Source organism: Streptomyces sp. MK37H, assembly GCF_018035285.1.
Lineage (GTDB): Bacteria > Actinomycetota > Actinomycetes > Streptomycetales > Streptomycetaceae > Streptomyces > Streptomyces endocoffeicus.
Genome location: NZ_JAAAYH010000019.1, coordinates 1 through 51,030, shown reverse-complemented (window position 1 = coordinate 51,030; position 51,030 = coordinate 1). Strand labels below are relative to the sequence as shown.

Genomic DNA, 51,030 nt, shown 5'->3' with positions numbered 1-51,030 from the left:
GGCGTCCCACTTTCCGAAAATCGCTCGCCGCCTCCGCCGCCGCCCCGAACCATGGCCCCATGGTTGACACATCCTTGTACGCGGCGTTCCTCCTCGCCGCCTTCGTCCTCTGCGTCACTCCCGGCCCGGACATGATGTTCATCGTGGCGATGGGCGGCCGGGGCGGCCCCACCGCGGGGGTCATGGCCGCGTTCGGGGTGGCGTGCGCGATGTTCGTGCACGCGGTGGCCGCGGCGATGGGGCTGTCGGCCCTGTTCGCGGCGCTGCCGACGCTCTATCACGTACTGCGCTGGGCGGGGGTGTCGTATCTGCTGTATCTGGCCGTCAAGGCGTTCCGTGACCGCTCGCTGCCGGGTGAGGAGAGCGGGCACGTCGGCCCGGGGCACCGGCGTGCGTTTTGGCAGGGAGCCCTCATCAACCTGCTCAACCCCAAGGTGATCCTCTTCAACATCGCCTTCCTGCCGCAGTTCGTGAACCCCGAACTCGGCCATGTGCCGGGCCAGTTCATGCTCCTGGGGCTCACCTTCGTGGTCATGGGCTTCTGCGTCGACGGGTCCATCGGTCTGCTCTCGGGGAAGCTCGCCGGGCTGCTGAGCCGCAGCCGCCGGGTGGCGCGGGGGCTCAACGTCTTCAGTGGCACGGTGTTCACGGGGCTGGCCGTACGGCTCGCCGCCTCACCGAAGTAGGCGGCCCGACCGACGCTGTGGCCGCCCGCCTGGGGTCCGGACAGCGGACCGTCCTCCTGGCCCCGCCCTCTCAGCGGCGAGGAGAGTGGGCGGGCGGTTCACGTCAACCGGAAGGCGGGGCACAGCGATGGCGGACACGGTGCGGCGGGGCTATGCGCCCAGCCACTTCGGGCAGTTGCACTATGCGGAGTGCGGGTCCGGCGAGCCGGTGCTCCTGCTGCATCAGACGCCACGTTCCTGGACCGAGTACGCCGATGTGCTGCCCCTGGTGGGCCGGGCGCACCGGGCGATCGCCATGGACACCGTGGGGTTCGGCGCCTCGGCCAAGCCCGAGGGGCCGCACTCGATCGAGCGGTTCGCCGACGGGGTGGGGGCGCTGGCCGACGCGCTCGGGCTGGCCTCCTTCCACTTGGTGGGCCATCACACGGGCGGTGTGGTGGCCGTGGAGGTGGCCGCCCGGCTGGGCGACCGCGTCAGCAGTCTGCTGCTCTCGGCCACGGCCTTCGTGGACGAGGCCAAGCGCGCGGCGGCTCCCGCGCGCCCGCCGGTCGACCACGTCGACCCCAAGCCGGACGGCTCGCACCTGATGGAGGTGTGGAACCGGCGCCGCGGCTTCTACCGGGCGGGCGAGGAGGCCGCGCTGCACCGCTATGTGATCGACGCGCTGACCGTGCTGGACCGGGTGGAGGAGGGGCACGAGGCGGTGTACCGGTACCGGATGGAGGAGCGGCTGGCGCACATCACCGCCCCTGCGCTCGCCGTGTGCGCGCCGGAGGACCACTACTCGCTGCCCGCGCTGGAGAAGTTCGCGGCGGCGCTCGGCTGCGAGACCGCGGTCCTGTCCGGCGGCCATGTACCGGCGCCCGAGCAACTGCCCGGGGAGTTCGCCGATGTCGTCACCGCGTGGGTGGACCGGCATCGGCGGTGGCCCGGTCCCACGTCGTCTCGGTGACACCCCGCCTCCGCAGCGCCGCCTTGCGCACCTTGCCGGTCTCGGTGAGTGGCAGTTCGCGCAGGATGTCCACATAGCGGGGGACGGCGAACGGGGGCAGTTCGCGCTCGCAGTGGCGGATCACGTCGGCCAGGTCGAGCGTGCCGCCCGCGCGGGGCACCACGGCGACCATCACCTCGTCCTCCGCCAGCTCGGACGGCACGGGGAAGACGGCGGCGTCGGCCACCTCGGGATGGCCACGGACGACCGTCTCGACCTCGCACGAGGAGATGTTCTCCCCACGGCGGCGGATCACGTCCTTGATGCGGTCCACGAACCGGAACCAGCCGTCTGGTTCGCGGACCACCCGGTCCCCCGTGTGCCGCCACGCGTCCACCGGCTCCGCCAACTCGCCCAGATAGCCGGTGGCGAAGGCGTACGGCCGGTGGCTGCGCACGACCAGCTCCCCCGGGGTGCCGTCGGGGACGGGCGTGAGCAGTTCGTCCACGACGCGGGCGTCGAAACCCTCGCGCAGGGTGCCCATGTAGCCGGGCCGCTGCTCCTCGGGGGTCGTGCCGATGACCAGGTTGGTCTCGGTGGAGCCGAAACCGTCGACCAGCGTGACGCCGAACCGCTCGCGGAACGGCCCCCAGGCGTGGGCCGGTGTCGCCGGGGAGAGTCCGCGGACGGCCCGGTGCGCCCGGTCGTGCGGGCTCGGGGGCTGGGCCAGCAGCATCGGCACCATGGCGCCCAGCAGATAGACCACGGTCGCCCCGGCCCCGGCCGCCTCGGTCCAGTAGCGGGAGGCCGAGAAGCGGGGCGCGAGGGTGATCGACGCCCCCACGGTCATCGCCTGCGCCAGCCCGTTCAGCGCGTTGGTGTGGAACAGCGGGAGGCAGGTGTGGAGGACGTCGTCCGCGGTGAGGCGCAGCGCGTCGGAGACGTTGCGCCCCCACCAGGTGAACTGGGCGTGGGGGCAGCGCACCCCGCGAGAGGTGCCGGTGGTCCCGGAGGTGAACAGGACGCACGCGGTGTCCTCCGGGCGGACGGGGGCCGCCGGGAAGGCCGGGCCGCCGTCCGGCCGGGGCGTGCCGTCCGCTCCCGCGCGCCACAGCGTCCCCCGGTACCCGGCCGCCCGCACGCGCTCGGCCGTCTCGTCCTCCGCGAGCAGATGCGCGGGGCGGGCCTGGTCCAGGACATGTCGCAGCCCGCCGCCGCGCAGCCCCGTGTTCAGGGGGACCAGCTCGGCGCCGAGCCAGGCGGCGCCGAGGAACAGGTCCACGAGTTCGATCCGGTTGCCCGTCATCGCCGCGATGCGCTCGCCCGGGCGACAGCCCTGGACGGCGAGAGCCCCCGCCATGGTGGCGGCGGCCTCCCGGGTCTCGCGGTAGGTGCGGACCGTGGTCCCGATCCGCAGGAAGGGGCGGTCCCCGTGGTCCCGGGCCGCGGCCTGGAGCAGCCCGGGAATCGTCAGGGTGGTCACCGCAGCACCTCGCGCTCGCGCAGTGCGCGGATCCGCTCCGGTGACAGGCCCGCGACCTCGCGCAGCACATCGTCGGTGTCGGCGCCGAGCACGGGTGCCGCCTTACGGATGCCACCGGGTGTGCGGGTGAGCCGGATGGGCGGCCCCTCGTGCAGGAAGGCCCCGGCCACCGGGTGTTCCGCGCGGGTGTAGAAGCCCCTGGCCCGCAGCTGCGGATCGTGCTCCACGAGGTCGCGGCCGTCCCGCACCGGGCCCGCGGGTATGCCGTGCTCCTGGAGGAGTTCGGCGGCGGCGTCGGCCGGCAGGGTCCTGGCCCAGGTGGCGAGGGCGTCGTCGACCGGCTCGGTGTGGTGTGCGCGGTCGGCCGCCGTGCGGGTGCGTTCGTCGGTGGCGAGGTCGGGGCGGCCGATCACCGTGCACAGCCTGGCCCATTCGGTGTCGTCGCGGACGCTGACGGCCAGCCAGCTGTCGGCGCCGAGGCAGCGGTACACGCCCTGCGGGCTCCACCGCGGATCGGTGTTCCCGGCGGGCTCGGTGGGGTGGAGCAGGCTGGTGCCCATGTGGGAGGCGATCGCCTCGAGCTGGGACAGGTCGATGTGCTGTCCGCGCCCGGTCTCCTCGCGGTGCTCCAGGGCGGCGACGGTGGCGAGCGCGGCCTGCAGCCCCGCGACGATGTCGCCGTGGCCGTAGATCACCCCGACCACGTCGTCCGGGCCCCATCCGGTCAGGCCGGTGAGCCCCGAACTGGCGGACACGGTGTCCGCGTACGACACCCAGCCGCTGCGCGGGCCGGTGTGTCCCATGCCGGACATGCTGATGTACACCAGCCGGGGGTTGATCTCGCGCAGGGTGTCGTAGCCCAGGCCGAGTTTGGTCATGACGGTGGCGCTGAAGTTCTCCACCAGGACGTCGCAGGAGGCGATGAGGTCGCGCAGTACGGCGATGCCGTCCTCGGTGCGGGTGTCGAGGGCCAGGCTGCGCTTGTTGCGGTTGACCTCGTTGAAGTAGCCGTTGGTGTTCGGATCGGTGTGCGGGCCGCGCGAGAGATGCATGAAGGGCGCGAACCGGGTGGGGTCGGGACGGCCCAGGGACTCGACCTTGATGACATCGGCGCCGTGGTCGGCGAGCACCTTGGTGCAGTACGGCCCGGCGAGCACCCAGGTGAGATCCAGAACGCGGACGCCGCGCAGGGCGGGCCGCACGGGTTCCGCGGAGGCCGCGGGCACGCGCGGGGCCGGGCGCTGCTCGTGCAGCAGCCGCTGGTCCGCGCCCCGTTCCGGGACGTCCAGCTCCTTGATCCGGTGGCCTTCGGGGAACGCGAAGGGAAAGCCCAGATCGGTACGGTCCCCGGCGCGGAGGAAGAAGTCACGGGCGACGAGCTGCGGGTTGCCGGGCAGTTCGTGCGGCAGGTCGACCGCCGCCCACGGCAGCTTCCTGGACTGGGCGAGCTCGGCGAACTCGGCCTTCGGCCACCGGCCCGCGAACTCCTGCACCACCGCGAAGACATGCTCCTGGTGCTTCTTGCGCTCCACCGGGTCCTGCCAGCGCGGCTCGGCGAGGTCGGCCTCGGCGCCCTCCTCGCGCAGCCAGGCGAGCAGCGCGTCCCACATGCGGGGGCTGCCGCCGAGGCCACCGCCGAGATGGCCGTCGGCGGCCCGGAACAGCCCGTGCGGCACCAGCGGATGCACCCGGCCGGGGCGCGCGGGCACCCGGTCCTCGTGCAGATAGGCGAGGGCGCCCGCCTCCAGGGCGGCGGCCGCGCACGCCTGGGCGGACACGTCGGCGAGCTGGCCCGGCCCCGTGCGCCTCGCCCGCAGTCCGAGCAGCGCGGCGATCGCGGCGTGCACACCGGCGAGCTGCTCCGCCTGGTTCTCCGGAAGGCGCAGCGGCGGCCCGTCCGGGTCGCCGACCTGCGCGAGCATGCCCCCGAGCGCGGCGACCACCAGATCGGTCCCCTGCCAGTGGCCGCGGGGGCCCACGGTCCCGAAGGGGGTGACGCGGACGTGGACGAGGTGGCCGAGTCCCGCTACGGCCTCCGGCACGCCGTCCGGTGTCCCGTCCAGGAGGACGTCGGCTCCCGCCACCAGGCGCCGCAGCTCCTCCGGGGACGCGGGGGTGACGGACCGCTTGCCTGCGTGCCAGTGGACGAAGGCGTCGCCGTTCAGTTCGCGCCGTGTCGGATCGCCCTCCTCGGGCTCGACCAGGACGACCTCGTGTCCGAGGCCGACCAGGAGCCGGCCCGCGAACCGGGTGAAGGGGCTGGGCAGTTCGACGACGCGTACGGCCGGGTTGCTCACATCTCCTCCGCGGGATGCTCAGTGGTGCTGCTGGTTCAGGAAGCCGGTGACCGCGGTGTAGTAGGCGTGCGGCCGCTCCTCCTGGGGGTGGTGGGAGGCGTGGTGCATGACGTGCAGATTGCCCTTGGGGATCATGCGGGCGAGCATCAGCGGATAGTCCGGGGTGAGGAACGCGTCGTACATGCCCCAGACGAAGAGGGTGGGGGCCTGGATGGCCCCGAGCTCCGCGGTGAGGTCCTGCCAGTCGCCACGCGGGTTGTCGGAGGCTCCGGCGAGAGCGGTCTCCTCCGGGTCCAGGCTCTGCTCGTGGCGCAGGGTGACGGTGGCGTCGGGGATGGCGTCGGGGTCGTACCACTCCAGGCGGGCGATCAGCTGCCGCATCTTCTCCCAGGAGGGGCCGGTGCCGCCGTAGTACACATCACGGGCGTTGCGGCCACGCCGGCCGCCCTCCGGCAGCGGGGCCAGCGGGCCGTGGAACACCGGCATGCTGCCGGTGATGGTCAGCGACCGGGTCCGCTCGGGGTACTTCGCGGCCAGGTTCAGCGCGATGGTTCCACCCCATGAGTTGCACACGAAGTCGGCGCGTTCGATGCCCAGGGTGTCGAGCAGGGCGACCGTCTTGGCGGCGTGGTAGTCCCACATCGGGCCTTCGATGACGGGTTTGGCGGACTTGCCGTACTGCAGGATGTCCACGAGGTAGCAGCGGCGGTCCTCGGCGAACAGCGGTGCCACCTGCCCGAAGTCGGACCAGCCCGTGCACCCGGGGCCGCCGCCGTGCAGGAAGACCGTCGGCCTGCCCGTCGTGCCCAGTTCGATGTAGTGGTACGTGACGCCGTCCGCTTCCGCGTAGGCGCCCTCCGGCGGCTTCTGGATGGTCATGAGGTCCATGTCCCGATGGTGTGCGGCCGGTGATCTCCGCCCAAGCGGACCGGTCCGCTGAGCGGGCCGGTCCCGTGGTGGGGGCCTCCGGGCGATGGCTAGCCTCCCGGCTCATCGAGTCCCCGATGATCGGCGTCCGCAGAAAGGCAGCACATGTCCGGGTGGGAAGTGGCCGAGGAACGGGCCAGGGCGGTGATCGGCCGCCCGGAGCACCGGGATCTGGGGGTCGTACGGGCCGAGGACGCGGCGGAGTTCGCGCGCGCGGCCGGGGAGACCAGCCCCCGGCTGGTCGACCCCCGCCACCCCGGATTCACCGTCCATCCGCTGTACGTGGTGAGTCTGCTGCGGGGCGCGGGCGGCGCCGGCCAGGGCGAGTTCCGGCCGGACGGGATGTACCGCGACGAGGTCCCGGGCACCGACGGCCTGGACGTACGGCTGATGGCGGGTGGCCAGGAGGTCCGGTTCAGCGGCGAGGTGCGGGCGGGTGACCGGATCGGGGTCCGCCGTGTCCTCACGGATGTCGCACGCAAGGGCAGCGGTACCCCGTTTCTGCTGCTGACCGTCGAGAAGACGTACACGGCGGAGCGGGGCACGCTCGCCCGGGTGCGGGAGAGGTTCATCGTCCGATGAGGGTGCGCACGGGACAGCCCGTACCGCCGGTGGAGTTCACCCCGGACGCCGTCACGCTGCTGCGGTTCGGGGCGGTCACCCGCAACGCCCACCGCATCCACTACGACACCGGGTTCGCGCGGTCCGAGGGGCTGGACGGCCCGGTGGTCATGGCGCAGTTGCACGGCTGTCTGATGCACCGCGCCGCCGTCTCGTTCGCGGGTCCGGGCGGACGGGTCCTGGAGGTCGAATGGCAGAACCGGGCGTCGGCCCTGGCCGGGGAGCGGCTCGTGGTGAGCGGCGCGGTCGGCGCCGTCGATCCGGTGACGGGGCGGGTCACCCTGGATCTGGTCGAGCACGGTGGGCCGGGCGATGTGGTGTGCTGCCGGGGCCGGGCCGTGGTCCTGATGGGGTGAACCCCGCCCGGGCGCGGGACCGTTCAGCCGAGGTCGAGGACCACCTTGCCCACCGCCTCCCCGGACCGCAGGCGTGCCACGGCCTCCGCCAGGCCTTCGATGCGATGGCGCTCGATGGGCAGGGTCAGCTCGCCGGAGGTGAGGTCGCCGAGCAGCCGCTCGGTGTCGGCGGCCACTTCCTTCCCCCGGGACATCAGGTTCACAGGCAGCAGCGATACGTCGGCGAGGAGGAAGTCCGCCAGGTCCACGGTGAACTCACGGCCCGCGGTGTAGCCGACGAGGGCGACCCGGCCGCGCGGGCGCACCAGCGGCAGGGAGTCGCGCAGGACCGGCCCGCCCACGGTGTCGACGACGACGTCCACCGGGCCGCCGATCGCGTCGGCGGACAGGTCGGCGGCGAGGAGTGCCTTGGCGGGGGCCGGGACGTGCGGCAGTTTGGCGGGGCGGCCCACCACCCCGATCACCTCGGCTCCGGCCCGGGCCGCGACCTGCACGGTGAGCGCCCCCACCGCACCGGCCGCCCCGGTCACCAGGACCCGCTCCCCGGGCCGGACGCCCGCCACGGTGTGCACCGAGGCCCACGCCGTCCCCGCCGGGGAGAAGTAGCTGCAGGCCAGAGCGGGGTCCGTGCCCTCGGGCACGGCCTCCACCGCGGCATCCGGGACCAGCGCGTGGCCGCCCCAGGTGCCGTCGCGGCGCAGTCCGAGGGCCTTGCCACTGAGGCGGACGAGGCTTCCCTCGGGGTGGGCGTCGGAGGCGACGACGATTCCGCTGCCCGCGGTTCCGGGCACCGCGGGCAGGTCGGGGAGGATACCGAACCTGCCGTCGACGACGTTCAGGTCGAGGTGGCTCACGGCGGCCGCCTTCATCCGCACCAGGGTGTGACCGGGGCGTGGCTCGGGTACCGGCCGCTCGACGAGCCGCGGCAGGGTGCCGAACTCCTCCAGCACCAGGGACTGTGACGTCGGGTGGCTCACGTTTTCGCTCCGTATCACGGGCTCACGGCCCTGTTCGGTGAGGGGCGGACCCGGCGCACGCTAGACCGCGCCCCACGGTCCGCGCACCGGGCGGGGTCCGCTCAGCGGGACGCGCCGCCGCGGCCCCCGTCCGGTCGCCGCGCCGTCCCGTCGCGCCACCATCCGGTCGTGCGCCCGGGAGGGCGCGGTCTGCTCAGCGGAACGGATCCCTTGGGCGGATCCGCGCCGGGCCGGATGCTCGGGTCCACCGAACACCGGCAGCAGGAGGACACGCACGATGACGGTCGAGGACTCTCCCGACACGGCCACCCCCGTCCGGAGCCGCCGCGGAAAACCGGCCGAACCCGGCCGCCAGGACTGGTCGTCCTGGCCCCACTACGACGGTGCGGCCGCGGGCTTCCGCGGCTACTGGTACCCGGTCACCTGGTCCAGCCAGATCACCGGCAAGCCGCAGCCGTTCACCGTCTGCGGCGAGCGGATCGCGCTGATCCGCGACAACGGCACCGCGTACGCCCTGCACAACCGGTGCCCGCACCGTGGTGTGCCGCTGTCGGAGGGCGATCAGCAGTTTCCGGGCACGGTCAGCTGCCCGTACCACGGCTGGACCTTCGACCTGCCCACCGGGCGGCTGTCCGCGGTCATCACCGACGGCCCCGGGTGCCGGCTGACCGGGAAGCTGGGCGTGCGCACCTATCCGGTCGAGGAGCGCCTCGGGATGGTGTGGGTGTACATCCCGATCGCCGACGAGGAGCCGCATCCGATCGACTCCCAGCTTCCGGAGGAGCTGGTCGGCAACGCGTTCGTGATGGGCGGACGGATCGAGCCGCGCGGTGGCAACTGGCGGTTCGCCTGCGAGAACGGCTTCGACGAGGGCCACGCCAAGTATCTGCACCGCACGGCCCTGTGGCGGCTGTTCAAGCCCATGCCGACCTGGAACATCACCCGGATCGTGCCGCGTGGCCGCTGGATCTTCCGGGTCCAGGACGAGGTGCACTGGGAGGCCGAGTACCCCGGCGTGGGCCGCTGGACCAACAAGCGCTGGTGGAAGATGCAGCCGCCCAAGGAGACCTTCAACATCGGCAACACTGGGAAGGCCGACAGTGTCGACCCGACGATCGAGGCCCAGGACTTCCCCGGCTTCGCCTCCCTGTCGATGCCGGGCGTGCTGCGCATCGCCTACCCCAAGTTCATCCACTACGAGTTCTACGTCCCGGTGGACGAGAACAACCACCGCTATGTCGGAGTGATGGTCAACTTCACCGAGGGCTGGGACACCCTGCGCTTCTACGCCAAGTACCTCGGGGCGATCCGCTGGCTGTTCCACGGTCAGTTCTCCGGCCAGGACGCGTGGATGGTCGATGTCACCGACGCTCCGCCGGAGAAGCTCTACCGGCCCGATGTCTCGCTCACCGCCTGGCGGAACCTCAGCGAGGAGGAGTACGGCAAGAAGCTGGCCGCGGTCGGCGGCGCATCCACATCCGAAGAGAAGGCATGACATGTTCCGTACCCTGTTCACCCTGTTGCTGGGCGCGGCGATCGCCGTCGGGATCCCGCTGGCCACGAAGCGCGTCGCGCGGACCACGATGACCCAGGTCCACAGGATCAATCAGTGAGCGCCGACGGCCTGGCGGGCCTGGACGAGCGGCGGCGCTCCTGGGCGCTCGACGCCGCCCGCCACATCAGCGCCGACCGGCTCCGCGAACTGATCACGGGCCTGGTGGACATTCCCAGCCCCACCGGCGACGAGGGCCCGCTGGCCACGCATATCGCCGGCACTCTGCGCGCCACCGGCTGCCACGCGGCCGTCCAGCCCCTCGACGACCGGCAGGCCAACGCCTGGGGGCGGCTGACCGGTGACGGCACCGGCCCCGACCTCATGCTCTACGCCCCCATCGACACCCTGACCGTGGGCGAGGAGAGCGAGGACGTGCCGTGGATCGGCCCGGAGCTGCGCGAGGACATGCGGCCCGCCGCCACCGTCTACGGCGACCTGGTGACCGGGCTCGGCGCCTCCAACCCCAAGGGACACGCGGCGTGCGTGATGATGGCCGTCGAGGCGATCTCCCGGGCCGGTGTCCCGCTCACCGGTGACCTGGTGGCGGCCTTCGGCGCGGGCGGGATGCCCACCAACGCCCGGCCCGTGGGGACGCGCCACAACACCGGCCAGGGCGCGGGGTGTTCGTTCCTGCTGGAGCAGGGCGTGTGGACCGACTACGCGGTCATCGCCAAGCCCGGCTGGACCGTCTCGTGGGACGAGGTCGGGCTGGTCTGGTTCGAGGTGACGGTCGGCGGCACCCACACCTACGCGGGCTCCCGCCACCGGCTCCCGTACGACAACGCCATCGCCCGCGCCGGGGAGGTGGCCGCGTATCTGGAGAAGTGGTTCGAGGAGTACGCCGAGCGGCACACCTCGGGCACGGTGGCGCCGCAGGGCATCGTCTCCTCGATCCGCGGCGGCTGGCCGCGGATGGCGGCGGTCACCCCCGCCGTGTGCACCTTGATGGTGGACCTGCGGATCAGCCCGGACATCACACCGATGCGGGCCAAGCGGGAGTTCATGGACGCGCTGGCCGCCCTGCGGGCCGCCTCGCCCGGTCTCGACGTCCGGGCGGAGATGGTGCTGGCGATACCCGGCACCCGCACCCCTCGCGGGTCGTGGATCCACCGCAGCGCCACGGCCGCCTGGGAGGCGCTGGAGGGGCGTGCGCACGAGGTGATCGCCGGGAACAGCGGTGCCACCGACGCCAACATCCTGCGCGGCCGTGGGATCCCGACGGTGCGGATCGGCATGCCCAAGGTGGCGGAGGCGCCCTTCGAGATCGACTTCGCCCGCGGCATGAACACGGTGTCGCTCCGGGCCATGGAGAGGCTCACCCGCCATCTGATCCGCACGGCCGTGGACACCGTCACCCGGACCCGCGCCGAGGTGGCCGAGGCGGAGGAAGGAGCTGTGGCATGACGGAGATCGTGCTGGGGGTCGGGGCGTCGCACAGCACGCTGATGAACACCCACTGGGAGGAGACGTACCACAAGGACCGCGCCGAGCGGTTCCGGGACGCGCTGGGCGAGGCGCGCGAGGCGCTGGCCGCGGCCCGCCCCGACACCGTGGTCCTCATCGGCTCCAACCACTTCCGGGGATTCTGGCTCGACCTGATCCCCAGCTTCACCCTCGGGGTCGATGAGTGCCTCGCCAGCGGCGAGTCCGGCACCCCGAAGGGCCCGCAGCCGGTGGACCGCGAGCTGGCCCTGTACCTGGCCGGCGCGCTGGTGGAGCGGTCCGGTTTCGATGTGGCGTTCTCCGCCCGGCTGCAGATCGACCACGGCCAGTCGCACGCCGTGCAGTACCTGCTCGACGGGCTCGACGTCGACCTCGTACCGCTCGTGGTGAACGTCTTCGCGCCCCCGCTGCCCACCCTCGACCGCTGCGAGCGGCTGGGCCGGGCGATCCGGGAGGCGGTGCTGGCGTTCCCCGGCGACCGCCGGGTGGCGGTCATCGGCTCCGGCGGGCTGTCCCACCGGCTGCCCTGGCCGGACTGGCGCGACCCGCACGGCGAGGACGAGGAGTTCATGGTCGGCGCCTGGAGGGACGGCCGGGAGAACTGGCAGGACTACGACGCGCGGCGGCGCGAGATCATCCGGGCCGCCGAGGCGGCGATCAACCCGGAGTTCGACGAGGAGTTCCTGTCCTGGCTGGAACGCGGACAGGCCCACCGCCTCACCGAGTACACCACCGCGGAACTGGAGAAGGTGGCCGGCAACGGCGCACAGGAGCTGCGCACCTGGCTGCTGATGGCCGCGTTGCTCGACCACGCCCCGGGGCGGCGTCTGGCCTACGAGCCGATGCCCGAGTGGCTCACCGGCATGGGGGTCGCCGTGCTCGACCCCGCGCAGACACAGAACAGCGAAAGGCAGTCATGAGCATCTGGACCGAGCTGTCGGGCATCGACTACCGGCACGCCTATGTGAAGACCGGCGACATCACGACCCGCGCCCTGCAGGCCGGCCCCGAGGACGGCGAGCATGTGGTGTTCCTGCACGGCACCACCGGCCATCTGGAGGCGTTCGTACGGAACATCCCGGCCCACGCCGAGCGCTACCGCTGCCACTCCATCGACATGCTGGGCCACGGCTACACGGGCAAGCCCGACCGCCCGGGCGAGATCCCCGCGTACGTCGAGCACCTGATGGCGTATCTGGACGCGGTCGGCGCCGAGCGCGCCCATCTGGTCGGCGAGTCGCTGGGCGGCTGGGTGGCGTCGTGGGCCGCGAGCGAGCACCCGGACCGGGTCGCCTCCCTCCAGCTGCTGTGCATGGGCGGCACAAAGGTCAATCCGGCGGTGATGGAGCGGCTGAAGAAGTCCACCCGCAGCGCCTCCCTGGAGGACGACATCTCCTTCACCCGGGACCGGCTGCGGCTGCTGTGGGCCGACTGGGACGAGGAGCTGGGCGAGGAGCTGACGCGGATCCGCTACGAGATCTACCATCACCCCGACTTCCAGCGGAACCTGCACAATCTGCTGGCGCTCCAGGAGACGGAGACCCGCGAGCGCAATCTGCTGCGACCCGACCGCATGGCCCGGATCAAGGCGCCGACGCTGGTGGTCTGGGGCAACAAGAACCCGTTCGGGGACGTCCCCGAGGCCGAGGCCATCGCCACGGCGATCCCCGGCGCCCGTCTGGAGATCTTCAACGAGTGCGGTCACTGGCCGCAGCACGAGAAGGCGGATCTGTACAACCCGCTCAGCCTGGAGTTCCTCGCCGCGTCCTCCACCACCTGATCGTGAGGTGCCTGCCATGACCGTCGTCCCCATCGACCACGCCACCAGAGCCTGTCCCGACTCGATGAACTCCGTCCTCGGCAAGGTCCGGTCCATCCTGGAGGCGTTCACGCCCGACGACGACTCGCTGTCGCTCGCCGATGTGGTGCGCCGTTCGGGCGTGGCGAAGGCGACCGTCCACCGGCTGTCCCAGGAGCTGGTCGCATGGGGGCTGCTGGAGCGGGCGGGCTGCAACTACCGGCTCGGGCTGCGGCTGTTCGAGATCGGGCAGCGGGTGCACCGACAGCGGATCCTGCGCGAGGTGGCGCAGCCGTACATGGAGGATCTGCTGCTGGCCACGCGGGAGACCATCCACTTCGCCATCCACGACGGGCTGGACGTGGTGTACCTGGAGAAGATCCTGCCCCACCGGGGGCTGAGCGAGGAGTCGCGGGTGGCGGGGCGGCTTCCGCTGTACTGCACGGCCACCGGCAAAGCGATCCTCGCCCACTCACCCGGCACCCTGTTCGGCGAGGTGGTCAGGAACGGCCTCAAGCCGTTCACCCGCCACACCATCACCTCGCCGGGCCGGCTGCGCGGCCAGCTGGACCGCGTCCGCGAGCAGGGCATCGCCACGGAGGCGGAGGAGGTGCGGCTCGGCTATATGAGCATGGCGGTACCGGTCTTCGGGCGGCAGAACACGCTCGCCGGGGCCCTGTCGATCACGGCGCCGACCTACCGTGTGGACGCGATCGCCCACGCCAGCGCGCTGCGTACGGCGGGTCTCGGCATCAGCCGCTCGCTGAGGTCGGCGCTGTGACGGCCCCCGTCGTGTCCTCCCCCGCACTGGAAGAGGTGCTGGCACGGGCGCGGGAGCTGATCGGGCAGTGGCGGGACGAGGACTGCGGCACCCCGACGGTCAAGGACTTCTGCCGTTACGCGGCCGCCCTCAACGACGGCGGGTACATCCGCCGGGCCCGCGCCCTGGAGGCGGACGGCCGGCCCGTCGAGGCGCCCGCCCTGTTCCTCGCGGCCACCATGAGCTGGGAGGACGGCCCCCCGGAGGACGAACTGCGGCCGGATGGCCTGGCGCGGCGGGAGTCGCCGTGCACCGAGGGCCTCCCGGTGCGCCAGGTGCACGGCGGCCAGTCGGTGCGCCTGGTCCGGCCCCCGGTGGCCGGGACGCGGATCACGGCGGCCCGTGCGGTCGTCTCCGCGCGGCACAAGCGCGGACGGTCGGGTGAGTTCGTCCTCCTGGGCGTCCGCACCCGGTTTCTATGCCCCGACGGGAGCGAGCTCGCGGCCGTGAACGAGACGATCGTGGTGCTCGACGCCACCGGAGGTGACCGATGACGGCGCCCGCTGTCGGCGCGGAGTGTCCGCCGCGCCGGTACGCCCACACCAGTGTGCAGCTGTTCCGCTTCAGCGCCGTGTCGTGGAACGCCCACCGGATCCATTACGACGCCGCGTACGCGGCCACGGAGGGGTTTCCCGACGCCGTCGTGCAGTCCACGCTGCACGGCGAGATGCTCAGCCGGCACGCCCTGGAGTGGGCCGGACCGGGCGCCCGGCTGGAGTCGGTGGCATGGCGCAACGTGGCCACGGCGGTGGCCGGTGAGCGGCTGACCTGGGCCGCGACGGTTTCGTCGGTCGAGGGCGCGCGGGTCCGGCTCGACGCGCGCATCCTCAAGGCCGACGGCTCGGAGTGCGTCACGGGGACGGTGGAGGTGACGCGCGCCGGGTGACGGCCCGGCGCGGGACGGGCGCGGGAGCGGTGGCACTCAGGGCTGCGGGGGCCTTGGGTGCCACCGCTTCGGCGTCTCCGGGGCCGCTTCGGCGACTCCGGGGCCGCTTCCGCGTGTCCGGGGCCGCTTCCGCGTGTCCGGAGTGCGGTGCCCGAGCGGGTTCCGCGGTGCTGTCCCGGCAGGCGGACCGATTCCATTGGACCGTGATCGCGGCCTGCCTACGCTCCTCGGCCATGAGCGTTCTCAACGATGAGCCGGTCGCCGCGGAGGACGCGGCGACGGTCGAGACGGACATCCTGATCATCGGCGCCGGACCGTCGGGCCTGTACGGCGCGTACTGCGCGGGCTTTCGCGGGCTACGCGTGGCCGTGATGGATGTGCTGCCCCAGCGGGGCGGCCAGATCAGCGCGATGTATCCGGAGAAGCCCATCTTCGACATCGCCGGATTCGCCTCGGTGCGCGGTCGCGACCTGGTGGACAGCCTGGTGGCGCAGGCGGAGGCGTACGGCGCCCGCTACCTCCTCGGCCACCGCGCGGTGGCACTGGACTACGACGGCGACGGCCTGCCGGTGGTCCGCAGCGACCGGGGGACGGCGGTACGGGCCGGGGCCGTCGTGATCACCGGAGGCGTGGGGACCTTCACCCCCCGCCCCCTCCCGGCCGGGGAGGACTTCCTCGGCCGCGGTCAGGTGTACTTCGTGCCCGACCCCACCGCACACGCCGGTCATGACGTGGTGGTCGTCGGCGGTGGCGACAGCGCCTTCGACTGGGCGGCCCTGCTGGCCCCCGTGGCGCGCTCGGTCCGCCTGGTGCACCGCACCGCACGGTTCCGCGCCCACCGCGCGTCGGTTGAGAAGGTGCGGGCGCTCGGCATCGACATGCTCACCGACTCCGAGGTCAGCGGCCTGTACGGCGCCGAACACCTGGAGGAGGTCGAGATCCGCCACCGGATCACCAAGGACACCACACGCCTCCCGGCACAGACCGTGGTGGCGGCGCTCGGCTTCATCGCGGACCTCGGCCCGCTGCGGGAGTGGGGCCTGACCCTGCAGGCGCGCCGGATCGCCGTGGACACCCGTATGGCCACCAACCTGCCCCGTGTCTTCGCGGCCGGCGACATCACCGACTACCCGGGCAAGGTGCGCCTGATCTCCGTCGGCTTCGGCGAGGCCGCCACCGCCGTCAACAACGCCGCCACGGTCATCGACCCGGAGGCGGCGCTGTTCCCCGGGCATTCCACCGAGAAGGAGAACTGACAATGGCCTACGTCATCGGCGCGTCCTGCGTGGACATCATGGACCGGTCCTGCATGGAGGAGTGCCCGGTCGACTGCATCTACGAGGGGGAGCGCAAGCTCTACATCAACCCGGTGGAGTGCATCGACTGCGGCGCCTGCGAGATCGCCTGCCCGGAGCAGGCGATCACCGTGGACCGTAAGGCGGACCCCGAGCACCGTGCCGACAATCGCCGGTTCTTCGAGGAGATCCTGCCCGGCCGGGACGCCCCGCTGGGCGCTCCCGGTGGCGCCGGGTCGGTCGGCCCGCTGGGTGTCGACACCGCCCTGGTGGGGGGCCGATGAGCGGATCACCGGCCGCGAGATCGGGTTGACCCCGCCCAGTTCCGACCCCTCCCACCATTCCTACCAGGCAAAAAGATATCTATATTGGCCATCCTCAGGACACGTGGCGGCCTTGATCGAGGCACACCGGCAGGCGAGGAGGGCATGTCGTGACGACTGCGGCGGTACCTCGTGGCAACGGCGAGGAAGCCGAGCCGGACGGGCGGTCCCCCAAGTCCGTCCTCGGCAAGGTCGGACTGATCCTGTCGGCCTTCGGCGACGGGGACCTCTCCCTCAGTCTCACGGAGCTGACGGCGCGCACCGGGGTGGCCAAGGCCACGGTGCACCGGCTGTGCCAGGACCTCGTCGCCAGCGAGCTGCTGGAGCGGGACGGCTCCCACTACCGGCTCGGCCTCCTGCTGTACGCGATCGGCCTGCGCGCCCCCCGGCAGCGCACCCTGCGCCACGCCGCGCGGCCGGTGATCGAGAACCTCGCGCAGGCCCTCGACAGCCCCGTGACCCTGTCCGTGCCGAACGGCACCGAAGTGCTGTGCATCGACAACGCCGGCCGCCACCGCAACCGGGCCGGTGCCGCGGTCGGCGGACGGCTGCTCCAGCTGCACAGCACGGCCCCGGGGAAGCTCACCCTGGCCATGCTCCCCGACCAGTACCCGCTGGCGCGGCTGGTCCCCCATATGCGCCGGATGACCGCCCGCACCCTCACCGCCGACCGGCTCCCGGGCGAACTCGCCCGCATCCAGGAGCAGGGCTACGCCATCGACTCCGAGGAACACCGCCTCGGCTACTCCGCCGTGGCCGTGCCCGTACGCGGGCCCCAGGACGGCGCCTACCTGGGCGCGCTGTCGGTCGTCGCCGCCACAGCCCGCCACAACGTCCCCCGTACGCTGGCGGCGCTGCGGAACGCCTCGGAGGCCGTCACCACCCGTCTCGCGGTCATTGAGGCGTACCGCACCGAGCCGTAGCGCTCAGTCGACGAGCAGCCGGGCTGTCCCCGTTCGCTGAAGACGTCCCCGGTGGCGAGGGCCACCGCCCCGTGCACGGCCGAGGCGGCGCCGAGTCGTGTCGTGGTGATGGTCAGGTTCCGCGTGGCCAGCGGCAGGGCGCGCTGGTAGGGGCAATCCGGTCGACTGGAAGGTGCGCGCGAGGGGATGCACCGGTCGTTCCTGCCGCTCGACCTCCCCGCGGTGTTCGGGCGCGAGGCGGCAGGGGTGGTGATGGGCCCGGAGGTCGAGGGGTTCGCCGTGGGTGACGCGGTGTTCGGCAGCGGTGCGCGCGGCTGCGGCGGCTACGCCCAACACACCGTCCTGACCGCCGACTTCACCATCCGTGAGCCGGAGGGGCCGTCGTACACCGACGCGGCCGCACTCCACGGTGTCCGGAACGGGCGAGTAGGCGGACCTCGCCCCCCGCCGGGGAACGGTGGCGGAGGCGCGAGATCCGGGCCGTTGTCGTGGCGAGTGTCAGAGCACCGGGGCCGGGTAGGTCGGGTACTCCACCCCGGAGACGTACTGGACGACGCGGATGACCTGGCAGGAGTAGCCGAACTCGTTGTCGTACCAGAGGTAGAGGATCGCGTTGTCGCCCTCCACCTTGGTGGCGCCCGCGTCGACGATCGAGGCGTGGCGCGAGCCGATGAAGTCGTTGGAGACCGCGTCGGGGGCGCTGATGAAGTCGATCTGGCGCTTGAGCGGGGAGGTCAGGGACACATCGCGGAGATGGTCCAGGACCTCCTCGCGGGTGGTCTCGCGTGCGAGCTGCAGATTGAGGATCGCGATCGAGACGTCCGGCACCGGAACGCGGATCGAGCTGCCGGTGATCTTCGCCTTGAGGTCGGGCAGGGCCTTCGCGACGGCGGAGGCGGCACCGGTCTCGGTGATGACCATGTTGAGCGGCGCCGAGCGGCCACGGCGGTCGGACTTGTGGTAATTGTCCAGCAGGTTCTGGTCGTTGGTGAACGAGTGAACGGTCTCCACATGACCGCGCAGCACGCCGTACTCGTCCGCCATCGCCTTCAGTGGCGGGACGATCGCGTTGGTGGTGCACGAGGCGCAGGACAGGATCTGCTCGTCCGGCTTGATCGTGTCGTGGTTGACGCCATGGACGACGTTGGGGACATCGCCCTTGCCCGGCGCGGTCAGCACCACCTTGTCGATGCCGGGGCGCAGATGCTTGGACAGCCCTTCACGGTCACGCCATTTGCCGGTGTTGTCGATGAGGATGGCGTCCTTGATGCCGTACGCCGTGTAGTCCACCGAGGTCGGGTCGTCGGCGTAGATCACCTTGATCTCGTTGCCATTGGCGATGATCTTGCTGTTCGCCTCGTCCACGGTGATCGTGCCCTGGAACTGGCCGTGGATGGAGTCGCGGCGCAGCAGCGAGGCCCGCTTGACGATGTCCTCACCGGCCCGCCCGCCGCTCCCGCGGACGACGATGGCGCGCAGCCGCAGACCGTTGCCGGACCCGGCCTTCTCGATGAGCAGACGGGCGACCAGCCGCCCGATCCGTCCGAACCCGTAGAGGACGACATCGCGCCCCTCGCGGCACTCGATCTTGTTGGCCCCGGTAGCCCCGGCGACGGCCTCGGCGGTGAACTCCTCGACGGAGAGGCCGCGGTCATCGGCCCGGTGCGTCTCGGCGAGCATGCCGATGTCGATCTGGGAAGGGCCGAGGTCCAGCGCGGTGAGCGCCCGCAGGAACGGCAGGGTGTCGGTGACCGAGAGCTCCGCACCGGCGATCTGACGGGCGAATCGGTGGGTCTTGAGGATGCTGACGACCGACTTGTTCACCAAGGAGCGGCTGTGCAGCAGGACCGTGACGTCCCGCTCCCGATGCAGCTTCCCGATGAGAGGGATCATCGACTCCGCGATCTCCTCGCGGTGCTTCCAGTTGGTGAACGAGTCCTCGTTGAGAGTCACAAGTTTATCTTTCGAGCTAGGTGGCGCTCATATGCTAGCTCCCCAGGTCATGGGGCTCGTCGGCACCCCCAACCATCCGCGCCACGCCGCGCCCGGCATAGGTCCCGCACACCTGCTGAACGGCACGCAAGCCCGAAGGTCCCAGCCGCCGTCCACGCGATCGCGACCCATCACGGAGAGCCGAGCCCACCACAGAGCCGCCACTCTTCTTTCGTATACGGCCGGTCATTCCTTGATGAATTGCGACACGGATATCAGCCGTAAAATAGCGACTTAGTGGGCGTCGTTTTTCGGACAGCATTCATGGCGAAACTTACCATTAACAGGAATTTACCAGTGAGAAATACCACTTCCCCAGAGATCGGCGCCCGGTAGCGATCCCCCTCCGGAGAGGTAGATGGTTTTCACAGGCAACCATCTCCCGCTGAGTGAAAGGGATGATCACTGTGTGCGGCATCACCGGCTGGGTCTCCTACCGTCGCGATCTGACCTCCCACCGCCAGGTCCTCGACACCATGACGGAGACGATGGCCTGCCGGGGCCCGGACGCGGCCGGAGCGTGGGTGACCGGCAGGGCGGCGCTCGGGCACCGGAGGCTGGCCGTCATCGACCTGCCCGGCGGGGCGCAGCCCATGGCCGTCGACACCGCCGACGGCCCCGTGAGCATGGTCTACTCCGGTGAGGCGTACAACTTCACCGAGCTGCGCGACGAACTGCGCCGCAGGGGCCACAGCTTCACCACCGACTCCGACACCGAGGTCGTTCTGCGCGGCTATGTCGAGTGGGGCGAATCCCTCACCGAGAAGTTGAACGGCATGTACGCCTTCGCCATCTGGGACTCCCGCACCGAGAAGCTGGTGATGATCCGGGACCGGATGGGCATCAAGCCGTTCTACTACTACGAGACCGACGACGGCGTCCTCTTCGGATCCGAGCCCAAGGCCATCCTCGCCAATCCGCTCGCCGCCCCCGAGGTCGGCCTGGACGGGCTGCGGGAGATCTTCTCCTTCGCCAAGACCCCGGGCCATGCGATCTGGAAGGGCATGAAGGAGCTGCGCCCCGGCCACATCGCCGTCGTCGACCGCAATGGACTTCGCGAGCAGGCGTACTGGCGTCTGGAGGTCTCCGAGCACACCGATGACCAGGAGACGACCGTCGCCCATGTGCGAGAGCTCCTGGAGGACATCATCGCCCGTCAGCTCGTCGCCGACGTGCCCCGCTGCACCTTGCTCTCCGGGGGGCTCGACTCCTCGGCGATGACCTCGCTCGCCGCCCGCAAGCTCGGCGAACACGGCGAGACCGTCCGCAGCTTCGCCGTGGACTTCCCCGGGCAGGCCGAGAACTTCCGCGCGATCGACGTGGCGCCCAGCGTCGACACGCCGTACGTTCACGCCGTGGCCGAGCATGTGAAATGCGACCACCGGGACATCGTGCTCGACGGCTCCGCCCTGTCCGACCCGGCCGTCAGGCAGGCGGCCATCGCTGCGAGGGATCTGCCCATCGGGCTCGGCGACCGGGACAACTCCCTCTATCTGCTGTTCAAGGCCGTTCGCGAACAGTCGACCGTTGCCCTGTCGGGCGAGTCGGCCGATGAGGTCTTCGGTGGCTACCCGTGGTTCCACGACGAGCGGCGCGAGGCCGACACCTTCCCGTGGCTCGCCGGAGGACTGACGCTCGGCGAAACCAAGAGCCTGCTGTCCCAGGACCTCACCGAGAAGCTCGACCTGGACACCTACCTGCGCGACCACTACCTCAGCGCCCTGGACGAAGTCCCGCTCAAGGACGGAGAGACCGGCCTGGAGAAGCGCATGCGGCAGGTCTGCTATCTGCACCTCACCCGCATGGTCAACACCCTGCTCGACCGCAAGGACCGGATGAGCATGGCCGTCGGCCTGGAGGTCAGGGTGCCGTTCTGCGACCACCGCCTCGTCTCCTATGTCTTCAACACCCCCTGGTCACTGAAGACGTTCGACGGGCGGGAGAAGAGCATCCTGCGCGAGGCCACCCGCGATGTACTGCCCGAGTCCGTGGCCAACCGTAAGAAGAGCGGTTACCCCGGCAGCTTCGACCCCGCCTATCTCGCCGCCATCAGGCGGCAGGCGGGCGACCTCATCACCTCCGGACACCCGGCCCTCGAGCTGTGCCGCACCGAGACGCTGAGGGAGGCGCTCGACGCACCGGCGGAGGTCATCACCGCTCAGCAGCGCGCCACCATCGAACGCGCCCTCGACCTGGCGACGTGGTTCGACCTGCGCAAGCCCATCATCACGATCGACTGACGCCCGCGGTCCGACCGCGGCACGCATCACACATCACGCATCACGAGGGACGGGCACCCGGGCCACCGGGTGCCCGTCCCTCGTCCCGTGGCTGCCCAACCCCGACGGCCCCGCCCGGCGCGGCCGTGACATAGCGGGTGACCATCGCGACCAGTTCGTTCTCCAGCCGGGTGGTGTCGATGGAGCCGGGCGCCGCGATGAGCTGGTGGACGATGAGCTCGACCGTGGAGACGACGAGCCGGGCGGCGACATGGGTGTCCTCGACCCGGACGTCGGGATGGCGCTCGAGCAACTCCTGGGTGTAGGCGACCCGTTCCCGCTCGTGCCGGGTGACCTTCTCGAACAACTCGGGCGACCGTGGCCCGTGTTCCATCATGACGCGGAGCAACTGCGGGTCATCGAGGTGGTTCTCGATCACGGCGCGCACGAAACCGCGGATGATCTCCTCAAAGGATTCGGGCTGCTCCTCGTCCTGACGGCGCCTGATGGCGGCGCCCCCGGCATCGAGGTGACGGGTCAGCAACTCGGCCAGGATCGCGTCCTTGTTCGGATAGTACTGGTACAGCGAGCCGATCGAGATCCGGGCGCGCTCGGCGATGCGATTGGTGGTCCCGGCGGCATACCCGTACTCGGCGAAAACGTGAGCAGCGGCGGTGAGGATGCGCTGCCGGGTGAGCTCGGCCCGGGCCTGGCGTGGCTGTTTACGTGGCTGAAGTCCACGTCGGCCGGTCGTCATGACACCTCCTGCACAGCGCCTCGAAAGCGAGTGGCGCGAGACCTGAGTAATTGCTCACAATAGTGCCATGAACTGCGGCGGAGCGGTGAGCCACCGTCGTCGGCAGGGAGGCGGGAGGCGACCGGCACGGGCCCCGCGCCCTCCGCTCCGCCCCTCCCGGAAGGAGCCCTCATGACGCAGACCAGCACACGCCCCCGGCGGTTGTCGCCGGCTGAGGTCCACGCCCTGCTCGGGGAGCCCGAAGACATGGTCAAGGCCAAGATCCAGGACCATATCGATGAGTACTTCCGCCTCTTCATCGCGCACTCCCCCTTCCTGTCCATGGCCACGGCGGACGCGGAGGGGCGCGCCGACTGCTCCCCCCGTGGCGACTACCCGGGGTTCGTGAAGGTCCTCGACGACCACACGCTCGCGATTCCCGACCGCCCCGGCAACAAGATCGCCGACTCCTTCCGCAACCTCGCGGAGAACGACGGGATCGGGCTGCTCTTCCTCATCCCCGGGCTGCGGGAGACCTTGCGGGTCAACGGCCGCGCCTACCCCACCGACGACCCCGATGTGCTCGCCCGGATGCAGACCGAGGCCAAGGATCCGGTGCTGGCGATCGTCGTCGAGGTGGCGGAGGCGTACTTCCACTGTGGTCGCGCGCTCATCCGCTCCCGGCTGTGGGACCCCGCGAGCCAGGCCCTCGCCGACGAGATCCCGTCGGTCGGCGAGATCGCCACCGCCCAATTCGGGATGGACATCGACCCGATGGCGCTCACACACGCTCTCGAAGAGGGCTACCGGAAACTCTACTGACCACGGCACAAGGTGAATCAACGATGCAACAGACCGTCGTCGACCACATCGAGCAGGTCGCCGAAGACGTCGTCTCCCTCGTCCTGTGGGGCACCACCGGCCCGCTGGCGCCCTGGGAGCCGGGCGCCCATATCGACCTGGCGCTGCCGAACTGGCTGACCCGGCAGTACTCGCTCTGCGGAGACCCGGCGGACCGGGAGTCCTATCGCGTCGCGGTACGGCACGACCGCCTCAGCCGGGGTGGTTCGGAGTACATCCACCGGTTCCTGCGCCAGGGCCGCCCCCTCGATGTGTCGCTGCCCCGGAACCACTTCCCGCTGCTCCCCGCGCCGGAGTACCTCTTCCTCGCCGGCGGGATCGGCATCACCCCGATCCTGCCGATGCTGCGGGCGGCGGCCGCGTCGGACGTCCCGGCGTCGCTCGTGTACCTGGGGCAGTCGGTGGCGTCCATGCCCTTCGTCGACGAACTGCGCTCCTCCTACGGCGATCGGGTGCGGATCGTCGCCACGCGGCAGCAGGGCAGGCCGGACTTCGCGGCTCTGGCATCCGCGCTGAGCCCCGGTGCCGTGGTGTACGCCTGCGGCCCCGGACCGATGCTCGCCGCGGCGGAGGACGCGTTCCCCTCGGGGCGGCTGTACGCGGAGCGGTTCCGCCCGGCGGCCAGGTCGTTCGCGCCCAACACCGCGTTCGAGGCGGTATGTGCCCGGTCGGGGCGGACGGTTCAGGTGCCCGACGACGAGTCGCTGCTGGACGCCCTGACCCACGCCGGATTCCCCGTGGCGTCCGGATGCCGCGAAGGCGTCTGCGGCAGCTGCGAAGTGGCCGTGCTCGACGGCGAACCCGAACACCGGGACCACATCGGCGCCCCCGCGGGCCGGATGTACGCCTGTGTGTCCCGCGCCCTGTCCCCGCGGCTCGTCGTGGACCTGTGACCAGGCGGCGAGCGGCCCCAACGCAACGCGAGGAACGACATGTTGCCCAAGATGCGCACGCCCGAATCACGGCAAATGATCACGCTGGAGGTGCGCCGGAACACTCAGCTGTCCCCCGCCTTCTCGACCATCACACTCGGCGGACCCGAACTGGAGCACCTGAAGCCCATGGGCTTCGACCAGATGGTGCGGCTGTTCTTCCCCCGCGAGGGGCAGGACGGGCTGAGGATGCCGAAGCTCTCCAGCGAGGCGTGGATGGCGGAATTACTCCTCCTGCCGAAATCACGCCGACCATGGGTACGCAACTTCACCATCCGGCGCGCCCGGCCCGAACTCGGCGGGGTGGACATCGAGTTCGCCCTGCACGGCGACACCCCGGCCACCACCTGGGCCCGGCACGCCCGGCCCGGAGACCCGGCGGGCATCTTCGACATGGGCATGAGCTATCTGCCACCTGCCCATGCCGAATGGCAGCTGCTCGCCGGGGACGAGAGCGCCGTACCGGCGATCCTCGCCATCCTCGAGGACGCTCCGGCGTCGCTGGTGGCGGAGGTCTTCCTGGAGGTGCCCGGGACCGCCGACATCCGTACGGACATCACCGCCCCCGAGGGCGTACGGGTGCGGTGGCTGGCCCGGGACGGCGCGGACACCCTGCCCGGCGGACTGGCGCTCGACGCGGTCAGAACGTCGTCGCTGCGACCGGGCCGGTTCTACACCTGGGTCGCCGGGGAAGCCGGACTGGCCACCGGGCTGCGCCGCCACCTGGTGCGCGACCGCGGCGTGCCCAAGCCGGACATCGCGTTCTTCGGATACTGGCGGCACGGCCGCTCCAGCCCCGGCTGAGCTCACACCGGTGGTCGCGGATCGTACTGGATGCCACGCCGCACCTGACGTGCGCGCTCCGGCGAGGCCAGCCTGGCGACCAGGTGAAGGGCCATGTCGATACCGGCCGAGACCCCCGCGGAGGTGATCAGGTCACCGTCGTCGACGAACCGCTCGTCGGGCCGTACGTCGATCGTCGGGTCGAGCTCGGCGAGCCGGTCCAGCGACGCCCAGTGCGTGGTCGCGGGCCGCCCGGCCAGCAGCCCGGCCGCCGCGTAGACCAGCGAGCCCGTGCACACGCTCGTCATCAGGGGAACGGATCGCCGCTGGGCCCGGACCCACTCCAGATGCTGGTCGTCCTCGAGCTGGGGCCGGGTCCCCTGGCCGCCGGGGTGCAGCAGCACATCCAGTGCGGGCAGGTCGGCCATCGCGTGATGGGCCACGACGGTGAGCCCCTTCGCGCAGGTCACAGGGTTTCCATCGGCGGAGAAGCAGAACACCTGCCATCCGTCCTCGGCGAAGTTGCGGGTCCAGTAGGACAACACCTCCCATGGACCGATGGCGTCGAGCTCCTCCACGTCCGGGAACAGCAGGATCCCGATCTTCCGCGTGTCTTCCTGGGCCATGCCGCGATCCAATCAGACCCACCCCCGCTCGGCCACGGATTTCGCGGGGAGGGGGCGAGGCCGCCGATCGATGTCGACGGCCTCGCGGTGCCGTGATCTGGTCGCGGTCCAGGTCAGGACCGCGGTCGCGGTCAGTACGCCACCGGGCGGTTCTCCCTCGCCCAGAGCTGTTCGGCTTCGCTGCGCGAGGGAGGGGGCCACATCCCGTCGATCATCCAGAGGTCCCGGGGTGTCTCGTCGACATGGAACTCGCAGTGCAGCCCGCGGTCCCGGGTGTGAGGGGCCAGCAGGCGATTGAGCCCCTCGGTGCCCTTCTTCCTCACCTCGGGGTCCGTCAAGTGGCGGGCGATGTGCTCGACCACGACCCGGACGGTGTTGTCCGACGGCTCCCCGCCGACCAGGAACGAGGACTCGGGGACCTCGTGGAAAAGGGTGACGACGTAGAACTTCGGCAGACCGACCTGGGTGTAGTACTCCGTGACGTCCGCGGCGAATTGCCGCTTCTGCTCCGCGGAGTAGGCGTCGACCGGATGGTAGACGTGCCACAGGGGCATTGCTCTCTCCTTCAGGACGAGTGAAGTCGAACGGTGGTGACGGGCGAGCGGCTGTCCGCGGCGGGCGGTCAGCCTCCGAGACGAACCGTGAGGCCCTCCACCGGCCCGGCGAGCGCCGCCTTCATCTGCCGGGTCACGTCGTCGACGAGCACCTCGTTGCCGCCGCTCTCGACACCGTCCAGGACCGCCTCCACGACCTCGGCCGGGGAGATCTTCTGACTCGGTATCCCGGCGACCATGTCGGTGTCGGCGAGCCCGAGGTGCACCCCGACCACCTGGGTTCCCTGCTCCGCCAGCTCGATGCGGAGAGAGTTCGTGATTGACCACAGGGCGGCCTTCGAGGCGCCGTAGGCGGCCGCGCCGGCGCCCCAGGACAGCACGGAGTGCATGTCGACCAGCGCGCCGCCACCCCTCGCGGCGAGGACCGGGGCGAACGCACGGGCCACCCGGAGGGGCCCGAAGACGTTCGTTTCGAACGTGGCCACCACATCGGCCATGTCCGCCGTCAGCAGCGGCGAGGGCAGGAGCACTCCCGCGTTGTTGATGACGATGTCCACATCCGTGGCCCGGTCGGCGAGAGCGGCGACCGCGTCCGCGTCATTGACATCGAGGGAAACGGCCTCGACCCGCGGGTCCTCGCTGGGGCTGGGCTTTCGCGCCGTCGCGTAGACCTTCGCCGCTCCGCGCCGGAGCAGTGCCTCCACATACGCCTTGCCGATGCCACGTTGGCCTCCGGTCACCAGCACCACGGAACTATCGATCGCAACCATGTCGGGCCTCCCTGTCGAACGTGTGGAATCGCGCGCACGAACCGGCGGAGACGGCGGCCCATGAGGCCGCCGCCCAGCGGCGCGCTGGAATAGATTATTAGCATCATCTAAAATGGGACGCAAATATCATCGACGCGGTACCGGCATCCGGTACCCCAGTCCGGCACCACACGCAGAAGGAAGTACCGACCATGCCCCGAGCATCCCGAGCCGAGGCCGAACGCCACCGCGAGCAGGTGATCGCGGCCACCGCGAAGCTGGTGCGCACCCACGGCGCCGACAAGGTGAGCGTGCCGCAGGCGATGGCGGCGGCAGGTCTGACCCACGGCGGCTTCTACCGCCACTTCGCCTCGAAGGACGACCTGGTCGCCCAGGCGTGCTCGGCCGCGTTCGCCGAACGCCTCGCCGACATGGAGAAACCCCCCGAGGGCGAGGACACGAGCGGCGCCCGGGCGGCTTTCCTGGCCACCTATCTGTCCGCCCGGCACCGCGACAACCCCGGGCTGGGGTGCGCCGCCGCGGCGCTGGCGGTGGACGCCGCACACGCGGAGCCCGGTGACCCGCTCAAGGGGGCGTACGTCGAAGGTGTGCGCAACCTGATCGGCGGGATGGAGCGCAACGCGAGGACGGCCGGCGACACGGCGGCCGACGAGGAGTCCGTTCTCGTCGAACTGTCCACCATGGTGGGGGCGTTGGTGCTGTCACGGGCCTGCGCGGGCGACGATCTGTCGGACCGCATCCTGACCGCGGTGCGCGACCACGTCCTGCGCGCGTATGAGCACACCCCTGACGACGAGAAGGACCCGTCCGAAGCGGCCGAGTGAAGCGTCGCTCGTGTCAGGGGTTCGGACTCACCCGGTGCCCGCCCGCTGACGGCGGGCCCGCGCGCGGGCTACCGTCCGAGCGCCGAGGACAGCCGCGCCGCGAGCGGCTCGCCGTCGAGGAAGTCCAGCAGCTCGCCGACGGTCGGCCCGGTGGCGGGGCCGTGGCGGGTGACCGCGAAGGCGGCCGCCGCGTTGGCACCCCGTACGGCGCTGCTCAGGTCCAGCCCGTGGCCGAGGAGGGCCAGGAGCGCTCCCGTATGGGCGTCGCCCGCGCCGTTGCTGTCGACCGCGGTCACCTGGCGGCCGGGGATGTGCGCGGGCTCTCCGCCGGGCGGGACCAGCCAGCAGCCGTCCGCGTCGGCCCGCAGCAGCACACCTGTGCGCGGGCCCAGCCGGTCGGCGAGCGCCGCCGCGGCCTCCCGGGCGTCGTCCCGGCCGGTCAGCAGCCGCCCCTCGCGCTGGTTGCAGCTGACCCAGTCGCAGCGCGCCAGAACGGGCTCCAGCACCTCCTCCGGGATCTGGTCGGCCAGCGGGCCCGGATCGAGGAAGACCCGGGTGTGCTCCGGCAGCCGTGCCACGAGCGAGGCCAGGACCGGGCCGTTCACCGGGTAGGCGAGCCCGTATCCGGAGATCTGCACCAGGTCGCCGGGGCACAGTGCGGCGAGCACGGCCGTCGCGTGGGCCTCGGTCAGCCCGGCCTCGGCGCCGAGGCTGGTGGCGAAGGTGCGCTCGCCACCGCCGTCGACGAAGGCCACGCAGAACCCGGTGTCCTCCTCCGTGAGCGGAGGCAGCGGCACCTCGATGCCTTCGCGGGCGAGGTCCGCCCGGACCCGGTCGCCGAACGGCCCGGTGCCGTGGGCACCCGCGTACACCGCCGGCAACCCCAGGCGGCGGGCGGCGGTGAGGACGTTGAATCCGCCGCCCGTGGTGAGGGTGGTGTCCCGGGAGATGATGTCGCCGCCGCGTTCTGGCAGTGCGGGCACCCGCATCACCAGGTCGACGATGGCGTTGCCGAGCAGGACCAGCCGACCGCCCGTGGCCTCGCCGGAGGCGCCGGGGACGCCGTCGTGGCCGGTCATGAGAGCTCCCGCGCGGCCGGGGCGGGCAGCACCTGCTGCTGGGGCGGTTGCGCGGACGCCTCCTCGCGGACGGTGCCGTCGAGCCGGCGCAGCAGGGCGTAGACGACGGCCGCGAGCACCAGGGTCACCACCCATCCCAGCCCGTTGGACCCGATCCAGCTGTGGGCGAGCGGCCCGGAGAACCACACGTCGGTGGCGCTGGTGCTGGCCTCGGTGAACAGCAGGCCCACCACGATGGCCGCCGCCCAGGCGATCATCGCGGCCCAGGCGACCCCGCCCCGGAACCAGTAGCGGCTGGAGCGGCCGACGTCCATCAGGGCCGCGCCGTCGTAGGACCGGCGGAGTATCAGGTCGACCGCGAAGACGCCCACCCAGGCGTTGATGGGGACGGCGAGGAGGGTGAGGAAGGTGATGAACGGGCCGTAGAAGTCCTTGGCGATCAGGATGAAGTAGATCCCGCCCGCGAAGGTGACGACCACGTCCAGGCCGACGGCGAGAGTGCGCCGGACCCGTATGCCCAGGGTGATCATGGTGAGCCCGGCCGAGTACACGGACAGGTGGTTGGAGAGCAGCAGTCCACCGAACGCGGCGATCAGATACGGGATGGACATCCACGACGGCAGCATCGTGTTGATCGCCGAGACGGGGTCGGAGGCGGAGGCCAGATCGGGTTCACCCGCCGCGAGAAGCGAGCCCAGCGAGATCAGCACCACCAGCGGGATACCGGCGCCGAAGGCGGAAGCGGCCACCAGCCTGCCACCGGGAATCCGCCGCGGCAGGTAACGGGCGTAGTCGGCCCCGGTGTTGGCCCAGCCGATCCCGGTACCGGCGGCGATCATGCCGACGCCCACGACCATCGAACTCACCGGCCCGACCGGGGCGTGGAAGACCTTGCCCCAGTCCACGGTGGTGGCGAGAAAGCCGATCACGACCAGGTTGAGCAGACCGAAGACATAGCTGGCCCACCTGTTGATCCACATGATGGTGGCGTGGCCCAGGCCGCTGATCAGCAGGGTGCAGCCGATGAAGACCAGCAGGCACACCACGGTCAGGACGGTGTTCCGCCGGATGCCGAAGGCGGCGTCGAGCAGCGCCAGCAGGGCGAAGGCGGCCGTGGTGGTGTTGATGGTCTCCCAGCCGAGCCGGCTCATCCAGGTGACCAGCGTGGGCCCTGCGTTGCCACGGACCCCGAACACCGCGCGGGAGAGGGTGAGGGCGGGCGCTCCGCCCCGCTTCCCGGCGATGCTGAGGGCGCCCACCAGGGCGAAGGAGCCGAAGGAGCCGAGGATGGCCACGACGGCCGCCTGCCAGATGTTCAGGCCGCGGAAGCTGACCAGCGCCGCGCCGAGCGGCAGGCCGAGGATGCTGATGTTCGCGGCGAACCAGGTCCAGAACATCTGGCTCGCGTGGCCGTGGCGCTCGGCGTCGGGAACCGGCTCGATGCCTCTGGTCTCCACGGAGCCGACGCGGTCGTTCTCTGAAGCCGCCATGGTGGTACCTGTCTTTCTGTCCGGGGGCGCTCCGGTGCGGATGTGGGGGCGGAGGTGTGTGTCATTCGGCCGTGTCGGCGCGCAGCGCGAGCAGGGCCTTGGCCAGCGGTTCCAGGTCGAGGTCGTTGACCGAGCGAAGGGTGGCGAGGGCGTCGTCGGGCAGGGCGGAGGCCCCGCTGACGGCACCGGCTATGGCGCCGGCTATGGCGCCGATGGTGTCGCAGTCGCCGCCGAGGTTGGCCGCCAGCAGGCAGGCCCGCCATGGCTCGCCCTCGGCGAGGGCCAGCACGGCGAAGGCGGCGGGGACCGACTCCTGGCTGGCGACGCTGGTGCCGACCAGGTCGCAGACGCGGTCCAGGGCCTGCCGCTCGGGAGTTGCGCGGACCAAGTCCACGGCCCAGCCGATGCGGGCGGCGATATCGGCCCCGGCGACCCAGTGGCCGCGCTCGGCACCGGCCGCGGCCGCCGTGATCGCCGCGCCGACGGCGTCCTCCAGGTCGCCGCCGTCGATGCCACGGCTCACGGCGGCGGCCACGGCGGCGGCGGAGGCGATGCCGATGGAGGTGTCATGGGTGACCTGGCACGCCTCCGCGACCCGGTCGAGGAAGGGCTCCAGGGGTGTGTCGGGGAAGGCGACGCCGACGGGGGTGATCCGCATGGCCGCGCCGTTGGTGGCACCGGACTTGCCCGCCTCCTCCGGCGGTACGCCACGGGACACGGCCTCCAGGGCGGCCTTGGTGGAGGGGCCAAGCAGATCGAAGGAGCCCTTGGCCTTCATGGCGCGCTCCCACTCCAGGAGCTCGTATGCGAGCCGCAGCGGGTCGATCCGGCCACCGGACCCGGTCAGCAGCCGGCCGACGATGACGGCCTGATCGGTGTCGTCCGTGACCGAACCGGCGGGCATTCCCGCGCTCACCGGGTTGTCCTCCGGGCCGGGTTCGAAATCGGTGACGGTGCCGAACCGGGCGACGATGGACCGCCGGGACATGATCTGGGTGGGCATACCGAGGGCGTCGCCCATCGCCAGGCCGTAGAGGGCGCCGAGCGCGCGGTCGTGCTGGTGGTTCATTCGGGCTTCCTGTCAGTGCGCGGAGGCGGTACGTCGGGCGGGGGCGGGCTGCCCGTCGCGGGGCGCGGTGTGCGGTCTCATCGGGACTGCTTCATCGGGGCTGCTTCCTCGCGGATGCCTCATTGCCGCTGCCCAGGGCCGTCTCGTCGGGGCTCTCGCCGAAGCCGAGGTGCAGCTGGAAGCGGGCGGGGTCCAGGAGGCTGGTCACCTGCTCGACGATCCGGCCATCGGCTCCGCGGCTGACCCGGCGGGTGTTGAGCCAGACCTCTCCCACGTGGCGGCGGAGCAGGGTCGCCTCGTCGGCGGCCAGTTGGCGCACGGACGCCCACTCGTCCCCGTGCGTGGCCCGGATGCCGACCGCGGCGAGGGTCTTGGTCAGCGAGCCGTCGAGGAGTCCGCCTACGGGGGTGTCGGCCAGGGCCGGGACCATGGGAACCCGGCTGCGCTCCAGCGCGACCGGAGTGCCCCCCGGGAGCACCCGCAACCGGTCGAGCGCCATGAACTCGACGCTCTCGAGGCCGAGTTCACCGGCCAGCCGGGCATCGCGCACCGCTTCGAGACGGAGCACCTCGGTGGTGACCTGGGCTCCCTGGTCGGCCAGTGCCCTGGTCCACCCCAGCCGGTTGTCCAGCAGGCCGCCGTCGAAGGTGACGAACGAGCCGACGCCCGCGTGGGTGGAGATCAGCCCTTGCTTGCTGAGCTCGTCCAGCGCCTGGCGGACGGTGGCCCTGCTGACCGCGAAGCGCCGGGTGAGCGCGTGTTCGCCGGGCAGCCTGCTGCCCGGCTCCAGGGCGCCGCTGTGGATCTCACGGGCCAGGACGCGGGCGATGCGCTGATGCTTGAGGACCTGTTTAGGCATGTCCGGACGCTAGCCATACATGTTCAGTCCTGTCTAGAGTCGCAAGCACTCGAATCGGGAACTGATCACTCTTGGTCCGGGAAAACTGAGGGCAGCGGGAACTGATGGGCAGCGGGGAAAGCTCATGGCACGGCCCGCCATGAAGCGGGCCGTGCCATCAGCGAGCAACAGCCGAGGAACTCGTCAGGCCGCGCCGTGCAGGATCGCCGCCAGCTCACGGGGCCGGTCGAACATCGGCCAGTGCCAGCCGGGCAGCTCCCGGTACGCCCAGCCCTCGGTGGCCATATGACGGAACGCCGGAACGACCCCGATCCGCGCCCGTACCTCTGCCACCCGGAAGCTGCACAGCACATGCAGCCGCGGCAGCTTCTCCCACGCCTCGGTCAGCCGGACCGGGGTGGTGGCGGTGGCCCATGGCTGCGGTACCGACAGCCGCACCAGCCGTTCGAGCGTGTCGTCCGGCAGCCCGGGCGCCTCGGAGGCCAGTTGCCGCCACGGCGGGGGCGGCAGCCGCCAGCCGTCCCCCTCCGTACGGACCAGCTCGGCGTTGCGCGACTGCTCCTCCGGCGGGGTGAACTCCAGATGGGACATCCTGTCCGGCAGCGGTCCGCTGTCGATGAACACCAGGCGGCTGATCCGGTCGGGCATCCGGTCCGCCACGCTCGGGACCACCACCGCACCGGCATAGCTGTGCCCGACCAGCACCACATCGTGCAGGTCCTCGTAGTGGATCAGGTTGAGCACATCGGTGATGTGCGTCTCCAGGTCGGTGTCGGGCCGGGCCAGGTGCGCTCGTTCGCCCATCCCGGTCAGGCTGAGGGAGTGGACATCGTGCCCATGGCCGCGCAGGTCATCCGCCACCGGGCGCCAGGCCCAGGCCCCGAGCCAGAACCCGGGAAGAAGTACGTAGGTTGCCATGGCCCAGACGCTAGAAGGGATACCGGACAGCATCCGCCCGGTATTCGCGGAATACTTGCCCGGTATGAACCGACCGACCGCCCGCGTGCTCGCCCTGCTGGAGATCCTCCAGGCCGGTGGCACCCGTACCGTCGCCGAGCTGGCCGACCGGCTCGGCGTGGACGAGCGCACCGTCCGCCGCTATGTCGGCCATCTGATCGACCTGGACGTCCCGGTCCGGTCGGTGCGCGGCCGCTACGGCGGCTACCGGCTCGCACCGGGCTATCGGATGCCGCCGCTGATGCTCACCGACGAGGAGGCGCTGGCCGTGTTGCTCGGGCTGGTCGCCGGTCGCCGGGCCGGGCTGGTGACCACGTCCGTCGCGGCGGCGGAGAGCGCCGCCGCCAAGGTGCGCCGGGTGCTGCCCGAGGCGCTCGGCCGCCGGCTGGACGCGCTGCTGGCGACCGCCGACTTCACCGCCCCGGCCCGCCCCATGGCCGTCCCGGAGACGAGCGTGCTGCTGATGCTCGCGGAGGCAGCGCGGGACCGCCGGCCCGTCGCCATCGGCTACACCGCCTGGAAGGGGCGGCGCAGCGAACGCACCGTGCATCCGTACGGGGTCGTCGCACACTCCGGGCGCTGGTATGTGACGGGGGCGGACTCGGTCAGCGGCGAGGTGCGCACGTTCCGGCTGGACCGGATCGAGACGGCCTCGGTGCTACCGGGGTCGTTCGATGTGCCCGAGAGGTTCGACCCGGCCGCCAGGGTGCTGTCCGGGCTGGCCGGAGTGCCGTATCTGCACGAGGTGTCGCTCCGGGTCCAGGGCACGGTCGAGCAGGTCCGCCACCGGCTCCCGCCCGGGCTCGCCACCGTGCGGGAACTCCCCGCCGAACCGGCGTGGGACGCCGCCGCTGCCCCCGAGGAGGGGAAAGGCAGCGCATGGGTGCGGGTCGAGCTGCGGGCCGAGCGGCTGGAGTGGGTGCCCTCCGTACTCGCCTGGCTGGACCTCCCGTTCGTGATCGAGCATCCGGACGCCCTGCGCGACCATGTGCGCGCTCTGGCCCGCCGACTCGCCATGTGCGCCGACGCGGTCGTCGATGCCGCCGAGGGAGCGGAGTCCCGCGCGGAGTGACACCGGATCGTTCAAGCACGGCGGGGTGGTGCCGGTGCGACGGTCAGCCGCGCGGCCACCGTACGGCGGCGTCGGCCACGGCGGAACGCGCCCGCTCCAGTGTCCCGGGGTGCCCGAACAGGCCCGGCAGTCCGCCGGTGTGCACGAAGACCGTGCGCTGCCCTGGGCGCACCTGGCCGTCGTGGACGGCCGCGATGAGACCGGCCAGGGCACGGCCGGTGTAGATGGGGTCGAGGACGATGCCTTCGGTGCGGGCCGCCGTGGTGATGGCGTCCATGACCGGTTCGGTGAGCGCGGAGTAACCGGGCCCGACCTGATCCAGGCGCAGCCGCAGGGACGTGGCCGCGGGCTGTCCGGCCAGCCCCTCGGCCAGGTGGCCGACGGTGTGCTCCGGATCGGCGACGGCTCCGCAGTGCACCCCCAGCACCCGCTCGGCTCCGAGGGTGTGGACGAGACCGGCCATGGTGCCGCCCGATCCGACCGCCACCACCGCCGTGGTCAGGTCCGGGTCCTGCACCAGGAGTTCCGTCCCCGCCGCGGCATAGCCCCGGGCGCCCAGCACACTGGAGCCGCCGAAGGGGATCACCGCGGGCCGGGCGCCCCGCTCGCGCAGGTCGCGGGCCACGTCCTCCACGGCCGCCGCGAGTTCCGCCTCGCTCACCTCGCCCACCCATACGACACGGGCGCCGAAAATACCGTCGAGCGCGATGTTGCCAGTCATTCCCTCGGTCGGCGCACCGGCGAGGACCAGGACCACGTCCATGCCCAGCCGGGCCCCGGCCGCGGCCGTCAGACGGGCGTGGTTGCTCTGGGCGGCCCCGCTGGTCACCAGCGTGGTGGCGCCCTCGGCACGGGCGGCACCGGCCGTCCACTCCAGCTTGCGGACCTTGTTGCCGCCGCCGCCCAGCCCGATCAGATCGTCACGCTTGACCCACAGGTCATCGGGCTCCAGCCCGATGGCACGGGCCAGGCGTGGCGCGGCCTCCAGCGGTGTGGGCCGACTCATCAACTCGGCCCGCGTGGTGTCCTGACTCCGCGTGGTGTCCTGGCCCCGCGTGGTGTCCTGGCCCCGCGTGGTGTCCTGACGCTCTTCTGACACAATCGCCGCCTTCGCTGCGCTGAGGGATGTCCGGGTGGGAGAAACGGCCGTTGGCCCGACACGGACAACGTAAGCGCCGACGCGGCACATCACATACCGGGGCCGGGGTCGCGAGCAGAGGCTGCGACAAGGCGGCCTTGGCCTGCCTGCTCCCCTCATCGGTGGAAGCTTCTGGCCAGTCGTTCGCCAGGGCTTCCATGGTCTGCTCCGCCACATCGGCCGCGGTGATCTTCGGTACGTCTCTACTCGGACGCGCGCGAGTGGGGCACGGGGAACTGCCGCTCCAGTTCCGCGTAGCGGGCGCGCATCGCCTCGCTCGCGGCCGGGCCCGCGGTGAACACGTACATCTCGCTGTCATCGAGGCTTCGACCGGTGCGCGCGTCCACCACGACGGGTTCGGCCTCCTCGCCGGTGCGGGCGTCGACCAGGATCATGGCGCGCTCCTCCGGCGCGAGGTGCTGATTGCCCCAGGCGGCCAACGCGACGACCACGGGCCGCAGCGAACGGCCGCGCTCGGTCAGCACGTACTCATGGCGCACCGGGTTGGTCTGATAGGGGCGCCGCTCCAGCAGGCCGTCCGCCACCAGGGTCTTCAGCCGCGTGGTGAGCATGCTGGTGGAGATGTTCAGGCTTTGCTGGAACTGATCGAAGCGCGTATAGCCGTCGAAGGCGTCATGGAGGATCAGCAGCGTCCACCACTCCCCCACATGCTGAACCGTGGTCGACAGCGGGCACTCACGGTCCTCCAGCCTGATCCGGCTTGCCATTGCGACACCCTCCCGAGTTACTGCTAATGTGAAAGTTACTTGCTTCTATTTTAGCAGTCACAAGGGGTGCGCCCTGCGCGCATTCCGGAACGGACAGCCTTGCCCACACCCAATGACTCTCTCTCCGGCCGTCGCGCCCTCGTCACCGGTGGCACCAAGGGCACCGGAGCGGCGGTCGCGGCCCGGCTGCGGACGGCCGGTGCGACCGTACTGGTCACCGCCCGCTCTCAGCCCGAGGACGTCCGCGACGACGACTTCGTCGGCGCCGACCTGACCACACCGGAAGGCGCCGAACACATCGCGCGGGAGGCGAGGCGGCGGCTGGGCGGCACGGACATCCTGGTCCATACGCTCGGCGGCTCGGCCGCGCCCGCCGGTGGCTTCGAGGCGATGTCCGAGGAGATCTGGCAGCAGGAGCTCAACCACAATCTGCTCGGCGCCGTCCGCCTGGACCGCGCCCTGATCCCGGGCATGATCGAACGAGGCGGGGGCGCGGTGGTCCATGTCTCCTCGATCCAGCGGCGGATGCCGCTGTGGAACGGCACGCTGGCCTACGCCGCCGCCAAGGCCGCGCTCACCACCTACAGCAAGGGCCTGGCCAACCAGGTGGCACCGCTCGGGGTACGGGTGAACACGGTGTCCCCCGGGTTCATCCAGACCAGCGCGGCCGAGGCGCTCATCGACCGCATCGCCGAGCAGACCGGTGACCGGGAGTCCGCTCTGGCATCGCTCATGGACTCCCTCGGCGGCATCCCCCTCGGGCGTCCCAACCGGCCCGAAGAGGTCGCCGAACTCGTCGCCTTCCTCGTCTCCGACCGGGCCTCCGCCATCGTCGGCGCCGAGCACGTCATCGACGGCGGCACCGTACCCGCCGTCTGAGAGCCGTCCCATCCGAGAACCGACCGAGAATCCCCATCCGACAGACCATCAGCGAGGCAGCCATGACCGACCGCACCACGCCCCTCGACGCCACCGATCTGCCCGACGCCGTCAAGCGGTACCTGAAGGCACACAACGAGCACGACGTGTCCGCGGCCTCAACCGCGCTGGCGCCGGACGCGACGGTCGTCGACGACGGCAACACCTACGAGGGGATCCCCGCCATCGAGCGGTGGCTGGACCGCGCCACCTCGGAGTTCACCTACACCACCACATTCCTCGGGGCCGAGCACGAGGGCCCGGACCACTGCACCGTCACCCAGCGGCTCGAGGGCGACTTCCCCGGCGGCACCGTCGACCTTCGCTATCGCTTCACGCTCCATCAGGGCCTGATCAGCCACCTCACCATCGCCCCCTGAGCCGCTTCAGACACTCTCCACCGCGGGGCCATCGGGCACGGCCCGCATCCGGCCGGCGCGCACCACATTGCCGAGCGGGCTCCCCGCCTCCAGGCGGTTGATGTTGGCCGCGATATCCGTGGCCCGGGCGGCGAACGTCTCCTCCGTGTGGCCCGAGTTGTGCGGTGTCATCACCACATTGGGCAGCGTGTGGAACGGCAGACGGCTCGGCGCGTGGGGTGGGGCGGCCCACCACACATCGAGGGCGGCCCCGGCGATGGTGCCCGCCGACAGCGCCTCGTACAGCGCCTCCTCCTGTACGACCGGGCCACGGGCGACATTGACGAGGACGGCCTGAGGGCCCATCGCGGCGAGTTCGGCGGGACCGATCAGTCCGCGGGTCGCGGGGCTCAGCGGAACAGTCACCACGACGATGTCGGAGTCCGCCAGCAACTCCGGGAGCCGGTCCGTGCCACCCACCCAGTCGGGGCGCAAACCGTCCGGCAGCGGGGCCGATGGATCGCGACGCACGGCCCGCACACCCAGGCCGACCGCCTGGCACAGCCGGCCGATCTCCCGCCCCGTCTCGCCGAAGCCGATGACTCCGACACGGCGGCCCCGCAGGGTGTCCCCGAAGGGCAGCGTGGCATCGACGGCCACGTTCCGCCACCGCCCGGCCCGCAGCTCCCGGTCGGCCGCGAGCACCCGCCGGGACAGCATCAGCACGCACATCAGGACGTGTTCGGCGATCGACGCGCCGTGGTGAAAGGTGTTCGCCACGGTCACATCGGGCCCCAGCGCCTCCAGGGGGATGCCGTCGTAGCCCGCGCCAACGACATGGACGAGGCGGAGGCGCTGGGCCCGGCGCGCGTGGTCCTCGGTGAGCTGTGAGCCCACGTACACATCGACGGAGGCGATGGCGTCGGCGATCCGTGCCGCGTCCCAGTCGCAGACGTCCAGCCACTCATGCCGGTCCTCGGTCCGTGTCCTCAGCCGCTCACCGAACCTGCTCAGAATCCGGTGGTTGAGCATGATGCGCATCCCTCGGTCGCCACCGGGGGCAGCCGTCCTGGCCATGACCACCGTCCTCATATATAGGCGCTGTCTTCATTTGTGCACGTGGCTCATGAGGCTGTCAATGATCGGGAAGTATCGACCAAGGACCGCTCTACCTGCGCCTGTTGTCAGATCCCTTGACGCACCGGCACCTCCGGTTTAGCTTCGGCGTCCACAAATGCAGACCGGGTACGTAAGTGTAGACAGCCATGTCGACTGTCGTTCTCGGGCGGCAACCCGCCAGCACCCTCGGAGATACGCCGACGATGAAGTCCTCCGTACCCTCCAGCCCGCACCGGGAACGGGGCCGGGCCCATACAGTTCTCGCCCTTCTCACGACCGGCACGCTGCTGCTGACCAGCGCGTGCGCCGTGGCGAACAGTGACGCGGCGGGTGACGCCGGAAGCGCGGACGGCCGCACCCTGCGGGTCGTCCTCACCCAGGAGCCCCCGACGCTGGAGCCCTGCGAGTCATCGCTGACCGCGACCGGTGTCGTCGTCCGCTCCAACATCACCGAGCCGCTGGTGGAACGCGACCCCACCTCGGGGAAGCTGGATCCGCTGCTGGCGACCGGGTGGCGGCAGACGAAGCCCACGACATGGACCTTCGATATCCGCCCCGGTGTGACCTTCCAGAACGGGCGGCCGTTCACGGCGAAGGACGCCGCCTTCTCCATCGACCGCGCCGTCAACTCCGATCTCGCCTGCAACGTGGACGGCTACGTCTTCGGCGACGAGAAGCTCGACGTACACGCCGTCAGCTCCACCCGGCTGACCGTCACCACTGAGAAGACCGACCCCATCCTCCCCCTGCGGCTCAGCTTCGTCGAGATCGTGCCGCGTACCACCAGCACCAAGGCCAAGGTGCGGATACCGATCGGGACCGGCCCCTACGCCGTCAAGTCATGGCAGACCGGTGTCTCCATCTCCCTCGCCCGCAACGAGAACTACTGGGGGAAGGCGCCCGCCTACCCCCGGGCCCGGTACGTGTGGCGCAGCGACGCCGGCGTCCGCGCCGCGATGATCGACAAGGGCGAGGTCGACATCGCGACGGCGCTGGACCACACCAGCGCCGACAAGGGCAACACCGTGGCCTATCCCAACAACGAGACCACCGCCCTGCGCCTGGACGGCCGCGAGGCGCCGCTCGACGACATCCGGGTGCGCAAGGCGATCGGCATGGCCGTCGACCGCAAGGGCATCATCGACGCCCTTCTCGGCGGACTGGCCAAGCCGGCCGCACAGCTCGTCCCACCCGGCGTGGTGGGCCACAACGACGACCTCGCCCCAGTCCCGTACAAGGTGGCCGCCGCCCGTGCGCTGGTGAAACAGGCCGCCGCCGACGGTGTCCCGGTGCACCGGCAGATCACCCTCGTGGCGCGCAACGGCATGTTCGCCGGCATCTCGGAAGTGGCCGAGGCCCTGCAGTACGAGATGGCACGGGTGGGGCTGAACGTGAGGATTCGCATGGCGGACACCGCCACCCACCTTCAGTACCAGCTGCGTCCGCTGCCCCGTGACGTCGGGCCGGTCGCACTGCTGATCATGCACGGCAACCAGGCCGGGGACGCGGCCTTCACCACCAGTCAGTACCTGGTGAGCGACGGCCCGCAGTCCACCTTCGGCACCAAGGAGCTCGACCGGCGCATCGCCGCGGCGGACGCGCTGTCCGGCACGGCACGCGAGAAGGCGTTCGCCGAGGTGCTCGGCTACCAGAACGAGACCGTCGCGCAGTACGCCTATCTGGCCCATATGCGCGGGCTGCTGGGGCTGTCGCCGAAGGTGCGGTACCGGCCGGATTCCGCCACCGGGGACGAGATGCGGCTGGCCGAGGTCAGTCCCGCGAAGGCGGGGAGGCACTGAGATGACCTCCTTCCTGCGCAAGCGCGTCATCTCCAGCGCGATCCCCCTGGTGTTCGTGGTGCTGGGCGTGTTCTGCCTGGCGCGCCTGACCGGCAACCCCGTCGATCTCTACCTCCCGCTGAGCGCCACCCCACAGCAACGCGCCGAATTCTCCGCCGCCCACGGCTTCGACGACTCCATCCCGGTGCAACTGTGGGACTACCTCACCAATGCCGCGCGACTCGACTTCGGCACCTCGCTGCGCACCGGGGAGCCGGCCGGGTCGATGGTGCTCAAGGCGTTTCCCGTCACGCTCCAACTCGCCGGGATGACGATGCTCCTGGCGATCCTCGGGGCGCTGCTGGTCGGGAGCCTCGCCGCGTACCGGCCCAACTCGCCCATCGACCGGATCGCCGGTCTGCTGTCGATGACGGCGGCCAGCATCCCCGACTTCTGGTTCGCGATCGTGGGGGTACTGGTCTTCGGAGTGGGTCTGGACTGGCTGCCGACCTCCGGCACCCTGGGCGGCCCCGAGATCTGGGTGCTGCCCATCGCCACTCTGCTGATCCGCCCGTTCGGGGTGCTGGTGCAGGTGGTCCGCGGCAGCATGGTCGGCGCGCTGTCCGCGCCGTATGTGAAGGTCGCGCGCAGCAAGGGAGCCGACCCCAAGCGCGTGGTGTTCGGACACGCGCTGCGCAACTCCATCACGCCCGTACTGACCGTGGCCGGGGATCTCACCGTCGGTCTCGTCAACGGCGCGGTGGTGGTGGAGACGATCTTCGGCTGGCCCGGGATCGGCAAGCTCATGATCGACTCGATTCTGCAGCGCGACTTCGCGGTGTTGCAGGCCGCCGTCCTGCTCACGGCGGTGACGATCTTCGCGCTGAACATCCTCGTGGACGTCTGCCACGCCCTGATCGACCCCCGAGTGCGCCAGGCGGTACCGGCCTGAGCGAAGGAGCCACCATGACCGACCCCGCCGACTCCGCCGACCGGCCCTCCGGCGCGGCAGCCGTCCCGTCGCGCCAACGCCCGCCCCGCTGGTGGCTGCTGCTCGGCCGGGACCGGGCCGCGGCCGTCGCGGCCGTCATCCTCGCCGGGGTGTTCCTCGTCGCGCTGTGCGGCCGGCTGTTCATCGGGGAGCGAGCCGTACGGCAGGATCTGCGCGCCTCGCTGCGCCCGCCCTCCCTCGACCACGGCTTCTACGGGCTGCTCGGCACGGATGTGCTGGGCCGCAGCGTGCTGGCCCGGCTGGTGGACGCCGCGGGGACGACGCTGTCCGTCGCGGTACCCGCGGTGTTGTGCTCGCTGCTGATCGGCTCGGCGCTGGGGCTGTGGGCCGGCTACCACGGGGGCATGCGCGAGACCGTCGCGATGCGGGTCGCCGATGTCATCCTCAGCTTCCCGTCCCTGCTGATCGCGGTGGTCGTGCTGTATGTCTTCGCGCCCAGCGCGATGAACATCGTGCTGATCCTCGCCATCGCGCGCGTCCCGGTCTATCTGCGCACCGCCCGCGCGGAGTCGGCCGAGCTGAGGAGCCGTCTGTTCGTGGACGCGGCCCGGACCTTCGGCACACCGAGCCGGAACATCATCTACCGGCACATTCTGCCGATCGCGCTGCCCACGCTGCTCACCGTGGCCACGCTCGACTTCTGTTTCGTCATGCTGACCGAGTCGTCCTTGAGCTTCCTCGGCATCGGCATCCAGCCCCCCGATGTGAGCTGGGGGCTGATGGTGGCGCAAGGGCGCCAATACCTCCAGACGGCCTGGTGGATCGCCGTGCTGCCGGGTGTCGCGATCGTGCTCACCACGGTGTCGGCCACGGTGCTCGCCGCCTGGGTCCGCCTGGCCACCGACCCGGCCCAGCGCTGGCGTCTGACGTTGCCCCGGAAGCGGCGCGGCAACCGGGCCGCTGTTCCCTCGGAGATGATCGCGTGAAGTCCTCCACCCTGCCCGCGCCCGCCGGGACCGGCCACCCCGCGCTCGAAGTCGAGGGGCTCTGTGTCGACTTGCGCACTCCCTCGGGCACCGTCCGGGCGGTGAACGGTGTCGGCTTCCAGGTGCGCAAGGGGCGCACGCTGGCGCTGCTGGGCGAGTCCGGCTGCGGGAAGTCGATGACCGCGCTGTCCATCGTCGGGCTGCTCGACCCGACGGCCGAGGTGACGGGCGGATCCGTGAAGGTGTCCGGCACCGATGTGCTGCGGCTGGGCGAGGCGGGGCGCAGAAAGCTCGCCGGCCCCGTGCTGTCGATCGTCTTCCAGGACGCGCTGACCGCGCTCAACCCCGTACAGCCGGTCGGCAGGCAGCTCGCCGAGCCGTTCCGCATCCATCGCGGGATGTCGCGCCGCGATGCCCGGGAGAAGGCGGTCGAGCTGATGACCCGCGTCGGTATCCCCGAGCCCCGGCTGCGGGCCCGCGCGTATCCGCATCAGTTCTCCGGCGGTATGCGCCAGCGGCTGCTGATCGCGATGGCCGTCGCGCTGGACCCCGATGTGCTCATCGCCGACGAGCCCACGACCGCGCTGGATGTCACCGTGCAGGCGCAGATCATGCGGCTGCTGCGGGATCTGCAGACCGAGCGGGACATGGCGCTGGTGCTCATCACCCACGATCTGGCGGTGGTGGCCCAGCGCGCGGACGATGTCGTGGTGATGTACGCGGGCAATGTGGTGGAGACCGGCCCGGTGGCGGAGGTGTTCTCCCGCCCCCGCCACCCCTACACCAAGGGCTTGCTCGACTCGGTCCCCGAACACGCCGTCAGGGGCCGTCCGCTGCCCGCCGTACCGGGGAGCCCGCCCGAGCTCAGCGCGGTCCCGTCCGGCTGTGTCTTCCAGGCCAGGTGTCCGCTGGCCCAGGAGCGCTGCGCCCAGGAGCGCCCCCCTCTGATGTCCGTCGGGGCCTCGCGTTCGGCCGCCTGCCACTTCTCCGAGGAGCTCGACCGTGCCTGAGACGCCCCTCACCGACGCCACCACCGCCACCGCCGCCGGCCCGCGGGCCGATGGCTCCGCCACTCCCCCGCCACTGCTCGAGGTCCGCGGCGTGACCAAGTCGTTCGGCCATGGCCGCCGGCGTCTGACCGCGCTCGACGGCGTCGATGTGCGGGTCGAGCGCGGGCAGACGCTCGGGCTGGTGGGCGAGTCCGGATGTGGTAAGTCGACCCTGGCCAGGGTGGTGCTCGGGCTGGAGCGGCCGGACGCGGGCACCGTGCGCTTCGACGGCACCGATCCGTTCACCCTCAGGGGCAGGGAACTGCTGGCCTGGCGGCGCCGGGTGCAGATGGTGTTCCAGGACCCCTTCGCCTCGCTCAACGCCCGGATGTCCGCGGCCGACCTCATCGGCGAGCCGTGGCGCACCCACCGCGACGTCGTGCCCACGGCACAGGCGCGGGAGCGGCGGGTCCGTGAGCTGCTGTCCCTCGTCGGGCTGCGGGAGAGCGACGCCCACCGCTACCCGAACGAGTTCTCCGGCGGACAGCGGCAGCGCATCGGCATCGCCCGCGCGCTGGCGCTCGACCCCGACCTCATCGTGTGCGACGAGCCGGTGTCCGCGCTCGACCTGTCGGTGCAGGCCCAAGTACTCAATGTACTTTCCGAGTTGCGGGAACGGCTCGGTGTCTCCTACGTCTTCATCTCCCATGACCTGTCCGTGGTCAGGCATGTCTCCGACCGGGTGACGGTGATGTACCTGGGCAAGGTCATCGAGCACGGTCCCACCGAGGACGTCTTCGACCGACCCGTGCACCCCTACACCGCCGCCCTGATGTCCGCCGCGCCCACCCTCGACGTCTCCGGTGAGGCCCAGGACGACGAGATCCAGCTGCGCGGGGAGATCCCGTCCCCGTACGACATCCCGTCGGGCTGCCGGTTCCGCACCCGCTGCTGGAAGAGCGAGGCCCGGTGCGCCGAGCTCACTCCTCCTGTCGTGATCCGCGACGGCACGGCGGACACCGGGAAGGAGTCGCACGAGGGCCTGTGCCACTTCCCGCTGAGCGCCGGGCCGACGGAAGCATGAGCCCGCCGGAGTTCACTCGCTCACCCCGGTGGCGGTCCTGCTGCTCGCCACCGGGGTCACGGGCGCGGTGCTGGTGCTGGAGGGCGGCCACCTGGACCTGCGGGGTGCGGGGTGGGCGCTGGTCGGCCGGGTGCCGGGGGTGCTGGGCGGCGCGGCGCTGGTGGCCATGCTGCCCGCCCGGTACCTCGCCCTCCTGGTGGCCGCGGTCGTCCTCACGGGCGTGGCGGTGAGCCTGCGCGGCTTCGTGCCCGCGCCGCGACGGCGGTCGGTGCTGCTGGCCGGTCTGATGTCGGGGCTGATGGGCACGGCGACCGCCATCGGGGGGCCGCCGATGGCCATGGTCTGGCAGCGGCTGAGCGGACCGCGGCTGCGCGCCACGATGAGCGGGTTCTTCCTGGCCGGTTCGGTGATGAGTCTGGCCACCCTGGCGGCGACGGGGGCGGTGCACACGTACAGCCTGTGGCACACCGCCCTGCTCGCCCCGGCCGCGGCGATCGGGGTGCTGCTCGCCCGCCCGCTGTCGAGCCGGCTGGACATGCGGCGCACCAGGGCTGTCGCCATGGTGCTCGCGGTGGCGAGCGCGACCGTGCTGGTGGTCCAGCAGTTCGTCTGAGCCGGGCGGCACTTTTCCGTTGAAAGTTGGCACTGCCGCTTCTTCTTGCGTGCGAACAGGCGAACGCGCTGCGCGGACACCTCCTCGCCTCGCACACCACCATCGAGCAGGTGGGCCGGGACGTGGCCGAGGCGGCCGGCGCCCGGAACCTCGTGCTCACCCATCTCGTCCCCGCCAACAACGAGGTCGGCCGCTGGCGGCTGGCCCAGAAGGGCTACTCGGGCCGCTTGATCGTGGGTGCCGATCTCATGAGCCTCGCGGTGCGCCACTGACCGAGGGGACGAGTGAGGGAACCGGGCCATCGGCCCGGTTCCCTCATAGGCGTATTCGGTCAGCCCTCCGCTGCCACTTCGGTCAGCTCTCCGCTGCCACGGGGACGGCACGGCGCTGTCCGGTGACCTTGGAGGAGGGCAGTCGCCCGGCCTTGGAGGTGCCGGTCATCGTCTCGCCCTCGACGGTCATCGTGAACGCGAGGTTCAGCCGCATCGGCTTGGTGATGGCCTGACGCCAGCTGAGCTGGTCACCGTCGAGCGCCACATCGGCCAGCGGGACCTCCTCTCCCGCACCGTGGGCCGTACCGGTCAGGGTGCCGCCCTCGTCGCGGAGTTCGATCACGGCCTTGATCCGGCCGATGGGTGTGGAGATGGACAGATCCCAGGTGCCTTCGACGGAGTCTGCGACGGACATGGTGGTGTGGTTCCTTACGGTGGGTCGGGGCGGATGGCGGTGGGGCGGTGTGGTCACAGGGCGACGGGCGACGGCCCGTGGTGGCGCCAGGGGGTGCCACGGCGCTCGTAGGCGAACAGCTCCTCGACGGCGTGGGCGATCCGCGGCCCCAGTTCGCGCTCCAGCAGGTACAGGCCCAGATCGAGCCCGGAGGTGACACCGGCGCCGGTGACGAGGTCGCCGTCGTCGACCACCCGGGCCCTGACCGCGTTGACGCCGGTGGCATCCAGCATGTCCAGGCCCATGTGGTGGGTGGTGGCGTAGCGGCCCTCCAGCAGACCGGCCATGGCCAGCACGAGCGAGCCGCCGCACACCGTGGCGACGGTCACCTCCGGGCGGTCCATGGCGGCCTTCAGCAGCCCCGGCAGGCCGGTGTTCAGGGTGCGGCCCAGCAGGACGGGGATGAACTCGTCCTCCCGCCACTCGCCCGCGTCCGCGTCGGCGTCGTGGTCGGGGACCTCGCCGGGCTCTCCGACACGGCCGGCGGCACCGGGGACCACCACCAGGTCCGCCCTCGCGGGATCCAGGGCGGCCGTGGCGCGCAGCGGTACGCCGCCGACCCCGCTCACCACCTCACGCGGCCCCTCGGCGGACACCAGCTCCGCGCGCAGCGCTCCTCCGGAGGCCATACCACCGGCGTACAGCACTTCGTAGGGGGCGAGCACATCGAGGAGGTCGAAGCCGTCGAACAGGACGATCTGGGCGAGCATGAAATGTTCCCTCATATGCGGTGATGGCCAGTCCGTCTGGCCCTGTTCCGACGCTATGCGAGGGCGGAAACGGCTCCCAGTGGCACGAGTGACGTGGTTCAACGGGATCTCGCCAAGCCGAGCGGAGGGTGTCGGCGGATACCGGGAGGGTGCCGCGATCCGGCGTCTCAGGCCGCGTCGGGCGGCATGTTGTACGGCGTGACGACCTGGATGGGCGAGGGCAGCGAGGGGCCGTCGTCGGGGAGCGCTCCGTGGGCCCGCATGATGACCTGGCAGGCGCGGCGCATGTCCTGGCCCAGGTCGTGGTGGAGCACCGCGGACAGCCGGCGCTCGCGCAGCAGCCGGGTGTTGTCGTGGTCGAGGTCGTGGGCGATGAACACCTCGTAGCCGCGGCCGAGTTCCTCGAAGGCCTGGATCGTCGCGGTGTTGCCGCCGCCGATCGAGTAGACCGCCCGGATGTCCGGGTCGCGTCGCAGCGCCCGCAGGACCAGATCGCGCTGGGTGGCGTCCAGGCCGTCGCTGTCGGTGACCTCGACGAGCGTGCGCCCGGGGTGTGCGTTGCGCAGGGCGCTGCGGAAGCCCATCTCGCGTTCCTCCTCACCGCGGAAGGACCCCCGGCTGATGGTGGTGAGCACATTGCCGGGGCGGTCGCCGAGCCACTGGCCCATGAGGTACGCGGCGGTGGCCCCGGCGGCGCGGTTGTCGATGCCGACGTAGGCCCGGCGGGCGCTGCTGGGCAGGTCGGTCACCAGGGTCACCACCGGTAGCCCGAAGGCGGCCAGGCGGCCGACGGCCGCGGTGACCTCGGGTACGTCGGGCGCCTTCAGGACGATCCCCTGGCAGCCGCCGCGCTGGGCGATGCGGTCCAGCGTGGCGATCAGCTCCTCCACCGGACCGGTCTCGCGGAAGTGGAAGCGCGATCGCATCACCGCCGGGCGCAGCGAGGGCAGCTCCGCCTCCAGGGCGGCGCGGACCGCCGAGGAGAAGCGCTCAGGGGCCTGCATCACGATGTCGATCAGGAAGGTGCGGCCACCGATGCGGACCTGGGTGCGCTGTCGGTCCAGGTCCTTGATCGCCTGATGGACCTCCCGGCTGGTGCTCTCGCGCACCCCGCCCCGGTTGTTCAGCACCCGGTCGACGGTGGCCTCGCTCAGGCCCGCCTGCCGGGCGATCTCCCGGATGGGATACGGATGGGCCATCGGTGTGCCTTCCTGAAGGGTTTTTGATGGGCCGCTGAGGATTGCTCGATGCTCAGCCGATCACAACACTGGCAGAAAGCCGCAGCCCACGGGAAGGATCGGAAAGCAATGCCCCTCATCGCTCCGAGGTCTCATGCCTGGCTCAGTGAGGCCGACTGCTCCCTCGAGGCCTTCCGCGCCCTGGTCGAGCGGACCACCGACCCCGGCGACTATCCCGGTGCCGACGCTGTGGAGCGAGACGTCCCCGTCTACGACGGCGACCGCCTGCGGGCCCGGGCCGCCACGGCCCCCGGTCGCCGGGAGGCACAGGCGGAACTGGTCCACGCCCTGCTGGACGGCCCCGGCATCGTGGTGTTCAAGGGCGCCTTCCCCGACGTGTCGGTCCTGGACCGGGCCACCGAGGCGTTCACGGCGCTGATCGAGCGGGAACGGGCGGCGGGCGCCGCCCGCGGTGACCACTTCGCCAAGCCCGGCGCCAACGACCGGGTGTGGAACGCGCTGGAGAAGCTGGCCCTGAGCGCACCGGAGGTCTTCGCCGACTACTACGCCAACGACCTCATCGCGCTGGTGGCCACCGCCTGGCTCGGCCCCGGCTACCAGGTCACCTCACAGATCAACCAGGTCAACCCGGGCGGCGCGGCCCAGAGCGTGCACCGCGACTACCACCTCGGCTTCCTCTCCGAGGCGCGGGCCGCGGCCTATCCCGCCCATGTCCACCGGCTCTCCCCTGTGCTGACCCTGCAGGGCGCGGTCGCCCACTGCGCCATGCCGGTCGAGTCCGGCCCGACGCTCTACCTGCCGTACTCGCAAGCGTACGAGCCCGGCTATCTGGCCTGGCGCCGCCCGGAGTTCATGGCCTACTTCGCCGAGCACCACGTCCAGCTGCCGCTGGAGGCGGGCGACGCGGTCTTCTTCAACCCCGCGCTCTTCCACGCCGCCGGACACAATCGCTCGGCGGATATCCGGCGGATGGCCAACCTGCTGCAGATCTCCTCCGCCTTCGGCCGCGCCATGGAGACCGTCGACCGCGAGGCGGTGGTCAACGCCGTCTTCCCCGTACTGCGGCGGCGCAAGGCCGAAGGCGCCACCGAGGACTGGCTGCACAACGTGGTCGCGGCCTGCGCCGAGGGCTACCCGTTCCCCACCAACCTCGACCTCGACCCGCCGGTCGGCGGCCTCGCCCCGGACTCCCAGGCCGACACCCTCCGGCGCGCCCTGGAGCGGGACTGGACCCCGGACACCCTGCGTACCGAACTGCGGGCCGGCGCCGAGCGCCGCCAGAGCTGAAGGAGACGGACCGCTCATGGGACTGCTGCAGGACAAGATCGTCCTGGTCAACGGGGGCAGCCAGGGAATCGGCGCGGGCATCGTCCGCGCCGCCGCCCGCGAAGGAGCCACGGTGGCGTTCACCGGACGCCGCCCCGAAGCCGGTGAGCAGCTGACCGGGGAGCTCGCCGCCCAGGGAACCACGGCCTCCTTCCTCCGCGCCGACCTGACCGATCCCGCGCAGGCACGCGGCAGCGTGGAACAGGTGGTGGCGGCCCACGGCAGGATCGACTGTCTGGTCAACTCCGCCGGGCTCACCTCGCGCGGGACGCTGCTGGACACCACGCCCGAGCTCTTCGACGCGCATGTCGCGATCAATCTGCGCGCCCCGTTCTTCGCCATGCAGGCCGCCGTCGCCGACATGGTGGCCAGGAAGGCCCCGGGCACCATCGTCAACATCATCTCCAACTGCGCACACGGCGGATATCCGTTCCTGGCGCCGTACTCCGCCGCGAAGGCCGGGCTCGCGGGCCTGACCCGCAACGCCGCCCACGCCCACCGCTGGGACCGCGTCCGCGTCAACGGCCTCAACCTGGGCTGGACCGACACCGAGGGCGAGGACGCCATCCAGCGGGCCTTCCACGGCGCGGGCGACGACTGGCGCGAGGAGGCGGCCCGCGCCCAGCCGATGGGCAAGCTCGGCCAGGTGGACGAGATCGCCGATTTGGTCGTCCTCCTCCTCTCCGACCGCAGCGGGGTCGTCACCGGTTCGGTCATCGACTGGGACCAGAACGTCCTCGGCGGACTCGGCTGACCCGCCGCATCGCCAGAAGCAACACCGCCCTCAAGCCACTCCCTCAGCACCCGCACCATCAGAAAAGGAACAACTCCCCCATGCGTATCGGCATCATGGGCCTGGGCCGGATCGGCGCCTTCCACACCGAGACCCTGTCCACCCTCGACGCGGTGGACTCCCTCGTGGTCACCGACCCGGTCGCCGCGGCCGCCACCGCCGCCGCCGAGCGCTTCGGCGCCCGCGCGGTCGACTCGCCGGAGGCCGTACTCGCCGCCGGTGTGGACGGCGTCGTGATCGCCGCGGCCACCGACGCCCACCCCGAGCTCATCCTCGCCGCCGTGCGGGCGGGCGTACCGGTCTTCTGTGAGAAACCCGTGGCGCGCACGATCGAGGAGAGCCTCGATGTCCTCCGCGCGGTGGAGGGCGGTGGTGTGGAGGTCCAGATCGGCTACAACCGGCGCTTCGACCCCGGGTACGTGGCCGCGCGGGCGGCGGTGGTCAGCGGTGAGCTCGGGCCACTGCACACCGTGCGGTCCACCACCTTGGACCCCGAGCCGCCCCCGGCCGCCTATGTGGCCGTCTCCGGCGGCATCTTCCGCGACTGCGCCGTGCACGACTTCGACACCGTCCGCTGGATCACCGGCCGCGAGGTCACCGAGGTCTACGCGACCGGCGCCAACCGCGGCGCCGAGTACATCGCGGCCGCCGGAGACGTGGACACCGCCTCCGCCCTCCTCACCCTGGACGACGGCACCCTTGCCGTGGTCTCCAACGCCCGCCACAACCCCCGCGGTTACGACGCCCGCCTGGAGCTCCACGGCATGACGGACAGCGTGGCCGCGGGCCTGGAGGACAGGCTGCCGCTGCGCTCCGTCGAACCGGGCGCCACCTTCCCCGGCGGCACACCGCACCACTTCTTCATGGACCGCTTCGCCGCCGCCTACCGGGCCGAGCTCACCGCCTTCACCGAGGTCGCGGCGGGTCTGCGGCCCTCCCCCTGCACCGTCGCCGACGCCATCGAGGCCGGCTGGATCGCCGAGGCATGCACCCTGTCGTTGCGTGAACACCGCCCTGTGACCATGGAAGAGGTACGCAAGGCATGACGACGCCGAGCCGCTGCGCATCGGGGTCCTGGGCGCCGCCCGGATCTCCGGGCTCTCCCTCATCGGCCCCGCCCGTGCGGGCGGCCACCGTCTCGTCGCGGTGGCCGCCCGCTCCCGTGGCCGGGCCGATGCCTTCGCCGCCGAGCACGGCGTCGAGCGCGTCCTGGCTCCTACGCCGATGTGATCGCCGACCCCGATGTGGAGGTCGTCCACAACCCCCTGGCCAACAGCCTGCACGGGCCGTGGAACCTCGCCGCGCTCGCCGCGGGCAAGCATGTGCTGACCGAGAAGCCCTCGGCGAGCAACGCCGAGGAGGCCACCGAGGTGCGCGACGCCGCCGCCAAGGCGGGCACCGTGTTCATGGAGGGCTTCCACTGCCTCTTCCACCCCGTCACCCGCCGCCTCCACGAACTGCTCGACTC

At 71.3% G+C, this 51,030-nt stretch carries 52 protein-coding genes and 1 pseudogene; 33 read left to right on the top strand and 20 right to left on the bottom strand.

All coding sequences use genetic code 11. The features are described 5' to 3' along the window. Nucleotides 1-59 precede the first annotated feature (59 nt). Nucleotides 60-686, top strand: coding sequence for a LysE family translocator (locus GWI24_RS05295; protein ID WP_210944727.1), 627 nt, complete (start codon nucleotides 60-62; stop codon nucleotides 684-686). Between the two features lie 127 nt (nucleotides 687-813). After that, a complete protein-coding gene (locus tag GWI24_RS05290) occupies nucleotides 814-1,638 on the top strand; it encodes an alpha/beta fold hydrolase (RefSeq protein ID WP_210944726.1) in 825 nt (274 codons plus the stop codon). Here the strand turns inward: GWI24_RS05290 and GWI24_RS05285 are convergent. The 3 genes from GWI24_RS05285 to GWI24_RS05275 are packed head-to-tail and all read right to left on the bottom strand — an operon-like array spanning nucleotide 1,583 to nucleotide 6,285. Then, nucleotides 1,583-3,100, bottom strand: coding sequence for an AMP-binding protein (locus GWI24_RS05285; protein WP_210944725.1), 1,518 nt, complete (start codon nucleotides 3,098-3,100; stop codon nucleotides 1,583-1,585). The two genes, GWI24_RS05290 and GWI24_RS05285, sit on opposite strands and share 56 nt — an antisense overlap. Further along, nucleotides 3,097-5,397, bottom strand: coding sequence for a CoA transferase (locus GWI24_RS05280; RefSeq protein WP_210944724.1), 2,301 nt, complete (start codon nucleotides 5,395-5,397; stop codon nucleotides 3,097-3,099). The genes GWI24_RS05285 and GWI24_RS05280 overlap by 4 nt, the downstream gene beginning before the upstream one ends. Nucleotides 5,398-5,415: 18 nt before the next feature. After that, a complete protein-coding gene (locus GWI24_RS05275; RefSeq protein WP_210944723.1) occupies nucleotides 5,416-6,285 on the bottom strand; it encodes an alpha/beta fold hydrolase in 870 nt (289 codons plus the stop codon). A gap of 144 nt (nucleotides 6,286-6,429) precedes the next feature. Between GWI24_RS05275 and GWI24_RS05270 the strand changes: the two genes are divergently transcribed. Beyond that, the gene (locus tag GWI24_RS05270) at nucleotides 6,430-6,906 is read left to right on the top strand and encodes a MaoC family dehydratase N-terminal domain-containing protein (protein WP_210944722.1); all 477 of its coding nucleotides are present in this window, start codon (nucleotides 6,430-6,432) and stop codon (nucleotides 6,904-6,906) included. Then, the gene (locus GWI24_RS05265) at nucleotides 6,903-7,301 is read left to right on the top strand and encodes an acyl dehydratase (RefSeq protein WP_210944721.1); all 399 of its coding nucleotides are present in this window, start codon (nucleotides 6,903-6,905) and stop codon (nucleotides 7,299-7,301) included. Before GWI24_RS05270 ends, GWI24_RS05265 begins: the two co-directional genes overlap by 4 nt. A 23-nt stretch (nucleotides 7,302-7,324) precedes the next feature. Here GWI24_RS05265 and GWI24_RS05260 read toward each other — a convergent pair whose 3' ends face one another. Then, nucleotides 7,325-8,278, bottom strand: a complete 954-nt coding sequence (locus GWI24_RS05260; protein WP_210944720.1) for a zinc-binding alcohol dehydrogenase family protein — start codon at nucleotides 8,276-8,278, stop codon at nucleotides 7,325-7,327. Between the two features lie 277 nt (nucleotides 8,279-8,555). Here GWI24_RS05260 and GWI24_RS05255 point away from each other — a divergent pair, with 277 nt between their 5' ends. The 10 genes from GWI24_RS05255 to GWI24_RS05210 all read left to right on the top strand — a co-directional run bounded on the left by GWI24_RS05255 (nucleotide 8,556) and on the right by GWI24_RS05210 (nucleotide 17,321). Further along, entirely contained in the window at nucleotides 8,556-9,773 is a 1,218-nt protein-coding gene (locus tag GWI24_RS05255) for a Rieske 2Fe-2S domain-containing protein (RefSeq protein ID WP_210944719.1), read from the top strand. A gap of 114 nt (nucleotides 9,774-9,887) precedes the next feature. After that, nucleotides 9,888-11,237, top strand: coding sequence for a peptidase dimerization domain-containing protein (locus tag GWI24_RS05250; RefSeq protein WP_210944718.1), 1,350 nt, complete (start codon nucleotides 9,888-9,890; stop codon nucleotides 11,235-11,237). Next, nucleotides 11,234-12,196: a catechol 1,2-dioxygenase gene (locus GWI24_RS05245; RefSeq protein WP_210944717.1), complete on the top strand. Its 963-nt coding sequence runs from the start codon at nucleotides 11,234-11,236 to the stop codon at nucleotides 12,194-12,196. Before GWI24_RS05250 ends, GWI24_RS05245 begins: the two co-directional genes overlap by 4 nt. After that, entirely contained in the window at nucleotides 12,193-13,056 is an 864-nt protein-coding gene (locus GWI24_RS05240) for an alpha/beta fold hydrolase (protein WP_210944716.1), read from the top strand. The genes GWI24_RS05245 and GWI24_RS05240 overlap by 4 nt, the downstream gene beginning before the upstream one ends. Before the next feature lie 16 nt (nucleotides 13,057-13,072). Continuing rightward, nucleotides 13,073-13,855, top strand: a complete 783-nt coding sequence (locus GWI24_RS05235) for an IclR family transcriptional regulator (RefSeq protein WP_210944715.1) — start codon at nucleotides 13,073-13,075, stop codon at nucleotides 13,853-13,855. A gap of 11 nt (nucleotides 13,856-13,866) precedes the next feature. After that, nucleotides 13,867-14,388, top strand: coding sequence for a hypothetical protein (locus GWI24_RS05230; protein ID WP_308343481.1), 522 nt, complete (start codon nucleotides 13,867-13,869; stop codon nucleotides 14,386-14,388). After that, nucleotides 14,385-14,780, top strand: coding sequence for a MaoC/PaaZ C-terminal domain-containing protein (locus GWI24_RS05225; RefSeq protein WP_086881732.1), 396 nt, complete (start codon nucleotides 14,385-14,387; stop codon nucleotides 14,778-14,780). The genes GWI24_RS05230 and GWI24_RS05225 overlap by 4 nt, the downstream gene beginning before the upstream one ends. Before the next feature lie 233 nt (nucleotides 14,781-15,013). Next, nucleotides 15,014-16,036 (top strand): NAD(P)/FAD-dependent oxidoreductase, encoded by a 1,023-nt coding sequence (locus tag GWI24_RS05220; protein WP_210944713.1) that lies wholly within the window; start codon nucleotides 15,014-15,016, stop codon nucleotides 16,034-16,036. 2 nt (nucleotides 16,037-16,038) lie between these two features. Then, a complete protein-coding gene (locus GWI24_RS05215; protein WP_210944712.1) occupies nucleotides 16,039-16,359 on the top strand; it encodes a ferredoxin family protein in 321 nt (106 codons plus the stop codon). Between the two features lie 149 nt (nucleotides 16,360-16,508). Further along, entirely contained in the window at nucleotides 16,509-17,321 is an 813-nt protein-coding gene (locus GWI24_RS05210; RefSeq protein WP_210944711.1) for an IclR family transcriptional regulator, read from the top strand. Nucleotides 17,322-17,819: 498 nt separating this feature from the next. Here GWI24_RS05210 and GWI24_RS05205 read toward each other — a convergent pair whose 3' ends face one another. Then, nucleotides 17,820-19,274, bottom strand: coding sequence for a glyceraldehyde-3-phosphate dehydrogenase (locus tag GWI24_RS05205; RefSeq protein ID WP_210944710.1), 1,455 nt, complete (start codon nucleotides 19,272-19,274; stop codon nucleotides 17,820-17,822). 446 nt (nucleotides 19,275-19,720) lie between these two features. Between GWI24_RS05205 and asnB the strand changes: the two genes are divergently transcribed. Beyond that, nucleotides 19,721-21,553, top strand: a complete 1,833-nt coding sequence (gene asnB / locus GWI24_RS05200; RefSeq protein WP_210944731.1) for an asparagine synthase (glutamine-hydrolyzing) — start codon at nucleotides 19,721-19,723, stop codon at nucleotides 21,551-21,553. Nucleotides 21,554-21,593: 40 nt separating this feature from the next. Here the strand turns inward: asnB and GWI24_RS05195 are convergent, their stop codons facing one another. Further along, nucleotides 21,594-22,289 (bottom strand): TetR/AcrR family transcriptional regulator, encoded by a 696-nt coding sequence (locus GWI24_RS05195; RefSeq protein ID WP_210944709.1) that lies wholly within the window; start codon nucleotides 22,287-22,289, stop codon nucleotides 21,594-21,596. A gap of 171 nt (nucleotides 22,290-22,460) precedes the next feature. On the opposite strand from GWI24_RS05195, the gene GWI24_RS05190 reads away from it, so the two are divergent. The 3 genes from GWI24_RS05190 to GWI24_RS05180 are packed head-to-tail and all read left to right on the top strand — an operon-like array spanning nucleotide 22,461 to nucleotide 24,865. After that, entirely contained in the window at nucleotides 22,461-23,090 is a 630-nt protein-coding gene (locus GWI24_RS05190; protein ID WP_210944708.1) for an MSMEG_1061 family FMN-dependent PPOX-type flavoprotein, read from the top strand. 23 nt (nucleotides 23,091-23,113) lie between these two features. Further along, nucleotides 23,114-24,022: a PDR/VanB family oxidoreductase gene (locus GWI24_RS05185; protein WP_210944707.1), complete on the top strand. Its 909-nt coding sequence runs from the start codon at nucleotides 23,114-23,116 to the stop codon at nucleotides 24,020-24,022. Between the two features lie 51 nt (nucleotides 24,023-24,073). Next, nucleotides 24,074-24,865 (top strand): siderophore-interacting protein, encoded by a 792-nt coding sequence (locus tag GWI24_RS05180; RefSeq protein WP_247615909.1) that lies wholly within the window; start codon nucleotides 24,074-24,076, stop codon nucleotides 24,863-24,865. A gap of 2 nt (nucleotides 24,866-24,867) precedes the next feature. Here GWI24_RS05180 and GWI24_RS05175 read toward each other — a convergent pair whose 3' ends face one another. The 3 genes from GWI24_RS05175 to GWI24_RS05165 all read right to left on the bottom strand — a co-directional run bounded on the left by GWI24_RS05175 (nucleotide 24,868) and on the right by GWI24_RS05165 (nucleotide 26,794). Continuing rightward, complete coding sequence (locus GWI24_RS05175; protein ID WP_210944706.1) at nucleotides 24,868-25,470, bottom strand: DJ-1/PfpI family protein; 603 nt, start codon at nucleotides 25,468-25,470, stop codon at nucleotides 24,868-24,870. Nucleotides 25,471-25,601: 131 nt separating this feature from the next. Beyond that, nucleotides 25,602-26,024 carry a tautomerase family protein gene (locus tag GWI24_RS05170; protein ID WP_210944705.1) on the bottom strand — a complete coding sequence of 141 codons (423 nt, stop codon included), beginning with the start codon at nucleotides 26,022-26,024 and terminating at the stop codon, nucleotides 25,602-25,604. A gap of 68 nt (nucleotides 26,025-26,092) precedes the next feature. Beyond that, a complete protein-coding gene (locus tag GWI24_RS05165; protein ID WP_210944704.1) occupies nucleotides 26,093-26,794 on the bottom strand; it encodes an SDR family oxidoreductase in 702 nt (233 codons plus the stop codon). A gap of 191 nt (nucleotides 26,795-26,985) precedes the next feature. Between GWI24_RS05165 and GWI24_RS05160 the strand changes: the two genes are divergently transcribed. Next, entirely contained in the window at nucleotides 26,986-27,618 is a 633-nt protein-coding gene (locus GWI24_RS05160) for a TetR/AcrR family transcriptional regulator (protein ID WP_210944703.1), read from the top strand. Nucleotides 27,619-27,686: 68 nt separating this feature from the next. On the opposite strand, the gene GWI24_RS05155 is transcribed toward GWI24_RS05160, so the two are convergent. The 5 genes from GWI24_RS05155 to GWI24_RS05135 all read right to left on the bottom strand — a co-directional run bounded on the left by GWI24_RS05155 (nucleotide 27,687) and on the right by GWI24_RS05135 (nucleotide 33,033). Continuing rightward, nucleotides 27,687-28,697, bottom strand: a complete 1,011-nt coding sequence (locus GWI24_RS05155) for a PfkB family carbohydrate kinase (RefSeq protein ID WP_210944702.1) — start codon at nucleotides 28,695-28,697, stop codon at nucleotides 27,687-27,689. Next, on the bottom strand, nucleotides 28,694-30,187 hold the full coding sequence (locus GWI24_RS05150) for a cytosine permease (RefSeq protein WP_210944701.1): 1,494 nt from the start codon (nucleotides 30,185-30,187) through the stop codon (nucleotides 28,694-28,696). The genes GWI24_RS05155 and GWI24_RS05150 overlap by 4 nt, the downstream gene beginning before the upstream one ends. Before the next feature lie 61 nt (nucleotides 30,188-30,248). Continuing rightward, nucleotides 30,249-31,256, bottom strand: coding sequence for an ADP-ribosylglycohydrolase family protein (locus GWI24_RS05145; RefSeq protein ID WP_210944700.1), 1,008 nt, complete (start codon nucleotides 31,254-31,256; stop codon nucleotides 30,249-30,251). 91 nt (nucleotides 31,257-31,347) lie between these two features. After that, nucleotides 31,348-32,115 carry a GntR family transcriptional regulator gene (locus GWI24_RS05140; protein ID WP_210944699.1) on the bottom strand — a complete coding sequence of 256 codons (768 nt, stop codon included), beginning with the start codon at nucleotides 32,113-32,115 and terminating at the stop codon, nucleotides 31,348-31,350. A gap of 183 nt (nucleotides 32,116-32,298) precedes the next feature. Further along, a complete protein-coding gene (locus tag GWI24_RS05135; RefSeq protein WP_210944698.1) occupies nucleotides 32,299-33,033 on the bottom strand; it encodes an alpha/beta fold hydrolase in 735 nt (244 codons plus the stop codon). 64 nt (nucleotides 33,034-33,097) lie between these two features. On the opposite strand from GWI24_RS05135, the gene GWI24_RS05130 reads away from it, so the two are divergent. Continuing rightward, a complete protein-coding gene (locus tag GWI24_RS05130; protein ID WP_210944697.1) occupies nucleotides 33,098-34,144 on the top strand; it encodes a YafY family protein in 1,047 nt (348 codons plus the stop codon). A 43-nt stretch (nucleotides 34,145-34,187) separates the two neighbouring features. Here the strand turns inward: GWI24_RS05130 and GWI24_RS05125 are convergent, their stop codons facing one another. After that, a complete protein-coding gene (locus tag GWI24_RS05125) occupies nucleotides 34,188-35,150 on the bottom strand; it encodes a D-cysteine desulfhydrase family protein (protein WP_210944729.1) in 963 nt (320 codons plus the stop codon). Nucleotides 35,151-35,485: 335 nt separating this feature from the next. After that, on the bottom strand, nucleotides 35,486-36,010 hold the full coding sequence (locus GWI24_RS05120; protein WP_210944696.1) for a helix-turn-helix domain-containing protein: 525 nt from the start codon (nucleotides 36,008-36,010) through the stop codon (nucleotides 35,486-35,488). A 99-nt stretch (nucleotides 36,011-36,109) separates the two neighbouring features. On the opposite strand from GWI24_RS05120, the gene GWI24_RS05115 reads away from it, so the two are divergent. After that, nucleotides 36,110-36,889, top strand: a complete 780-nt coding sequence (locus GWI24_RS05115; protein ID WP_210944695.1) for an SDR family oxidoreductase — start codon at nucleotides 36,110-36,112, stop codon at nucleotides 36,887-36,889. A 62-nt stretch (nucleotides 36,890-36,951) separates the two neighbouring features. Beyond that, nucleotides 36,952-37,308 carry a nuclear transport factor 2 family protein gene (locus tag GWI24_RS05110; protein ID WP_210944694.1) on the top strand — a complete coding sequence of 119 codons (357 nt, stop codon included), beginning with the start codon at nucleotides 36,952-36,954 and terminating at the stop codon, nucleotides 37,306-37,308. 6 nt (nucleotides 37,309-37,314) lie between these two features. Here GWI24_RS05110 and GWI24_RS05105 read toward each other — a convergent pair whose 3' ends face one another. Further along, on the bottom strand, nucleotides 37,315-38,364 hold the full coding sequence (locus GWI24_RS05105; RefSeq protein ID WP_247615908.1) for a 2-hydroxyacid dehydrogenase: 1,050 nt from the start codon (nucleotides 38,362-38,364) through the stop codon (nucleotides 37,315-37,317). Nucleotides 38,365-38,609: 245 nt separating this feature from the next. Here GWI24_RS05105 and GWI24_RS05100 point away from each other — a divergent pair, with 245 nt between their 5' ends. From GWI24_RS05100 to GWI24_RS05070, 7 genes are read left to right on the top strand one after another with little or no spacing between them, the layout of a single operon-like run. Continuing rightward, entirely contained in the window at nucleotides 38,610-40,205 is a 1,596-nt protein-coding gene (locus GWI24_RS05100; protein WP_210944693.1) for an ABC transporter substrate-binding protein, read from the top strand. Between the two features lies 1 nt (nucleotide 40,206). Beyond that, the gene (locus GWI24_RS05095; protein ID WP_210944692.1) at nucleotides 40,207-41,136 is read left to right on the top strand and encodes an ABC transporter permease; all 930 of its coding nucleotides are present in this window, start codon (nucleotides 40,207-40,209) and stop codon (nucleotides 41,134-41,136) included. A gap of 14 nt (nucleotides 41,137-41,150) precedes the next feature. Continuing rightward, on the top strand, nucleotides 41,151-42,122 hold the full coding sequence (locus GWI24_RS05090; RefSeq protein ID WP_210944691.1) for an ABC transporter permease: 972 nt from the start codon (nucleotides 41,151-41,153) through the stop codon (nucleotides 42,120-42,122). Then, the gene (locus tag GWI24_RS05085) at nucleotides 42,119-43,132 is read left to right on the top strand and encodes an ABC transporter ATP-binding protein (protein ID WP_210944690.1); all 1,014 of its coding nucleotides are present in this window, start codon (nucleotides 42,119-42,121) and stop codon (nucleotides 43,130-43,132) included. Before GWI24_RS05090 ends, GWI24_RS05085 begins: the two co-directional genes overlap by 4 nt. Then, on the top strand, nucleotides 43,125-44,195 hold the full coding sequence (locus GWI24_RS05080; RefSeq protein ID WP_210944689.1) for an ABC transporter ATP-binding protein: 1,071 nt from the start codon (nucleotides 43,125-43,127) through the stop codon (nucleotides 44,193-44,195). Before GWI24_RS05085 ends, GWI24_RS05080 begins: the two co-directional genes overlap by 8 nt. A gap of 28 nt (nucleotides 44,196-44,223) precedes the next feature. Continuing rightward, nucleotides 44,224-44,808, top strand: coding sequence for a sulfite exporter TauE/SafE family protein (locus GWI24_RS05075; protein WP_308343476.1), 585 nt, complete (start codon nucleotides 44,224-44,226; stop codon nucleotides 44,806-44,808). A 26-nt stretch (nucleotides 44,809-44,834) separates the two neighbouring features. Next, a complete protein-coding gene (locus tag GWI24_RS05070) occupies nucleotides 44,835-45,080 on the top strand; it encodes a hypothetical protein (RefSeq protein WP_210944688.1) in 246 nt (81 codons plus the stop codon). Between the two features lie 82 nt (nucleotides 45,081-45,162). On the opposite strand, the gene GWI24_RS05065 is transcribed toward GWI24_RS05070, so the two are convergent. The 3 genes from GWI24_RS05065 to GWI24_RS05055 form a co-directional block, all read right to left on the bottom strand. Beyond that, nucleotides 45,163-45,495, bottom strand: a complete 333-nt coding sequence (locus tag GWI24_RS05065; RefSeq protein WP_210944687.1) for a hypothetical protein — start codon at nucleotides 45,493-45,495, stop codon at nucleotides 45,163-45,165. A 53-nt stretch (nucleotides 45,496-45,548) separates the two neighbouring features. Beyond that, the gene (locus tag GWI24_RS05060) at nucleotides 45,549-46,244 is read right to left on the bottom strand and encodes a DJ-1/PfpI family protein (RefSeq protein WP_210944686.1); all 696 of its coding nucleotides are present in this window, start codon (nucleotides 46,242-46,244) and stop codon (nucleotides 45,549-45,551) included. Between the two features lie 167 nt (nucleotides 46,245-46,411). Next, nucleotides 46,412-47,443, bottom strand: coding sequence for a LacI family DNA-binding transcriptional regulator (locus tag GWI24_RS05055; protein WP_210944685.1), 1,032 nt, complete (start codon nucleotides 47,441-47,443; stop codon nucleotides 46,412-46,414). A 108-nt stretch (nucleotides 47,444-47,551) separates the two neighbouring features. Between GWI24_RS05055 and GWI24_RS05050 the strand changes: the two genes are divergently transcribed. The 4 genes and pseudogenes from GWI24_RS05050 to GWI24_RS05035 form a co-directional block, all read left to right on the top strand. Then, nucleotides 47,552-48,730, top strand: a complete 1,179-nt coding sequence (locus GWI24_RS05050) for a phytanoyl-CoA dioxygenase family protein (RefSeq protein ID WP_210944684.1) — start codon at nucleotides 47,552-47,554, stop codon at nucleotides 48,728-48,730. 16 nt (nucleotides 48,731-48,746) lie between these two features. Next, entirely contained in the window at nucleotides 48,747-49,523 is a 777-nt protein-coding gene (locus GWI24_RS05045; protein ID WP_210944683.1) for an SDR family oxidoreductase, read from the top strand. Between the two features lie 80 nt (nucleotides 49,524-49,603). After that, nucleotides 49,604-50,608 carry a Gfo/Idh/MocA family oxidoreductase gene (locus GWI24_RS05040; RefSeq protein WP_210944682.1) on the top strand — a complete coding sequence of 335 codons (1,005 nt, stop codon included), beginning with the start codon at nucleotides 49,604-49,606 and terminating at the stop codon, nucleotides 50,606-50,608. Between the two features lie 13 nt (nucleotides 50,609-50,621). Continuing rightward, nucleotides 50,622-51,030: pseudogene (locus GWI24_RS05035) on the top strand (Gfo/Idh/MocA family protein); the annotation flags it as partial.

Coding starts and splice junctions, on each gene's coding strand:
- GWI24_RS05295 (WP_210944727.1), top strand. CDS start 60: ATGGTTGACACATCCTTGTACGCGGCGTTCCTCCTCGCCGCCTTCGTC.
- GWI24_RS05290 (WP_210944726.1), top strand. CDS start 814: ATGGCGGACACGGTGCGGCGGGGCTATGCGCCCAGCCACTTCGGGCAG.
- GWI24_RS05275 (WP_210944723.1), bottom strand. CDS start 6,285: ATGGACCTCATGACCATCCAGAAGCCGCCGGAGGGCGCCTACGCGGAA.
- GWI24_RS05270 (WP_210944722.1), top strand. CDS start 6,430: ATGTCCGGGTGGGAAGTGGCCGAGGAACGGGCCAGGGCGGTGATCGGC.
- GWI24_RS05265 (WP_210944721.1), top strand. CDS start 6,903: ATGAGGGTGCGCACGGGACAGCCCGTACCGCCGGTGGAGTTCACCCCG.
- GWI24_RS05255 (WP_210944719.1), top strand. CDS start 8,556: ATGACGGTCGAGGACTCTCCCGACACGGCCACCCCCGTCCGGAGCCGC.
- GWI24_RS05245 (WP_210944717.1), top strand. CDS start 11,234: ATGACGGAGATCGTGCTGGGGGTCGGGGCGTCGCACAGCACGCTGATG.
- GWI24_RS05240 (WP_210944716.1), top strand. CDS start 12,193: ATGAGCATCTGGACCGAGCTGTCGGGCATCGACTACCGGCACGCCTAT.
- GWI24_RS05235 (WP_210944715.1), top strand. CDS start 13,073: ATGACCGTCGTCCCCATCGACCACGCCACCAGAGCCTGTCCCGACTCG.
- GWI24_RS05225 (WP_086881732.1), top strand. CDS start 14,385: ATGACGGCGCCCGCTGTCGGCGCGGAGTGTCCGCCGCGCCGGTACGCC.
- GWI24_RS05220 (WP_210944713.1), top strand. CDS start 15,014: ATGAGCGTTCTCAACGATGAGCCGGTCGCCGCGGAGGACGCGGCGACG.
- GWI24_RS05215 (WP_210944712.1), top strand. CDS start 16,039: ATGGCCTACGTCATCGGCGCGTCCTGCGTGGACATCATGGACCGGTCC.
- GWI24_RS05195 (WP_210944709.1), bottom strand. CDS start 22,289: ATGACGACCGGCCGACGTGGACTTCAGCCACGTAAACAGCCACGCCAG.
- GWI24_RS05190 (WP_210944708.1), top strand. CDS start 22,461: ATGACGCAGACCAGCACACGCCCCCGGCGGTTGTCGCCGGCTGAGGTC.
- GWI24_RS05185 (WP_210944707.1), top strand. CDS start 23,114: ATGCAACAGACCGTCGTCGACCACATCGAGCAGGTCGCCGAAGACGTC.
- GWI24_RS05180 (WP_247615909.1), top strand. CDS start 24,074: ATGCGCACGCCCGAATCACGGCAAATGATCACGCTGGAGGTGCGCCGG.
- GWI24_RS05175 (WP_210944706.1), bottom strand. CDS start 25,470: ATGGCCCAGGAAGACACGCGGAAGATCGGGATCCTGCTGTTCCCGGAC.
- GWI24_RS05170 (WP_210944705.1), bottom strand. CDS start 26,024: ATGCCCCTGTGGCACGTCTACCATCCGGTCGACGCCTACTCCGCGGAG.
- GWI24_RS05165 (WP_210944704.1), bottom strand. CDS start 26,794: ATGGTTGCGATCGATAGTTCCGTGGTGCTGGTGACCGGAGGCCAACGT.
- GWI24_RS05160 (WP_210944703.1), top strand. CDS start 26,986: ATGCCCCGAGCATCCCGAGCCGAGGCCGAACGCCACCGCGAGCAGGTG.
- GWI24_RS05155 (WP_210944702.1), bottom strand. CDS start 28,697: ATGACCGGCCACGACGGCGTCCCCGGCGCCTCCGGCGAGGCCACGGGC.
- GWI24_RS05150 (WP_210944701.1), bottom strand. CDS start 30,187: ATGGCGGCTTCAGAGAACGACCGCGTCGGCTCCGTGGAGACCAGAGGC.
- GWI24_RS05145 (WP_210944700.1), bottom strand. CDS start 31,256: ATGAACCACCAGCACGACCGCGCGCTCGGCGCCCTCTACGGCCTGGCG.
- GWI24_RS05140 (WP_210944699.1), bottom strand. CDS start 32,115: ATGCCTAAACAGGTCCTCAAGCATCAGCGCATCGCCCGCGTCCTGGCC.
- GWI24_RS05135 (WP_210944698.1), bottom strand. CDS start 33,033: ATGGCAACCTACGTACTTCTTCCCGGGTTCTGGCTCGGGGCCTGGGCC.
- GWI24_RS05130 (WP_210944697.1), top strand. CDS start 33,098: ATGAACCGACCGACCGCCCGCGTGCTCGCCCTGCTGGAGATCCTCCAG.
- GWI24_RS05125 (WP_210944729.1), bottom strand. CDS start 35,150: ATGAGTCGGCCCACACCGCTGGAGGCCGCGCCACGCCTGGCCCGTGCC.
- GWI24_RS05120 (WP_210944696.1), bottom strand. CDS start 36,010: ATGGCAAGCCGGATCAGGCTGGAGGACCGTGAGTGCCCGCTGTCGACC.
- GWI24_RS05110 (WP_210944694.1), top strand. CDS start 36,952: ATGACCGACCGCACCACGCCCCTCGACGCCACCGATCTGCCCGACGCC.
- GWI24_RS05105 (WP_247615908.1), bottom strand. CDS start 38,364: ATGGCCAGGACGGCTGCCCCCGGTGGCGACCGAGGGATGCGCATCATG.
- GWI24_RS05100 (WP_210944693.1), top strand. CDS start 38,610: ATGAAGTCCTCCGTACCCTCCAGCCCGCACCGGGAACGGGGCCGGGCC.
- GWI24_RS05095 (WP_210944692.1), top strand. CDS start 40,207: ATGACCTCCTTCCTGCGCAAGCGCGTCATCTCCAGCGCGATCCCCCTG.
- GWI24_RS05090 (WP_210944691.1), top strand. CDS start 41,151: ATGACCGACCCCGCCGACTCCGCCGACCGGCCCTCCGGCGCGGCAGCC.
- GWI24_RS05065 (WP_210944687.1), bottom strand. CDS start 45,495: ATGTCCGTCGCAGACTCCGTCGAAGGCACCTGGGATCTGTCCATCTCC.
- GWI24_RS05060 (WP_210944686.1), bottom strand. CDS start 46,244: ATGCTCGCCCAGATCGTCCTGTTCGACGGCTTCGACCTCCTCGATGTG.
- GWI24_RS05055 (WP_210944685.1), bottom strand. CDS start 47,443: ATGGCCCATCCGTATCCCATCCGGGAGATCGCCCGGCAGGCGGGCCTG.
- GWI24_RS05050 (WP_210944684.1), top strand. CDS start 47,552: ATGCCCCTCATCGCTCCGAGGTCTCATGCCTGGCTCAGTGAGGCCGAC.
- GWI24_RS05045 (WP_210944683.1), top strand. CDS start 48,747: ATGGGACTGCTGCAGGACAAGATCGTCCTGGTCAACGGGGGCAGCCAG.
- GWI24_RS05040 (WP_210944682.1), top strand. CDS start 49,604: ATGCGTATCGGCATCATGGGCCTGGGCCGGATCGGCGCCTTCCACACC.